Source organism: Thalassotalea sp. PP2-459 (assembly GCF_001913705.1).
Taxonomy (GTDB): Bacteria; Pseudomonadota; Gammaproteobacteria; order Enterobacterales; family Alteromonadaceae; genus Thalassotalea_C; species Thalassotalea_C hakodatensis.
Window position 1 is genome coordinate 57672 of record NZ_MKQD01000044.1, and the last position, 57671, is coordinate 115342.

The 57671-nt window shown below is 39.3% G+C and carries 48 protein-coding genes and 2 tRNA genes (2 of these 50 cut by a window edge); 28 read left to right on the top strand and 22 right to left on the bottom strand.

The window, feature by feature from the left end; translation table 11 throughout:
* On the top strand, nt 1-679 hold the final stretch of the coding sequence (locus tag BI291_RS10630; RefSeq protein WP_083602006.1) for a CHASE domain-containing protein. Its footprint begins 2006 nt before the window's first position; only the last 679 of its 2685 coding nucleotides appear in the window; its start codon lies beyond the left edge, outside the window; it ends in the stop codon at nt 677-679.
* A 44-nt stretch (nt 680-723) separates the two neighbouring features.
* On the opposite strand, the gene BI291_RS10635 is transcribed toward BI291_RS10630, so the two are convergent.
* Nucleotides 724-1623, bottom strand: coding sequence for a LysR family transcriptional regulator ArgP (locus tag BI291_RS10635; RefSeq protein WP_074498742.1), 900 nt, complete (start codon nt 1621-1623; stop codon nt 724-726).
* Nucleotides 1624-1732: 109 nt separating this feature from the next.
* Between BI291_RS10635 and BI291_RS10640 the strand changes: the two genes are divergently transcribed.
* Nucleotides 1733-2335, top strand: a complete 603-nt coding sequence (locus BI291_RS10640) for a LysE/ArgO family amino acid transporter (protein WP_254849562.1) — start codon at nt 1733-1735, stop codon at nt 2333-2335.
* 46 nt (nt 2336-2381) lie between these two features.
* On the opposite strand, the gene BI291_RS10645 is transcribed toward BI291_RS10640, so the two are convergent.
* The 5 genes from BI291_RS10645 to BI291_RS10665 form a co-directional block, all read right to left on the bottom strand.
* The gene (locus BI291_RS10645; RefSeq protein WP_074498743.1) at nt 2382-2750 is read right to left on the bottom strand and encodes a YciI family protein; all 369 of its coding nucleotides are present in this window, start codon (nt 2748-2750) and stop codon (nt 2382-2384) included.
* A 105-nt stretch (nt 2751-2855) separates the two neighbouring features.
* Nucleotides 2856-3230, bottom strand: coding sequence for a DUF1428 domain-containing protein (locus tag BI291_RS10650; protein WP_074498744.1), 375 nt, complete (start codon nt 3228-3230; stop codon nt 2856-2858).
* A 61-nt stretch (nt 3231-3291) separates the two neighbouring features.
* Nucleotides 3292-3696 (bottom strand): VOC family protein, encoded by a 405-nt coding sequence (locus tag BI291_RS10655; protein ID WP_074498745.1) that lies wholly within the window; start codon nt 3694-3696, stop codon nt 3292-3294.
* 86 nt (nt 3697-3782) lie between these two features.
* Nucleotides 3783-5033 carry an RNA polymerase sigma factor gene (locus tag BI291_RS10660; protein ID WP_074498746.1) on the bottom strand — a complete coding sequence of 417 codons (1251 nt, stop codon included), beginning with the start codon at nt 5031-5033 and terminating at the stop codon, nt 3783-3785.
* 231 nt (nt 5034-5264) lie between these two features.
* Nucleotides 5265-6896: an alpha-glucosidase gene (locus BI291_RS10665; RefSeq protein WP_139302603.1), complete on the bottom strand. Its 1632-nt coding sequence runs from the start codon at nt 6894-6896 to the stop codon at nt 5265-5267.
* A 256-nt stretch (nt 6897-7152) separates the two neighbouring features.
* Here BI291_RS10665 and BI291_RS10670 point away from each other — a divergent pair, with 256 nt between their 5' ends.
* The gene (locus tag BI291_RS10670; RefSeq protein WP_074498747.1) at nt 7153-8919 is read left to right on the top strand and encodes an alpha-amylase family glycosyl hydrolase; all 1767 of its coding nucleotides are present in this window, start codon (nt 7153-7155) and stop codon (nt 8917-8919) included.
* Nucleotides 8920-8982: 63 nt separating this feature from the next.
* Here the strand turns inward: BI291_RS10670 and BI291_RS10675 are convergent, their stop codons facing one another.
* The gene (locus tag BI291_RS10675; protein ID WP_074498748.1) at nt 8983-10476 is read right to left on the bottom strand and encodes a tryptophan halogenase family protein; all 1494 of its coding nucleotides are present in this window, start codon (nt 10474-10476) and stop codon (nt 8983-8985) included.
* Nucleotides 10477-10593: 117 nt separating this feature from the next.
* Nucleotides 10594-13371: a TonB-dependent receptor gene (locus BI291_RS10680; protein WP_074498749.1), complete on the bottom strand. Its 2778-nt coding sequence runs from the start codon at nt 13369-13371 to the stop codon at nt 10594-10596.
* A 438-nt stretch (nt 13372-13809) separates the two neighbouring features.
* Between BI291_RS10680 and pulA the strand changes: the two genes are divergently transcribed.
* The 3 genes from pulA (at nt 13810) to BI291_RS10695 (ending at nt 20298) form a co-directional block, all read left to right on the top strand.
* Nucleotides 13810-16566 carry a pullulanase-type alpha-1,6-glucosidase gene (pulA, locus tag BI291_RS10685; protein ID WP_074498750.1) on the top strand — a complete coding sequence of 919 codons (2757 nt, stop codon included), beginning with the start codon at nt 13810-13812 and terminating at the stop codon, nt 16564-16566.
* A gap of 127 nt (nt 16567-16693) precedes the next feature.
* Nucleotides 16694-18745, top strand: a complete 2052-nt coding sequence (locus BI291_RS10690; RefSeq protein ID WP_074498751.1) for a glycoside hydrolase family 97 protein — start codon at nt 16694-16696, stop codon at nt 18743-18745.
* Between the two features lie 47 nt (nt 18746-18792).
* Nucleotides 18793-20298, top strand: a complete 1506-nt coding sequence (locus tag BI291_RS10695; RefSeq protein WP_074498805.1) for an MFS transporter — start codon at nt 18793-18795, stop codon at nt 20296-20298.
* A 13-nt stretch (nt 20299-20311) separates the two neighbouring features.
* Here BI291_RS10695 and BI291_RS10700 read toward each other — a convergent pair whose 3' ends face one another.
* Nucleotides 20312-21331: a LacI family DNA-binding transcriptional regulator gene (locus BI291_RS10700; protein ID WP_254849563.1), complete on the bottom strand. Its 1020-nt coding sequence runs from the start codon at nt 21329-21331 to the stop codon at nt 20312-20314.
* Between the two features lie 72 nt (nt 21332-21403).
* A complete protein-coding gene (locus BI291_RS10705; protein WP_074498753.1) occupies nt 21404-22366 on the bottom strand; it encodes a transporter substrate-binding domain-containing protein in 963 nt (320 codons plus the stop codon).
* 244 nt (nt 22367-22610) lie between these two features.
* On the opposite strand from BI291_RS10705, the gene BI291_RS10710 reads away from it, so the two are divergent.
* The 5 genes from BI291_RS10710 to BI291_RS10730 are packed head-to-tail and all read left to right on the top strand — an operon-like array spanning nt 22611 to nt 28324.
* On the top strand, nt 22611-24989 hold the full coding sequence (locus BI291_RS10710) for a TonB-dependent receptor (RefSeq protein WP_139302604.1): 2379 nt from the start codon (nt 22611-22613) through the stop codon (nt 24987-24989).
* 49 nt (nt 24990-25038) lie between these two features.
* Nucleotides 25039-25644, top strand: a complete 606-nt coding sequence (locus tag BI291_RS10715) for a PepSY-associated TM helix domain-containing protein (RefSeq protein WP_074498755.1) — start codon at nt 25039-25041, stop codon at nt 25642-25644.
* 24 nt (nt 25645-25668) lie between these two features.
* A complete protein-coding gene (locus BI291_RS10720) occupies nt 25669-26190 on the top strand; it encodes a DUF2271 domain-containing protein (protein ID WP_074498756.1) in 522 nt (173 codons plus the stop codon).
* 25 nt (nt 26191-26215) lie between these two features.
* On the top strand, nt 26216-27049 hold the full coding sequence (locus BI291_RS10725) for a DUF4198 domain-containing protein (RefSeq protein ID WP_074498806.1): 834 nt from the start codon (nt 26216-26218) through the stop codon (nt 27047-27049).
* 3 nt (nt 27050-27052) lie between these two features.
* Nucleotides 27053-28324, top strand: coding sequence for a flavodoxin domain-containing protein (locus BI291_RS10730; protein WP_074498757.1), 1272 nt, complete (start codon nt 27053-27055; stop codon nt 28322-28324).
* 156 nt (nt 28325-28480) lie between these two features.
* On the opposite strand, the gene BI291_RS10735 is transcribed toward BI291_RS10730, so the two are convergent.
* The 3 genes from BI291_RS10735 to BI291_RS10745 all read right to left on the bottom strand — a co-directional run bounded on the left by BI291_RS10735 (nt 28481) and on the right by BI291_RS10745 (nt 29383).
* Nucleotides 28481-28672 (bottom strand): hypothetical protein, encoded by a 192-nt coding sequence (locus BI291_RS10735; protein WP_074498758.1) that lies wholly within the window; start codon nt 28670-28672, stop codon nt 28481-28483.
* A 65-nt stretch (nt 28673-28737) separates the two neighbouring features.
* Complete coding sequence (locus tag BI291_RS10740; RefSeq protein WP_074498759.1) at nt 28738-28908, bottom strand: DUF1328 domain-containing protein; 171 nt, start codon at nt 28906-28908, stop codon at nt 28738-28740.
* Nucleotides 28909-28936: 28 nt separating this feature from the next.
* The gene (locus BI291_RS10745; RefSeq protein ID WP_074498760.1) at nt 28937-29383 is read right to left on the bottom strand and encodes a PA2169 family four-helix-bundle protein; all 447 of its coding nucleotides are present in this window, start codon (nt 29381-29383) and stop codon (nt 28937-28939) included.
* 472 nt (nt 29384-29855) lie between these two features.
* Between BI291_RS10745 and BI291_RS10750 the strand changes: the two genes are divergently transcribed.
* From BI291_RS10750 to BI291_RS10765, 4 genes are read left to right on the top strand one after another with little or no spacing between them, the layout of a single operon-like run.
* Nucleotides 29856-30668 (top strand): hypothetical protein, encoded by an 813-nt coding sequence (locus BI291_RS10750; protein ID WP_074498761.1) that lies wholly within the window; start codon nt 29856-29858, stop codon nt 30666-30668.
* A gap of 2 nt (nt 30669-30670) precedes the next feature.
* Complete coding sequence (locus BI291_RS10755; protein ID WP_074498762.1) at nt 30671-31708, top strand: extracellular solute-binding protein; 1038 nt, start codon at nt 30671-30673, stop codon at nt 31706-31708.
* On the top strand, nt 31705-33228 hold the full coding sequence (locus tag BI291_RS10760) for an iron ABC transporter permease (RefSeq protein WP_074498763.1): 1524 nt from the start codon (nt 31705-31707) through the stop codon (nt 33226-33228). Before BI291_RS10755 ends, BI291_RS10760 begins: the two co-directional genes overlap by 4 nt.
* A complete protein-coding gene (locus BI291_RS10765) occupies nt 33225-34241 on the top strand; it encodes an ABC transporter ATP-binding protein (protein ID WP_074498764.1) in 1017 nt (338 codons plus the stop codon). The genes BI291_RS10760 and BI291_RS10765 overlap by 4 nt, the downstream gene beginning before the upstream one ends.
* A 41-nt stretch (nt 34242-34282) precedes the next feature.
* Here BI291_RS10765 and BI291_RS10770 read toward each other — a convergent pair whose 3' ends face one another.
* Nucleotides 34283-35074 (bottom strand): YafY family protein, encoded by a 792-nt coding sequence (locus BI291_RS10770; RefSeq protein WP_217693823.1) that lies wholly within the window; start codon nt 35072-35074, stop codon nt 34283-34285.
* Between the two features lie 41 nt (nt 35075-35115).
* Here BI291_RS10770 and BI291_RS10775 point away from each other — a divergent pair, with 41 nt between their 5' ends.
* Nucleotides 35116-35724, top strand: a complete 609-nt coding sequence (locus BI291_RS10775) for a glutathione S-transferase family protein (RefSeq protein WP_074498765.1) — start codon at nt 35116-35118, stop codon at nt 35722-35724.
* A gap of 87 nt (nt 35725-35811) precedes the next feature.
* Here the strand turns inward: BI291_RS10775 and BI291_RS10780 are convergent, their stop codons facing one another.
* Together BI291_RS10780 and BI291_RS10785 are read right to left on the bottom strand one after the other, a co-directional pair.
* Nucleotides 35812-37620: a M61 family metallopeptidase gene (locus BI291_RS10780; protein WP_074498766.1), complete on the bottom strand. Its 1809-nt coding sequence runs from the start codon at nt 37618-37620 to the stop codon at nt 35812-35814.
* A 141-nt stretch (nt 37621-37761) separates the two neighbouring features.
* Nucleotides 37762-38676, bottom strand: coding sequence for a mechanosensitive ion channel family protein (locus BI291_RS10785; RefSeq protein ID WP_074498767.1), 915 nt, complete (start codon nt 38674-38676; stop codon nt 37762-37764).
* An 800-nt stretch (nt 38677-39476) separates the two neighbouring features.
* Between BI291_RS10785 and BI291_RS10790 the strand changes: the two genes are divergently transcribed.
* Both BI291_RS10790 and BI291_RS10795 read left to right on the top strand, forming a co-directional pair.
* On the top strand, nt 39477-40298 hold the full coding sequence (locus BI291_RS10790; RefSeq protein WP_074498768.1) for a GNAT family N-acetyltransferase: 822 nt from the start codon (nt 39477-39479) through the stop codon (nt 40296-40298).
* A 106-nt stretch (nt 40299-40404) separates the two neighbouring features.
* The gene (locus BI291_RS10795) at nt 40405-41259 is read left to right on the top strand and encodes an AraC family transcriptional regulator (protein WP_074498769.1); all 855 of its coding nucleotides are present in this window, start codon (nt 40405-40407) and stop codon (nt 41257-41259) included.
* 91 nt (nt 41260-41350) lie between these two features.
* Here BI291_RS10795 and BI291_RS10800 read toward each other — a convergent pair.
* Nucleotides 41351-41432: transfer RNA gene (locus BI291_RS10800), tRNA-Leu, on the bottom strand.
* 250 nt (nt 41433-41682) lie between these two features.
* On the opposite strand from BI291_RS10800, the gene BI291_RS10805 reads away from it, so the two are divergent.
* Entirely contained in the window at nt 41683-41946 is a 264-nt protein-coding gene (locus BI291_RS10805) for a ribbon-helix-helix protein, CopG family (protein ID WP_074498770.1), read from the top strand.
* Nucleotides 41931-42221, top strand: coding sequence for a type II toxin-antitoxin system RelE/ParE family toxin (locus tag BI291_RS10810; protein WP_074498771.1), 291 nt, complete (start codon nt 41931-41933; stop codon nt 42219-42221). Before BI291_RS10805 ends, BI291_RS10810 begins: the two co-directional genes overlap by 16 nt.
* 205 nt (nt 42222-42426) lie before the next feature.
* Here BI291_RS10810 and BI291_RS10815 read toward each other — a convergent pair.
* Both BI291_RS10815 and BI291_RS18685 read right to left on the bottom strand, forming a co-directional pair.
* Nucleotides 42427-42511 (bottom strand) — tRNA-Leu (locus BI291_RS10815).
* 368 nt (nt 42512-42879) lie between these two features.
* Nucleotides 42880-43545, bottom strand: coding sequence for a TetR/AcrR family transcriptional regulator (locus BI291_RS18685; RefSeq protein ID WP_286271252.1), 666 nt, complete (start codon nt 43543-43545; stop codon nt 42880-42882).
* 98 nt (nt 43546-43643) lie between these two features.
* Between BI291_RS18685 and BI291_RS10825 the strand changes: the two genes are divergently transcribed.
* The 3 genes from BI291_RS10825 (at nt 43644) to BI291_RS10835 (ending at nt 48408) form a co-directional block, all read left to right on the top strand.
* Nucleotides 43644-44744, top strand: coding sequence for an efflux RND transporter periplasmic adaptor subunit (locus BI291_RS10825; RefSeq protein ID WP_074498772.1), 1101 nt, complete (start codon nt 43644-43646; stop codon nt 44742-44744).
* Nucleotides 44745-44755: 11 nt separating this feature from the next.
* Entirely contained in the window at nt 44756-47836 is a 3081-nt protein-coding gene (locus BI291_RS10830; protein ID WP_074498773.1) for an efflux RND transporter permease subunit, read from the top strand.
* 68 nt (nt 47837-47904) lie between these two features.
* The gene (locus BI291_RS10835; RefSeq protein WP_254849564.1) at nt 47905-48408 is read left to right on the top strand and encodes an RDD family protein; all 504 of its coding nucleotides are present in this window, start codon (nt 47905-47907) and stop codon (nt 48406-48408) included.
* A gap of 27 nt (nt 48409-48435) precedes the next feature.
* On the opposite strand, the gene lptG is transcribed toward BI291_RS10835, so the two are convergent.
* Nucleotides 48436-49503, bottom strand: coding sequence for an LPS export ABC transporter permease LptG (gene lptG, locus BI291_RS10840; RefSeq protein WP_074498775.1), 1068 nt, complete (start codon nt 49501-49503; stop codon nt 48436-48438).
* Complete coding sequence (lptF, locus tag BI291_RS10845) at nt 49500-50636, bottom strand: LPS export ABC transporter permease LptF (protein WP_074498776.1); 1137 nt, start codon at nt 50634-50636, stop codon at nt 49500-49502. The genes lptG and lptF overlap by 4 nt, the downstream gene beginning before the upstream one ends.
* A gap of 240 nt (nt 50637-50876) precedes the next feature.
* On the opposite strand from lptF, the gene pepA reads away from it, so the two are divergent.
* The 5 genes from pepA to BI291_RS10870 all read left to right on the top strand — a co-directional run bounded on the left by pepA (nt 50877) and on the right by BI291_RS10870 (nt 57390).
* Nucleotides 50877-52385 carry a leucyl aminopeptidase gene (gene pepA, locus BI291_RS10850; RefSeq protein ID WP_074498777.1) on the top strand — a complete coding sequence of 503 codons (1509 nt, stop codon included), beginning with the start codon at nt 50877-50879 and terminating at the stop codon, nt 52383-52385.
* 6 nt (nt 52386-52391) lie between these two features.
* Nucleotides 52392-52847, top strand: a complete 456-nt coding sequence (locus tag BI291_RS10855; RefSeq protein WP_074498778.1) for a DNA polymerase III subunit chi — start codon at nt 52392-52394, stop codon at nt 52845-52847.
* Nucleotides 52848-52876: 29 nt separating this feature from the next.
* A complete protein-coding gene (locus tag BI291_RS10860) occupies nt 52877-55732 on the top strand; it encodes a valine--tRNA ligase (RefSeq protein ID WP_074498779.1) in 2856 nt (951 codons plus the stop codon).
* A gap of 333 nt (nt 55733-56065) precedes the next feature.
* Complete coding sequence (locus BI291_RS10865; protein WP_074498780.1) at nt 56066-56275, top strand: cold-shock protein; 210 nt, start codon at nt 56066-56068, stop codon at nt 56273-56275.
* 458 nt (nt 56276-56733) lie between these two features.
* Nucleotides 56734-57390, top strand: a complete 657-nt coding sequence (locus tag BI291_RS10870; RefSeq protein ID WP_074498781.1) for a hypothetical protein — start codon at nt 56734-56736, stop codon at nt 57388-57390.
* Between the two features lie 129 nt (nt 57391-57519).
* Here BI291_RS10870 and hemH read toward each other — a convergent pair whose 3' ends face one another.
* On the bottom strand, nt 57520-57671 hold the end of the coding sequence (hemH, locus tag BI291_RS10875; protein WP_074498782.1) for a ferrochelatase. The gene runs 868 nt beyond the window's last position; only the last 152 of its 1020 coding nucleotides appear in the window; its start codon lies off the right edge, out of view; the stop codon is at nt 57520-57522.

The window sequence follows — 57671 nt, forward strand, 5'->3', positions numbered from 1 at the left end:
AGTAAGCGTTTCTGCACGTGAAGATCATACCAAGGGTATTGTATTTACCGTCAAAGATACCGGTATTGGTATTGATCAACAAACGTTAAAGCGTTTATTTAACCGTTTTGAACAAGCAGATAGCTCTACAACACGCCGCTTTGGCGGCACAGGTCTTGGTTTACCCATATCAGATAAATTAGTGAAGCTAATGAAAGGCTCTATCGATGTAGAAAGCGAGATCAATAAAGGTACAACTATCGCTGTAGCCTTGCCTTTAACAGCTGTTACTGGTGACAAATCCACCACAGTGACACTTGATACTCTCTACCCTGATATGCATGATAAAACCATACTCATTGCTGAAGATAACAAAATAAATCAATTGGTTATTTCTAAAATGATGAAGCCTACCAATGCTAATATTGTTATGGCAAATGACGGTGTTGATGCGATTAATAAATTTCATATTTGCGCCCCAGACTTTATTTTTATGGATATACAAATGCCAGAAATGGACGGCTTAACCGCTTGTAAAAAAATAAAGGCAGAGGCACCTGAACAACCCATCATTGCTTTAACCGCTAACGCGTTGAAAAATGAACAAGACTTATATCGCCAATATTTTGATGGCTACTTATCAAAACCCTTAGAAAAAGATAAATTAATAAAAGAACTTAACAGGCTATTGCGTGAATAATTATTCTGCGATGAAAAACAGGAATAGCATATACGCCTATGCCACTATTTATCAGGTTGAAATAAACGTAGCGAAGATACGGTTAATGCTTGTGTTCTCAACGCTTTTAATTGTGGGGCTTCTGATTGCCAATAATGCCAATATAAGGGTACATCAATAGAGTATTCATCTCCGAGGATAATAAGTTTATTTTCGGCAAGTGCATCAACACACTGCAACTCAGGTAACATGCCATAGCCAACCCCTGCGATTAACGCTTGTTTAAAACCCTCTGGACATGGCAATAAATGTACAAAATCAGTATCGCTTTTTACAACATCCGCCAAAAATTGATGTTGTAAGTTGTCATTTTCATCAAAAATAAGACACGGGCATTTGACTAAGTCTTGAGCGACATTCACTTTGTATTTGGATAAAAACGCCGGAGATGCTACGGCTCGATAACGCAACATACCTAAGTAACTCACTTTTCCGCCATTAATCGCGTTAGGCTCTGAAGAAATACATGTCATCACTTCGCCAGACTTCATCTTATTAAGCACAACAGATTGATCGTCAACCAGTAATTCGAATTTCACCTGTTGTTGATCTAAACCATTTAAAATACTTAACGCTTCTGGCAACCAAGTAGCTAATGAGTCTCGATTGGTTGCTAGGCGTATAGTGATTGGCATCGCACTAGCTGCAGTATCGGCAAGTGAGTCTATATTTAACTCCATTTCTAATTGTAAAACCTGTTGAAAATGGTTTAACAAACGTATTCCTTTACCCGTCGGTTTTGGCGGTTTTGATCGTATTAATACTGGCTCACCTAAAAGCAATTCGAGCGACTGTATTCTTCTACTTATCGCAGATTGGGTAATAAAAAGTTTGTTTGCCGCCCTTTCAAAACCACCTTCATTGACTATCGCGTGAAGTGCTTCTAGCAATTGATAATCCATCATGATTATTACTCATGTATCAACAGTATTATTCATTATGATAATAATTAAATTTACGTATGATGCAAATATAAACTTACTAATTGAGTGAATAAAAACTCATGGAATTAATATGTTGTCTTTTTTCTCAGGGATAATGCTTGGCTTAAGCCTTATAATAGCCATTGGCGCACAAAATATTTGGGTACTTAGTCAAAGCATGGCGGGTGCAAATCGTCTAGCATTAGCCGCCGCATGTATTTTTTCCGACGTATTACTCATTATATTAGGGGTATATGCCGCAAATGAAATTAAAGAACTTTTACCCGCTATAACCCCCTGGCTTACCTATGGCGGTGTACTCATGTTGATCTATCTAGCAGGAGGTGCAGCCTATAGAGCTTATCAAGGAAGTTCAGGGTTAAATGCAGCAAAAGCGAATGCCCATCACTGGAAAGTTACCGTCACACAAACATTAATGATCAGTTTCTTAAACCCTCATGTATATTTAGATACTGTTGTACTACTTGGTAGTATCGGCGCATTACAACCTTCACCTCAAATGTTTGCTTTTGGTGCATGTATAGGCTCAATTATTTGGTTTATCACACTGACTGCGTTTTCTCCAACATTAAAACGCTGGCTTAGCTCGACAACCAAGTGGCGAATATTCGATAGTCTCATCGCTATTATCTTATTATTTATGGCGTATCAATTACTTAATTTCATCCATTAATTTGCAAAAAACGTGAATGAATCATTAACGTTTATCACTTCATTATTTATCTGTCATTATTATCATGTTTTAGCTCGCGAACAGGCCTTACTTCAACAGTGCCGTAACGAGCAGGAGGGATTTTTTGTGCCAATCTAAGTGCATCATTCATATCTCTGGCTTCAAGCATATAAAAGCCGGCTAACTGTTCTTTGGTTTCAGCAAAGGGTCCATCGGTGATCAAAGGCTTTTCATTGCGAATACGCAAACTCAATGCCGTATCCGTTGTCATCAAAGGCGCACCATCAATAAAGTGACCGCTAGCCGATAAGCCTTCTACGCAAGCGATGCACTCTTGATTTAAATCATCCCACTCTGTCTGTGATAACTTCTCCATCTTAGTTTCATCATAATAAACTAAACATAAATATTTCATGAATTGCCTCCTATTGTGTCTCAATAATACTCAAGTAATAACATTTAGGGCTAAGTAACATAGGGAGGAAGCCTATCGACTCCCCCTATACAACAACCGTAAATGTTAAGATTGATTCATGGTGATCATTGGCACAAATCCACCATAAATAAGCCGCATGCCATCAAAAGGCATAGGGTTTTCTTCCATGTTCATCTTTGGATCGGATTTCATTGCTGCTTCCATTTTTTCCATGCCAGCATTACGTGTTTCTTTGTCAGGCCACTCAATCCAAGAAAACACGATCTGTTCATCAGCTTTAGCTTTAACCGCTTGACGAAAGTCTGTTTGTTTTCCATCAGGGACATCATCTTCCCAACATTCCACAACACGTATCGCTCCCCACTCAATAAAAGCGGCATCAAATGCTTCAGCGTGTGCTTTAAACTTTTCTTTATTCACTTTAGGTACTGCTGCTACCATGCCATCAATATAGGTCATTCTTATTCTCCTTTTCTTAGGGTTTGTAAATGTTTATAAATCAGCGCTAACGTTTACCTTATTATTCAGCCGCTGCTGCTGGATCCATCCACATAGCTTCCCAAACATGTCCATCAAGATCGGTAAAAGCACGGCCATACATAAAGCCAAAATCTTGCACTGGATTGACATCTGCGATACCTCCGCATTCATGAGCAGTTTTAAGCATTACATCAACACGCTTCTTATCAGTTAATGACAAAGCTAGCATCACTTCACTAGAAGAAATTTCTGGGATAGGACGTTGCGTAAAGTGTCGCCATTTTTCATGCGTCAATAGCATGACATGAATATTTTCACTCCACACCATACATGCTGCAGTGTCGTCGGTAAATTTCGGGTTATTATCAAAGCCAACTGCTTGATAAAATTTTATCGCTGCTGATAGATTGGCTACAGGTAGATTGACGAAAATCATCGATGTCATTTTTTACTCCTTATGTGTTTATTTTAAGTGTTTTAAAGAGTAGTCGTATAAGGCCTTAAAATTTCGACACACCACATAAAAAATAATTAAAGCGTTGCCATTCTTTTTTCGATAAAGCGTTTTTCGGGGGCTTGTTGAGTTAAATCTAAAGCGCGTTTATATGCGGACAATGCCGCATCTTTTTGCGCAAGTTGTCGATATAAATCCGCCTTTGCAGCGTAAAGTAAATAATAATGTTGTAATGCTTTATGATCTTCTATTGCTTCTATTGCCTTTAAACCGGCAATGGGACCGTCTCGCATCGATAGCGCTACCGCATGATTTAACGCATAAACCGGTGAGAAATTTATTGATAAAAGTACTTGGTATAATCCAGTAATTTCAGCCCAATCAGTCTCTTTAAAGCTAGGCGCTTCACAATGTACGGCAGCGATAGCTGCTTGCAATGTATAGGGATCAGCTTGCCCCATTGATAATGCTTTTTTTACGAATTGACACCCTTCTGCTATTTGCGGCTGATCCCATAAAGTACGGTTTTGCTCTTCCAAAGAAACAAGTTCGCCGTGCTCATCCATACGCGCTTTTTTACGGGCATCGTGAAGTAGCATTAATGCTAATAAGCCAATAATTTCTTTTTGTGGCATTAATGCCGACAGTAGCCTCGTTAACCGAATAGCTTCTAAGGATAGTTCTGTGCATGTAACGTCATGACCAACAGTTGCCGAATAGCCTTCATTAAATAATAAATACAAAGCAGCTAGCACCGAATGTAATCGTTCTGGCAGCAAATCAGTATCAGGTACTTCATATGGTATCTGCAATTCGCGAATTTTATTTTTAGCTCGAACAATACGTTGGGCAAGAGTAGAAACTGGAATTAAAAATGCCGCGGCTATCGCTTCCGTTGTTAAACCACATACTTCTCTGAGTGTTAGTGCAATTCTGGCCTCTATTGCTAACGCGGGATGGCAGCAAGTAAAAATCAATCGCAGTAAGTCATCTTCAATAACCTCTGGCTCTTCAAAGGGGGCGGTTTGCACCACGTCATCAGGTATCGTTGAAGTGAGGTATCTAGAGAAACTGTTATTTTTACGAAGCTTATCTATCGCTTTAAATCGCCCTGTTGAAATTAACCATGCGCGCGGGTTATTAGGCACACCATCTTTTGGCCATTGCAATAAAGCTGCCGTGAATGCATCTTGTAACGCTTCTTCCGCTAAATCAAAATGACCATTCAATAAACGCATAAGCGTTGCCAATACAGCACCTGACTCACGCTGATAACATGAGGTGATTTCTTGCTCAACTGTTAGCCCTGTTTGTTTAACATTGATCATAATTTAAATACTGTTTTTTGCACTTTAAATAGGCATATGCTCTTTGATGCATGCTTAAATACGAACAAAAACTATACCACAAAGTTCAAGAGGTTCTCGCGTTTGTAGGCAACAAAGTATTAAAAATCGGCCGCTAATACCCCACGTTCTGGTGTCATTAAGGCCTGATGATAAACACAAAAAACCACCGAACAATTAAGTACGATGGTTATTTATTAACGAAATATAAAACTATTGAGCGAGATAGGCTATTTGATAAGGCGCTACCGTAACAGTTGTATGCTGCTCATTCGTTGAAATATCAGCGGCTAAAAAGCCATGACCTTCCGTTAGGTGACAAGCTGAAGAAGGTAAATCACACGTAATTGTCTTGGCAGAAAAGTTAGCAATAACATGTATCGTTTTCCCCTCATATCCACGTGTAAACACTAACTTATCGTCACTACTTTCTATAAAGTTGATATCACCATATAGCAGAGGTGATTGACTTTTACGCCAGCGTAAAAAGGTTTGATAAGCATTCAATACCGACGAGGGTTGGTTTTGCTGCACTGACACAGCATTTTCTTGATGCGCGTCGCTTACCGGTAACCACAAGTGATCACTTTGTGAAAAGCCCGCATTGGTTGCATCAACTGACCAAGGTATTGGTGTTCGACAACCATCCCTACCTTTAAAGGTAGGCCAAAAAGTAATGCCGTAAGGATCTTGTAAATCTTCATAAGCAATGTCGGCTTCCGTTAAACCAAGTTCTTCACCTTGGTAACTACAAACACTGCCTCGTAGCGAAGCAAGTAACGCATTAAACATTTTACTTTGTGCTTCGCGGTTTTCATCAGTCCCCCATCGGGAAGCAACGCGCATCACATCGTGATTACCAATGGCCCAACAAGGCCAACCGTCAACTAACTTATCTTCTAGTGCTTCAACGGTTTGTCGAATATAGCGAGGGCTACCATCAGGTGTTAATAATTCAAAACTATACGCCATGTGTAATCGTTTATTTCCTTGGGTATAGTCAGCCATAGTTTGCAACGAATCTTCGGAAGATATTTCACCTAACGTCACTACATTTGGGTATTTATCCATTAAGTGACGTATATCTTCCATAAACGCAATATTTTCTGGTTGGGTATTATTGTAGTAATGATATTGAAAGGCATACGGATTATCTTCACTAAACCCTCGGCCTTTTCTATCTTCAGGCGCTTTTGCCGGATTATCACGTAACTGTTTATCATGAAAGCAAAAATTTATCGCATCTAAACGAAAGCCATCTACGCCGCGTTTTAGCCAAAATTCAACATTTTCAAGTACAGCTTTTTGCACATCAGGGTGATGAAAGTTTAAATCAGGTTGCGAGGTAAGAAAATTATGTAAGTAGTACTGTTGACGTCTAGGCTCCCATTGCCAAGCACATCCACCAAAGATAGATAACCAGTTATTGGGTGGCGTACCATCTTCTTTAGCATCAGCCCACACATACCAATCTGCCTTTGCATTCGATTTATTTTGACGGCTTTCAATAAACCAAGCGTGTTGATCAGAAGTATGACTCAATACTTGGTCTATCACGACTTTAATGTCGTACTCTTTCGCTTTGTTCATTAAGCGATCAAAATCATCCATATTACCGAACATCGGATCAATTTCTCGATAGCTACTAATATCGTAACCGAAATCTTTCATCGGTGATTTGAAAAACGGCGAAATCCAAACCGCATCTACGCCCAAGCTTTTAATATAGGGGAATTTTTCAACAACCCCAGCAAGATCACCGATACCATCATTGTTGGCATCCATAAAACTGCGAGGATAAATTTGATATATTACGGCGCCACGCCACCAAGGTTGAATTTCCATACAAGTCCAATCTACGTTATTTTATAATATTCATGTGGCTTACAGTATTAAGTGCAGTGGCCAGTCACGATTAATCGAGACCCTGTAAGCATAAGTAGCCCCTTGATTTAGTGCAATGCTACTGCATACGTATGCATGGTTAATCCATGCCTGAATTGTTATGCATACGTATGTAACCTTTATACTTGTCGCTGAGATCTTTGTACTATCAATACAAAGTACTTTTGCTAACGTAACAATAATAAACAAGGCACCTATGGCATTACACTTAAAAACATTATTGACCCTATTTACACTGAGCTGGTGTGCAACTTTTTTGTTCGGGTGCAAACAAGAAAAAACCAGTGTCCAACAATTGCAATCTTCCATAACACCAGTGATTGCGAGCGATTTGATGCCTTATCAACAAAGACCGATTGAAGATGAAGTCTTTTACTTCGTGTTACCTGATCGTTTCAGTAACGGTGATACCATGAATGACAAAGGCGCGAATGAAATACCGATTTCTTTTGGCGGTTTTGACCCTAGCAATGAAAAGTATTTTCACGGTGGTGATTTAACGGGTTTAACGAATAAACTTCCTTATTTAGAACAGCTTGGCATTACTAGTATCTGGTTAACGCCTATTTTACGTAATCAAGCAGTGCAAGGAGATATCGCTGGCTATCATGGTTATTGGGTATTAGATTTTACCGAAATTGATCCCCACCTAGGCAGTAATGATGACCTTAAAGCTTTAATTGATGCAGCACATAAACGCAATATTAAGATATTTTTTGACATTATCACCAATCACACTGCCGATGTGATCAAATACAAGGAATGCCATGGACAAGACGGTTCAGGATGGTCTGAAAGCGGTGAAGCCTGCCCTTACATTTCTCTTGCTGAGGTAGCACAAGGCAAGGGGTATCGAACAGTCATTCAAAAAGGTAATGAGCAACTTAAAACACCAGCGTGGTTAAATAATCCTAAACATTATCATAACCAAGGTGACTCTACTTTTAGTGGTGAAAACTCATTAAATGGTGACTTTTTCGGCCTTGATGATTTAAATACGGAATCGCAAGCGGTCGTTGAGGGTATGATCGATATTTACAAACACATCATCAGCGAGTTTAAACCTGATGGCTTTCGCATAGATACCGTCAAACACGTCAATATTGAGTTTTGGCAACAATTTATTCCTGCACTTGCTGATCATGCCGAAACTCAAGGCATAGAAAACTTCTTTATGTTTGGTGAAGTATATAGTGGCAACCCCATTGAGCTAAGTAAATTTACAACAGAGGGTACTTTACCGTCTGTACTCGACTTTGGCCTACAGTCAGTGTTGTATCAAACGTTAATAGAACAAAAGCCTACTGCATTGTTTAGTACGCTTTTTGCACAAGACGGTTTATATAAAAATGCCAATCAATTATTGAACTTTACCGGAAATCACGACATGGGTCGCTTTGCCTATTTGCTTGCGAAACAAGAAAAGTTTAGTCACCAAGAAATTAGCCGACGACTCAAGCTAGCCAGCGCTATGACTTTTTTCTTAAGGGGAGTGCCTGTTATTTATTACGGTGACGAACAGGGCTTTATTGGTACAGGTGATAACCACAACGCGCGACAAGACATGATGCCATCTAAAGTAGCTACCCATAATGCCCAGAAACTGCTGCAAACAACAGCAAGTACCGCACAGGATAACTTTGATATCAGTCACCCATTATTTACTTACTTTTCAAAATTAGCGGCCCTTTACCACCAACATAAAACATTACGTGTCGGCGAGCAAAAGGTTATATTGACTCAAGATAAGGCAGGCTTATTAGTACTGCGTAAACAAGATAAACGAGATGATTACCTCATCGCTTTTAACACAGCAATTGCTGAGCAATCAGCACTATTAACCCTTGATAAACAATATCAACTCATTCATCCATCTGAACAAGCATTAATAGAAACAGTGGGTGAACAGTCACGTATTTCTCTGCCAGGTTTGTCATTTGCGCTTTATCGCGCAGTTAAATAACGCGAACTGAACGTAAAAAACCAGTGCAATGCACTGGTTTTTTTTTATTATTAATCCCTTATATCAGCGAATACATGCATCAATAAATTGATGATGCGGTGGTACCTTTTCAGCCGTTTTAGTCATTATTTGTTTAATGCTGTAAAGCATTTCATTTAATTCATCAGTGTTTAGTTGATCTGCACTACGATGATAGTCATCAGGAATTAACCCTTGACCTAAAAATACCTGCTGCCAGGCAATTTTTGTAAAAAGCTCGTCATTTTCTCGAAACACTAAACCTGAAGACTTAAATAACGCCATTTTATGTTTTAAAGACTGGGGCACTTCTGCTCGCTGGCAGTCGCGCCAAAACTGGCTATCGTCACGTTGATTAAGCTTGTAATGTAAAATAATAAAATCACGAATACGCTCGTATTCAAGTGTAGATTGACGGTTGAATTCTTCTATCATCACCTCATCAATACCTTGATGAGGAAATAACTTCACTAAACGCACAATAGCACTTTGGATCATATGTATACTAGTTGACTCTAACGGCTCTAAAAAACCACTCGACAAACCAATAGCCACCACATTTTTATGCCATTGTTTTAAACGACGTCCGGTTTTAAATTTAATCACTTTCGGTTCTGCTAGCGCTTTACCGTCTAAATTTGCAAGCAAGCATTGCTGGGCCTGTTCATCTGTTAAATACTTTGAACTATACACAAAGCCATTACCTGTTCTATGCTGCAAAGGGATACGCCACTGCCATCCGGCTTCATGGGCAATGGATTGTGTAAATGGTTTAATCGGAGAAACACTTTCACTCGGTACTGCTATAGCGCTATCAGCAGGTAACCAATGAGACCAGTCTTCAAAGCCTGTATTCAAACGTTGTTCGATCAACAGCCCTTTCATACCCGAACAATCAATAAACAAATCACCAGCCACTTGAGTGCTATTTTCTAGGGTTAATGACAGAATATTGCCTGTTTTTTCACATTGTTCAACCTGTGAAACTTTTCCTTCGATTCGCTTCACGCCTTTGGCTTGGCAATATTGAGCTAGAAATTTTGCATAAAGCCCAGCATCAAAATGATAAGCATGGGCGAGTCCGTTAAGATTCAAGCCTGGTATTTTATCGAGTAACGCAAAGGCATTACGTTTAGCGACTTGGTAATTTAATGAAAAGTCCCAAAAATCATAGTTAAGCCCCGCGTAGTGTGCTTTTGTAAAAAAGTGATTAAAATCGCAAAGCGGAAAGCTTTTACCAATATCACCAAAAGCATGCATATAACGATTACCAACTGTTCCCCAGTTTTCAAATTCAATGCCGAGCTTTATTGTCGCTTTAGTTGCTTTGATAAACGCTTTAGGGTTTATACCTAACTCTTCATTAAAGTGCATAATCGGCGGTATCGTCGCCTCACCAACGCCAATAGTGCCTATTTGGTCTGACTCTATTAACGTAATATCCAGTTTATTGCCGAAGGTTTTCACTAACAGCGCTGCCGACATCCACCCTGCCGTGCCGCCACCTAAAATAACAACCTTATTCACTTTATTTTTCATGATAATTCTCTCGACCTAAGCACCGCAGGGTAAATTTCAATAGGAGAAAAAGTAGAATGCCCCAATAACATGACATTACCAGGGCACTTATTCAACTAACCTTAAAACGTATTACTATTAAAATTTATAGGTAAACCCTGCTTGATAGCTACGACCATAATCAAAGTATTGATCAGTAGCGTAATCAGCATCGTCAAATTTAGTTTGGAACGCCTCATTCGTTAGGTTCTGACCTTGCACATAAAGGTAAAGGTTATCAGTAACGTCATAGCCAATTTGCGCATCAACTAACGTTTCGCCTAGACCGAAACGTTGTTCAGTCGTTAAGCCAATAGTTGAATAGATTGACGCGGTAAAATCAGAACGTTTACGCATCGAGGTACGCACTTGAATGCCGTCTTTTTCATAATACGCGGTAATGGTTGAAACACGCTCAGACAAGCCAGGTAAGGTATAATCATCACCGTTAAAGTCTTTCATATCTTGCTTCACCATTGTATGGCTAGCAAAAATACCAAAGCCTTCTAAGCTCTCATCAATCATTTTAAAAGGAAATGACACTGAAAGTTCAACACCGCGTAAGTCACCTTCACCACCATTTTCTTTTGCGTTAACCGTCGCTGTTTTATCACTAAAACCATCAATATTACCCGCAACAGGGTGTGTTGATAACGATGCGTCATCTAACGGAAGTTCAGTTTCATAAACGCTATCAAAATTCCAGTTTTTAATTTTCTTATAAAATAACGCTACCGAGAAGTAACCTTCATCTGAGAAATAATTCTCATAGCTTACATCAAAACCATTTGCTTCACGGGCTTCTAATTGATAGTTTCCCCCTGAAGCTTTCCAATAATTGCCATTAATATCGGTGTCGTCAGGATTACCACTCCAACTTGTTGGTTCAACTAAAATACCACCTTTCATGTCATCCATCGTAGGACGAGCAATCGTTTTCGCAAAACCAAAACGCAGAATTTCATCATCTGATACATCAACAATAATATTAACGCTTGGTAAGAAATTTGAATAAGAGTGCGAGAAATCAAGTTTAGTATCTATACCACTCCAGCCAAACGTGTCACCAATTGAGCTTTGCTCTGTTTTGATGTAGCGTAAGCCAACATTACCACGTATCGACTTACCGGCTATTTCAGTTGATATATTACCTTGCACAAATGCTGCTGATACTTCTTCACTCACTTGGAAAGCATCATTAATTTTACCCCAAGAGTAAGTCACATCTGTTTCGCTATAAACCGCGCCACTTGAAAGCAAGGCTTCTTGGTCAAAGATAAGCGTATGACCCAAATTGGCGTGCGTTAAATCAACCGTACCCAGTAAGTATTCAGGTGAAATAGCAGCTACATTAGTACCAGGGATCATCGCAGACGGTAAAACATCAGTTTTTGAATAGCTAATCGTTTTTTGTTTATCGCGTTCACGATAGGCTAAACCAAATTCAATCGAGTCAAACACGTCGCTTTCTAGCATGTGTTTAGCTGCAAGTTTAAATGATTTAATTTCATCTTCTACTTTCGGGTTAGAACGTTCACCAGCAAGATCCCACCCCATAATATCGCCTAAGCCAACCGTATTGGGGTCACCATAGTCAAGTGAACTATCAAAAGTACCGCCCGAACCGTCTTTATTTAATTGATACGTTACTTCATTACCCGCAAAAGATGATGCACCACCAAACGTAGCATGCTGATATAAATCACGTTCTACTTCAGAAGAGCTGGCATCAAACGTTACCGTTAAGTCATCATTAACACGGTATTCGATGTTTACACCTAAGTTTAATAAATCAGCTGTGCGGTGTTCTTGATTGTTCTTTACATAAAAAGGAAAATTACGGTAAGTAGCCCCCGTAACAAAGCCGTCTTCAACACTATTAATGGTATATTCACAATCAGGGAACTTACCTTCATCATCACAGTTATTAAAACCGAATTCTATCGCGCCTACGTAGCGTTTATCACTAAAATCAACGTATAAAGAATCAACGGTGATGGTTAAGTCTTCTGTTGGGGCGTACTCTACAACAGCCATAACAGAATCACGCTCTAATACTGAAGAACGACCTTTGATATTCGCGCCTTTAATGCCTGTGTAGCTATTGCCTTCTTCATCCGTCAGGTCATACAAGAATGGGTCACCATGACGACCAAATTGCTTTTCTTGGCCAGGAGATTCCATCGTGTTAAAAGCTAAGGCGACACCCAGTGTGTCATTAGCAAATTGATCAATATATGAGAAGTTTAAGCGGTGACCATTATTATCATAACCATCTACCACTGCGTCATGGCCATTTTTCTCATATTGGCCATTGATCACAATCACTTGTTCTGCTTTTGATAGCGGACTGATCGTTTGCATATCAATGACACCTGCGATGCCCTCACCAGTCATTGACGCATTCGGCGTTTTGTAAACACTAACGCCGCTCATGATTTCAGATGGATAAAGGTCAAATTCAACACCACGTCCATCACCAATAGACACTTGTTCACGTCCATTAAGTGTTGTAGTCGACTCATTTTCACCAAAGCCGCGAATGCTAATAACACTCGCACGCCCTTCCAAACGTTGTGCCGCTAACCCTGAAATACGTGATAGGGAGTCAGCAATTGATGAATCAGGTAGTTTACCGATATCTTCGGCACTAATGGCATCAACAACGTTTGAAGAAAAACGTTTTGTGTTAATTGATTTAATTAAGCTGCCACGAAGTCCTTTTACTTCGATGACTTCAACTTCTTGATCTGCTTTTTTTGCTTGTTCTTTTTCTTCGTCGGTTTGCTGTGCGTAAGCAAACGATGAAGCGCTAACTGCCATCAAACCCGTCGACAACAACGCCAATGTTAACTTGCTCGGTGTAAACTTAACCATCTGTATTCTCTCCCCTACCTTCCCTGTACTTTATTTTAATTTTCAGCGTATCCAATAGCTGTTGTAATAACTAAATGTATATTTCATGTGTAAGTCGATACCCACTGTCACGTGGATGACCTAAATATAGAGAGGTCGGCTTCTGAAAAATACATTATGCATACGTATTCAATTTATGCATTTATCTGCATACGTATTCAAAATGAAGACAATAAAGACTTTTTTAGTGTTGAAACATTTGGTTACAGCCCTGATAAAATATAGCATTTTTCACCACAGATAGCGGATGGTTTTTAAACAAAAATTTACAAAATGCTAACACAACCAAATGATTGAATACGTATGCAATAATACCTAGCTACTTCTTATTCATAGCCTCGCAACGTAAATTAAGCAAAATTCACCGACTATACTGCTTATAAATTAACAGGATTTAAGATGCGCTTTTTTTTAACCATCATGCTATGGCTATGCATAACAGAACAAGTAAATGCACAACTTCAACATTTTTCACACAGCAGCACGACGGCAGTTGTTCCAAAAAAAACATCGAATAATATAAAGTTGGCGGGAGCCCACTGGTTAACACCTGACACCATAGTAGTTGCGACACAATTTTCATCCGATGAAATGACCCTTGCTACGTTCAATGCTGAAAAAATAGAACAAACATTTCCATTAGCTAAGTGCCAAATAAGTCAGTCATTAGCGCATAAGTACCCACACTTACAAGCATTTCAGTGTTTCACAGTCAAAGCACAAACCAAACAAATAAAACAGTTATTAAAACAACCTCTTATTGTGTATAAACAACAGCATGGCGACCTCGTAGGTACATATGTTCAAACCGCAAACGTGATCGATGCGCTTTATACTTCAGGGCAAAAAGATGCGAATGAAGATAATGAATTAGGTGCACGACTCACGAATAACGGCGTGCAATTTAAGTTATGGGCACCTACAGCGTTGGCAATAAATGTTCAACTTTTTGATAAGGCTAAACGACCTACATCACCTTACAAACTCAAGATGCGTGAAGATAAAAGTACAGGCATTTGGTCAGCGACCACATCTCATTTGTTACATGAACAGTTCTATCGCTACCAAATCACCTTATATCATCCAAGCACGAAAAAAATAGAAGAAGTAATCACAACTGACCCTTATTCTCTGAGTTTATCAACGAATAGTGAGCACTCACAAATAGTTGATTTAAATCACCCTTCCACCCAGCCAAGAGGCTGGCTTACGCAGCGAGATAACCCTGTTAAAAACCCTGAAGATAATATTTTTTATGAAACCCATATTCGTGATTTTAGTTCACACGATACAACACTAAAAAATAAGAATAATCGAGGTAAATACCTCGCTTTTACCGAAAAAAATAGCGCCGGAATGTTACATTTAAAAGCACTTAGAACCGCAGGAATAAACAGTATTCATTTACTGCCCGCATTCGATATAGGCACGGTAGATGAAAATAGCGAAACCGTAATAGATATCAACAACTCACTAAATGATATTTGCCGAAAAAGCCAACTTGAAGAAATTTGTGCATTAAATACCGATAAATCGCAGAAATTAAATGAATATCTAGCAACGTTGCCTAGTACGAGCAAACAACAACAAGCCGTTATTTCAGCACTACAACACCATGATAATTATAACTGGGGGTATGACCCATTTCATTACACAGTGCCGGAAGGCAGTTACGCAATAAACCCTGATGGAGTAAGCCGCATTGTTGAGTTTCGAACGATGGTACAAACATTACACAATTTAGGGTTTCGCGTGATCATGGATGTTGTTTATAACCATACCCACCAAGCTGCCTTAGCGCCAACTGCTGTTCTCGATAAAATTGTTCCTAATTATTATCAACGATTAGATCCTATTACGGGAAAAATTGCCCAGTCTACTTGTTGTGATAACACTGCAACAGAACATACGATGATGGAAAAATTAATGATTGATTCATTAGTAGTTTGGGCAAGAGATTACAAAATTGACGGTTTTCGTTTTGACCTAATGGGCCACCAACCCAAATCATCAATGCTTAACGCCCGTGGAGCAGTAAAAGCCGTTGATGCTGACACCTACTTTTATGGTGAAGGATGGAACTTTGGTGAAGTTGCCAATCACCAGCGATTTGAGCAAGCCAGTCAACTAGCACTTGGTGGAACTGAAATTGGTACCTTTACCGACAGGTTAAGAGACGCTGTAAGAGGCGGTGCATTTAATGCGCAAGGACAAGAAATTCGCAAAAGCCAAGGTATTGCTAATGGTTTGGCAACATTTCCTAATGAACTGCAATCAGGCGACGATCGCCAACGTTATCTCGCGTTAGCCGATCAACTCCGAATTGGTTTAACGGGCAACTTAGCTAACTACCCATTATTTACTGCAGAAGATACCATTCGAAAAGGAAGTGAAATTCCATATGGCGATCAACCAACAGGCTATGCACTTGATCCTGCCGACACCATTAACTACGTATCAAAGCACGACAATCAAACGTTATGGGACAACAACCAATACCGTATTGCTTATGATTTGACCACTGAGCAGCGTGTGCGAATGCAGCTTTTATCGCTTGCGTATCCGTTATTTTCCCAAGGCATTCCTTTCATTCATATGGGCAGTGAAATGTTACGCTCAAAAGGTTTCTTGCGAGATTCCTATGATTATGGCGACTGGTTTAACTATGTAGATTTTACCAAACGCTCAAATAACTACGAGATCGGCTTACCGCCAGCAGAAAAGGACCAACAAAACTGGCCAACCATTTTAACATTACGCCATAAGAATGCTGGCAAAGATGTAGCCTCTGCAAAGGATATTGCATTTAGCACCAAGGTTTTCCTTGATTTGGTCAACATAAGAATGTCTAACCCACTTTTTCGTTTAACCACCGCCAAACAAATTATTGCCAATGTTCGGTTCCATAATACTGGCAGCAAACAACAGCTTGGTATGCTTGCAATGAGTATCAATGGTAACAAAAGCTATCCGAGCACCCTTGTTATATTTAATAACTCAGGTAATCGCAAAACGCTCAACTTTGCTAACGCAAACGACTACCAACTTCATCCAATACAACAACAAGGAGCTGATAACGTGGTCAAAGAAAGTCAAATAGGTACCAACAGTTTTTCTGTACCGGCGCTAACCACCGCCGTTTTTATCAAGCAATAATACCAATTCGCATAAAGATTAAGTCAGTTCAGAGCGATGAAATTATGCTGAATACGTATGCAACTAGCTGTAATTTGCCACCAGTAATTTTATGCTGTTAACCATTAATAAACCCTCAGGAAAAATAATGAAGAAAAATCTGCTGGTTCTAACAACCCTTTTTGCAAGCGCCTACTTATACGCACCAAATTTATTAGCAAAAACAGTTAAGGTAAGCTCGCCAAACAACAAAATAACAGTCTCAATAAGTGACGAAAATACACCAAGCTACCGGGTAAGTTTTAACGGCAACCAAGTGATTGATACATCGCTGCTTGGTTTAAGGTTTCAGCAGTCAGCTGACCTAGCTGAGGGCTTTACAATTGCTTCAAGTAAACAAAAAACGGCTGACAGCACATGGCAATTACCCTGGGGCGAACGCAAAAATGTACGTGATAATCATCATGAATTAATCGTGAACTTCACTACCAACAGAAAAACGTCTAACCAATTTAGCGTGCGCTTTCGCGTATTTAATGACGGTATAGGCTTTCGCTATGAAGTTCCGAAACAGCCAGGGCTAGATGGTGATATTGCTATCACTGATGAATTAACAGAATTTAATATACCGCATGCTGAGAAAGCCACTGCTTGGTGGATCCCTGCACGTGGTTGGAATCGCTATGAATATATATACGAAACTACTCCATTATCCGAAATAGATCATGTACATACTCCGCTGACAATGAAATTAGCAAGTGGCGAACACATCAGTATTCATGAGGCTGCATTAGTCGATTATGCAGGTATGACGATTCAAAAAGGCCGTCATAATAAACTAAAAGCGGATTTAACACCTTGGTATGACGGAATATTAGTAAGAAAAACAGCTAATTTCACCAGCCCTTGGCGTACGATTCAAATGAGCAAAAATGCAGCGGGGTTACTCAACTCTGATCTAATTTTAAACCTTAATGAGCCCAGTAAATTAACGGACACGTCTTGGATAGAACCTGGAAAGTATGTGGGCATCTGGTGGGGGATGCATGTTGGTGAAACCACTTGGGGTAGTGGTGAGCAACACGGGGCTACCACAGAAGAAACCAAACGTTACATGGACTTTGCCGCAAAACATGGCTTCGATGGCGTGCTAGTGGAAGGTTGGAACATTGGCTGGGATGGTGATTGGTACGACAACGGTGATGTATTTAATTTTACTCAATCATATGACGACTTTGATATCAAAGCAGTAACAGAGCATGGCTTGGCAAAAGGTGTACGTTTAGTGGGTCATCATGAAACATCTGGCAATGTAACCAATTATCGTCATCAAATGGCTGACGCTTTTGAGCTGTACCAACAACACGGTGTTCGCCAAGTTAAAACAGGTTATGTCGCTGATGGTGGCAAAATTAAACGTATAGATGAACACGGTATTGCGCGTTTTGAATGGCATGATGGCCAATTTATGGTCAATGAATATTTAGACAACATTAAATTAGCCGCCAAATATCAAATCAGCATTAATACACACGAGCCGATTAAAGATACTGGCTTACGCAGAACCTATCCGAACTGGATCAGCAGAGAAGGTGCTCGCGGTCAAGAGTATAACGCGTGGGGATCACCACCAAACCCACCATCACATGCTGCTATCTTACCTTTTACTCGCATGTTAGCAGGACCAATGGACTTTACTCCTGGAACCTTTAACATGGCATTTAAAGGGTTAGGCGCGAACACTGATCGCCCACAAACCACATTGGCAAAACAATTAGCACTGTACGTCGTTATTTTTAGTCCGATTCAAATGGCGTCTGATTTACCGCGTCATTATGAAGCAAATTTACCGGCATTTCAGTTCATTAAAGATGTACCAACTGATTGGCAAGAAAGTAAAGCGATAGACGGCGAAATAGGTGAATATGTGGTAATAGCACGTCAAGAACGTCATGGTAAAGATTGGTATGTAGGGGCGTTAACCAACGAGAATGCACGCACCATTGATTTACCGTTAAACTTTCTTGAGCAAGGCAAGCGTTACCAAGCGCAAATTTATCGAGATGGCGATAATGCAAATTGGGTTGATAACCCATATGAAATAATCATTGAAAACAAGTCGGTTTCAGCGAATGATAGTTTAACGCTAGCACTCGCTACAAGCGGTGGTACCGCCATTCGCTTTAAAGCACTAGATTAAGCAGTCGCAGCAACTAGGTAATAATAATGACAATTTCAACTTCATCCATAACGCAGCAAAAGCCAACACTAAATTTTTGGCAAATTTGGAACATGTGCTTTGGCTTTATGGGTATTCAATTTGGTTTTGCTTTACAAAATGCCAATGTTAGTCGCATTTTTCAAACCTTAGGCGCAGATTACGGTAACATGGCGATTTTATGGGTCGCCGCCCCCATTACTGGGTTAATTGTACAGCCGATTATTGGCTATATGAGTGATAATACCTGGGGTAAATTCGGTCGCCGTCGTCCATACTTTTTGATAGGAGCTATTGCCGCGAGTTTGTCACTGTTTATCATGCCAAACTCTCCTACCTTATGGATGGCGGCTGGTATGCTATGGATCATGGATGCTTCTATTAATATTTCCATGGAACCTTTTCGCGCTTTTGTCGGTGATATGTTACCGAGAAAACAGCGAGCAACAGGCTATGCAATGCAAAGCTTTTTTATTGGTGTTGCTTCTGTGGTTGCATCATCATTACCGTGGATCATGACTAACTGGCTTGATATCAGTAATACCGCAGCGCCAGGACAGTTACCTGACTCAGTGAAATTTGCTTTTTACGCTGGTGGTGCAGTTTTTTTACTTGCAGTGTTATGGACAATTTTTACCACTAAAGAATATTCACCTGAACAATTAGCCGCGTTTGAACAAGCAGAAGACACAGAAACTGTTCATCCAATGCCACGAGTAACACCACCTTATGGTATTTATGGCATGATCACGCTAATAATCGGCATCGTCAGTAGTGTGTTAGTTTATAGCAACATATCGCGCTTAGATAAAAGTCTCTATATTTTAACCGGAGGCTTTGTTGTATTTGGTTTATGTTTACTCGTTGCTAACTATATGCATAAACAACATAAAGTTGACAATGGTTTTGCCCAAATTATGGCAGATTTATTCGCAATGCCTGATACCATGAAACAATTAGCGGTAGTGCAATTTTTCTCTTGGTTTCCTTTTTTTGCCATGTGGACCTACACCACAGCAGCAATAACAGCGTTTCACTATAATACGTCTGATGTTACATCTGTGGCCTATAATGAAGGAGCAGACTGGGTAGGCGTGTTATTTTCAACGTATAACTTAACTGCTGTTTTTGCAGCCATTTGTATTCCATTAATTGTTAAGCTGTTTAATCTACGTATAGCACATATGATTAATTTATTACTTGGTGGAGTAGGTTTTGTTTCATTTATTGTTATCGATAATCCAACATACCTCATAATATCCATGATTGGTGTTGGCTTTGCTTGGGCATCTATTTTATCCATTCCTTACGCCCTACTTGCTAATGCCTTACCCGCAAAAAAAATGGGGTTGTACATGGGGATTTTCAATTTCTTTATTGTGTTACCACAAATTTTAGCCGCGAGTATTTTAGGTGTGTTAATCACCAAGGTTTTTGATAACCAGCCTATTTACTCATTAGTTATTGGCGGTTCAAGTATGATTTTGGCTGGTTTATTAACTTTACGTGTAAAAGAAAGTCACCAGCATAGTTAACTTGTCATTGATATTAACTACCACACGATTTACGGACGATAAGTGTGGTAGGCATTAAAACATCATCTGGCGACTCGCCATTTATTAACGCAATTAAATTATCAACTAATAACTCACCTGCAAGTTTAGTGTCTTGTTTAGCAGTGGTTAAAGATGGAATGGTAAAACTTGCGATGGCGATATCATCAAACCCCACTACAGCGACTTGATCAGGTATTGTATAACCATGCTCTTGTAATGCACGCATGGCGCCAATAGCGATCAAATCACTAGCACCAAAAATAGCGTCAAAGTCAATGCCACTGTTAATCAACTGACATGCAGCTTCATATCCTGAATCTTCAACAGAAATGGCATCAATTTGACGCTTACTTTCAACGGTTAATTTGTTATCTGTTAACGCTTGACAATAACCATGATAACGATTCAAAAACTCAGGGGAATGAGTAGAAGCATCACCTAAAAAAGCAAATGCTTTTTTACCTTGTTTAATCACATGTTCTGTCACCTGATAACCACCGTGAAAATTATCACAGCCAACAGACAGTACTCGTTCATTATCTACTTTTGCACCCCATCGTACGAAGTGGGTATTTTGCTCACTTAATTGTATTAACTTTTCTTCGTAATCCATGAAGTCACCATAACCTAATAAAATTAGGCCATCCGCTTTTTTACTGTCTTCATAGTCAGCATGCCAATCATCACTTAGCTGCTGAAATGACACTAATAAATCGTATCCCTTTTGTGCGCACGCACGTGTAATACTGCCTAGCATGGATAAAAAGAACGGATTTATTAATGAATCATCATTAGTGGGATCTTCAAATAATAATAACGCAATAGTATTACTTTGTTGCGTTCGTAAACTGCTGGCATGCTTATCAACTTTGTAATTTAACTCTCGCGCAATGGCTTGTACTTTTTGCCGCGTTTCTTCGTTGACTAAAGGGCTATTGCGTAGCGCGCGAGAAACTGTAGATTGTGATACACCCGCACGATAGGCAATATCAAAAGACGTTGCTTTAGACATTAATGGCCCCATAAATTTGTTATCGTTAAATAGTACCGCCACTAACGAGCTAAGTACATATATTATATGAAATTAATCAAGCTTACCCACAAGTTTAGCGTTTGACTGCTTTATTGTTTGTTGAGGATAACTACTATTCGTTAATTCAATCGTAGTACGCTGATCTAGTTTAGCCCGGGACAACGCTTCTTGGTGATTTTTAAAATGCATTAATAATTCTGAAAAACGACCATTTTCAATTAAAGCTTCTAAACCCTGTTGTATTTGTTGTGCTAACTTAGTGTTAGCTTTTTTTACGAAAAAATACATTGATGACGGGTATTTAAATAATAGATGTTGGTCAATATATATATTTTTCTGATTAAATTTCTCAAACTCTGAATAGACTTCTAACACACCACGAAGCGTAAAGTCGAATAATCCTAATGCAGTGTCTTTATATAACGTTTCATACCAAGCAGTTTCCACAACATTAAACCCATTACGTTGCAAAATAGTTGCATCAGGCCAACCCCGCCCTTGCGCTAATCTCAATTGTTTTAATTGCGCTAAATCATATTTTTTTTGAAAAATAGGGGCATGTTTATTATTAACAACAGCAATTCTATAGCCAATGAGGCCATTCATCAGTGGAATGCGAATAGGTAAAAAGTTCTCTTCGCGATCTTGATTGGTTACCGTCCAAACAACATCAATAAGCTCTTTATCTAAACTTTTTAATTGCCGTTGCAGTACCATAGGTAAAGAAACTGGCACTAACGTACAGTCAGTACCTTTTTGTTGATACGTTTGACAAATTTCCTTAAGCAATAAAACAAAGTAATCTTTTTGGGGATCATTTTCCTCAACGGGAGCGTTGTATCGAATAATAATTGTTTCATTGGCTGAACTTAGTGAAGGATGCATAAATGCAAAGAGCATGAGATAACGACACCATGATAATAATAGCGCTTTTTCAACTTTTGATATTTTAAATAAAGCAGCCGTTAACCGTAACATACTTAAGATAGCTACGTTAACACAAACGTTTTTCATTAAAGGCCCGCCTCCTTACCGACACCAAAGTTAACTCACTATAGCACAAAAAATAGGCTTTATAGTTAGATTTACTGTTAACAAAAACAAACCTTCAAAAGAGCCAATTAACACATATTTACCCCACAGAAATAAATACAAATAAGAATTAATATCATTTGTATTGTCTTTTTTGTAAGGGGCTGTATAATCTCGCCTCATAAAAAATACACAGATATGAATACACAACTTTTACAGGGATATTATGAACACTCAAGTAAGACTTTCCGCAGTCGCCTTTGCTTTACAAGCGACAGTCATCAGTATTGCTTCAGCAGAAGCAAATGTTTCTCCTGATCTTGAAAATATTGAAAAGCTTGTTGTCACTGCAACGGGTTTTGAACAAAAGCTAACACAAGCACCTGCAAGTATTTCTATTGTTACCGCCGAAGACATTAAATCACGATCATTTACGTCTTTATTGGATGTTGTGAAGTATCAGGAAGGTATTGATATTGGCACAACACGTGACAAAACAGGTCAAGGCAGTGTTAGTATGCGTGGTCTTACGGGTGAGTACACCTTACTGCTAATTGATGGCAAACGCCAAAACAACCATGGCGATATCTACCCTAATAACTTTGGTGGTAACGCTTTTAACCATATACCACCTTTAGAAACTATTGAACGCGTAGAAATTATTCGTGGTCCTGCGTCAACCCTTTATGGTGCAGATGCACTGGGTGGTGTGATCAATGTGATCACCAAAAAACATACAGAAAACTGGAACGGGGCCATTACTTTTGGTCGTAGCTTTCAGAGCAACAATGACTTTGGTGATGATATTACCAGTGATGTTTCGGTTGCTGGGCCGATCATTAAAAATGTACTCAGTGTAGGGTTTCGTGCAAGTGCTTATGATCAGCAAGCATCATCACCTCAGTTTGCTCCCGCAGTTGATCCAAACGGTGACGTGCATGTCAGATCATTAGGTTTTGGTAGCGGTGGTCGTACTGTTGACAACAACAGTGAACATTACGGTTTTAGTATCAATTATACTCCTGCCGAGGGCCATGAGTTATCGTTTGATTATGATAATTCACACCAAGAATATGACAATACCCCTGACTATAACATTGATACTGGCAGTATAATCTATCCTTTAGGCACAAAAGATAGCATAGAAGCTTTATGGCAAGACAGAGGTGGTAAAGTAAACCCACGAGCAGGTTACGCCGCTGAACAGCAGTTTGATCGTCAATGGTGGTCATTAGCCTATACTGGTGAATTTAGCTTCGGGGCAGTATCTGCTTCACTTGGCTATGTTGACACGCAAAACAATGGCCGCACGCTGCCGTTAAGTGTCGCTGAGCGTCAATTGTTGCAAAAAATGTATGATGGTGCAGGCGATTATGAAAATATGTCAGAAGACCAACGTCGTGACCTTGCAGAAGATACCTTCTTACCACGCCCAGAGCGACCGTTAGATAGTAGTCAATACACCTTTGATTTACGCTTTGACATACCCATTGATAACGCAGCCGGCGATCATAATTTTGTCTTAGGTTTGCAAGCAATTGACGGCGAACTGCAAGATGGCGTATTTGGCTTAGAGTCAGGCAATGCTGGCGCTATTCAAGAACAGAAAATGTATTCATTGTTTGCTGAAGACAACTGGATGATCACAGATAGCTTTACCTTAACCGCAGGTGTTCGTGTTGATGATCACGATGTCTTTGGTAATCAAACATCACCACGCGCCTATGCCGTTTATAACATCAATGATGATTGGACTATTAAAGGTGGCGTAAGCACTGGTTATAAAACGCCTAAAACAACTGACTTATACGATGGTATTACGGGTTTTGGTGGCCAAGGTACAAGTCCTTTCGCGGGTAATCCAGAGCTAGAGCCTGAAACCAGTGTAAACAGTGAAATTGCGTTATATTGGAGTAAAGATGAACATAATTTCAATATCACCTATTTCGATACTGAATTTGAAGATAAAATTGCTCGCGGTGACACCATTCAAAGCTGTGAAAAAACAGGTGGGGTTCGCCCATGTGTGAATTTAGGCCAGTACGATCAGTTAGGTTATACCACCTACAGCCAAAAAATTAATATCGATAAAGTTACATTACAAGGTATTGAAGTGGCGGGTCGTTACCAGCTAACAAACGACTGGTCAGTGTATGCAAACTACACCTGGACAGACAGTGAACAGCAAAGTGGCCCGGAAGAAGGATTACCTTTAACCAATACAGCCGAGCATATGGGTAATATCAACATTGGCTGGGATGCCACAGAAGATTTAAATGTTTATTTGCAAAGTGAATATCGTTCTGATCGTTACCGTGGTTTCGACTCAGTTCACGAACGCGAACTATATTACAAAAACTACTCACTGCTAAACTTAGGCGCCCGTTGGACGCTAAATGATAATGTGATGGTGAATTTACGTGTAAACAACCTACTAGATAGAGACTTTACTTCTTATTCAACAAGTTATGATGACTTAAACGGTGATGGAACGTTTGAATATTTATCAGGCCGGGGGGTTGTCAGTGAAGTGGTATTCGAAGATGATTACAACGTAAAAGACAAAGCTCGCAACTTTTGGGCAAGTGTTACTGTAAGCTTTTAGATATCAACAGGCGGCATATTAACGATGCCGCCTTATTTTCGGAGTAAAAATGCAAGTAAGTTTTGGATCCATTAGGCAGTGGCATTGGGTTAGTTCTGCGTTATGTCTAATTGGCATGTTGGGGTTTGCCATCACAGGTATCACGCTAAATCATGCAACTGATATTACCGTTACGCCGCAAATAACTACATTAGAAGCAACACTACCTAAAAATTTACTTGAAGCTTTAAAAACGACAGCCAATGAAAACCCGACAGAAACGCCACCTAAAGCATTATCGTTTTGGTTAGCACAAACCCATTCCTTGCAACTTTCAAAAAACGCTGTTGCAGAGTGGTCAGACGATGAACTGTATATCGTTCATGCAGGTCCGGGTGAAGATACTTGGTTAGCGGTTGATTTTTATAGTAATGAGCTCAGTTATGAAAGTACAGAACGAGGCCTAATCGCCTACTTTAATGACTTACATAAAGGTCGTGACACAGGCACCGCCTGGGGTTGGTTTATAGATGTCTTTTCTGTTGCATGCGTCGTTTTTTGCTTAACCGGTTTGCTGCTACTTTACCGACAAAAAAACCACCGTTGGATGACTTGGCCTGTCACTGTTTTAGGGGCAATTATTCCCGCTATTTTGTTATTACTTTTTGTTCATTAACCATGATTACCCAAGGAGAAAACCGTGTTTAAAATCATATGTAAATTACTGGCAATTGCCAGTTTAGTCATCACTGCCAGTGCATATGCTCAGTCACCGTTACAACTAGAGATCGCTATCCCTCGATTACAAGTGGCTGAATATCACAAACCTTATGTCGCTGTTTGGTTAGAAGATCAAAAACGTAATACTACACAAATCGCCGTTTGGTACGATATTGAAATGGAAAATGGCAAAGGTGAAGAATGGCTGGCCGATTTACGTCAATGGTGGCGCAGAGGCGGGCGTAAACTTGAAATGCCTATCGATGGTATTACTGGTGCAACTAAAGGGCCAGGCAGTCATATAATCACCCTTGAACTGGCCTCTTTACTCAAAAATCAACGCTCTGGCGAATACAAAATAAGAGTGGAAGCCTCAAGAGAGGTGGGTGGTCGAGAACTACTTCAGATCCCTATTACACTGCCTATAAAATCAAAAGACTTACCTATTTCTGTCGCTGGTAAGCGCGAATTAGACCACATCACATTAACCATTAAAGAATAAACCAATGTTGCCAGGAGAAAAGCACATGTTATCAACCAAATTAATAAAGTTAGTCGTAGTCACGCTAACCATGATTACCATTTCTATACCCGCTCATGCCCATAGAGCGTGGATAAAACCTAGCAAAACCGTGTTATCCGGTGAGCAAAACTACGTCACTTTTGATGCTGCGGTATCGAATACGCTATTTATCCCTGAACATGTTGCCTTTCGCATGAGTTACCTTTCGGCGACCGGCCCTGATGGTAAAGCTGTTGATTTTGAAAATGTTGGCAAGGGAAAGTACCGCAATACGTTTGATTTAAACCTAACTCAAAATGGTACCTACCGCGTTGGATCAGCATCTTCTGGTTTACGCGCCTCTTGGAAAGATGCAGAAGGTAAACGTAAAAGATGGCCAGGCAGAGGTGGTCCAACTAAAGATGAAACATTTGAAACCGCAGTGCCAAAACAAGCACAAGATCTGAAAGTAGAATACAGCTCTTACAGATCAGAAACCTTTGTCACTTTAGGCCAGCCGAGCGATGAAGTTTTAGCAGTAAGCAACAAAGGGTTAGAGCTTGTAACTGTTACTCATCCAAATGACTTATTTGCAACTGAAACAGCGACATTTAAGTTTGTGATTGACGGAGAGCCTGCCGTAGGTACAGAAATTGAAATAATTCGTGGTTCCATGCGTTATAGAAACTCACAAGATACAATTCTTGTGAAAACTAACGAAAAAGGTGAATTTAACGTAACTTGGCCTCATGCTGGTATGTATTTTTTAGAAGCATCGTATAAAGATGATAAAGCTCAAGCGCCGGCAACTGAACGTAATGGTAGCTACTCAGCAACTCTTGAAGTATTACCGCTTTAACGCATGAGTGAAGATCTGCGCATAGGCATATCACTAGCACTAAGCCTGTCTTGGTGCTTATGGGTTGGTATAAGTTGGTTACGTCATAAGCCTCGTTCGACGATGGCTAGTCACCAACCTATTTTTGTCTATGCCAGTCAAACAGGACAAGCAAAAGCAACGGCTCAATCTCAACTTATTTCATTTTCCGATGCATTACTTTTACCCTTAAACAAGCTAACCCCACAACATTTCAGCTTAGCAACAGAGATGCATTTTTATTTAAGTACATACGGCGACGGGGAAGCACCAGACAATGGTCGAGGTTTTATTAAATCGCTAAATACGATTAATCAAGATCTTATCCAATCATTAAAGTTTACCGTAACTGCATTGGGTGATAGCCGTTACCCTGCTTTTTGCGCGTTCGGTAAACACGTTTATCAACAGCTCACTCACATTGGAGCTCAACCTTTATCAGACATCAAATACATTGATGCCAATACAAAGCAAACAGAAGATAAACTTTTCGGTTTTACAACAGCAAAGCTAAAAGAACGAACACATTTAAACCCTAACAGTGTTAGCCCTGGCTTATATCACTTGCATTTAGATGCAAAGAATTTAACCTGGAAACCAGGCGATATATTAGAAGTATTACCACCAGAAAAAGGTAAATATGGTGCCCCTCGAAGTTATTCAATAGCCAGTGCAGCGAGTGATCTTTACAATGATCAATTAATATTATTGGTACGTCTGCATATTGCCCCTGACGGCAGCCAAGGTTTAGCATCACGTTTTCTTACCCAAACCTGTCGCGAAGGATCATTACTAACAGTTAAAGTAAGAGCTAACCCAAGTTGCCAATTAACCGCAACTAACACCCCACTATTACTTATTGGCGCTGGTAGCGGTTTAGCTGGATTGCTCGGCCACATTAAGCAACGATCACTAACAAAAAATGCAGGGCCAATTTGGTTAATTTATGGCGAGCGAGAGCCCATACATGATCATCATTTATCATCTGACATCGCCCATTGGCAAGAGCAAAATGTGCTAAGTCGCGTAGATCGCGTATTTTCACGTCAAAGTAGCAATGAAAAGTATGTGCAAGATATTTTAATAAAGCACTCACAAGCAGTAAAAGCGTTTATTGAAACACAAGGAGACATCTACGTGTGTGGCAGTTTAACAGGCATGGGAAATGCAGTTCATCAGGCGCTAGTAACTATTCTGGGTCAGTCAGAACTTGAGACGCTTATAGCCTCAGAGCGATACCACCGAGATTTATATTAGATGTGATTAAGTGTTTACTTTAATAGCAACATTAAACATACCTGCATAAAAAATGGGTTATCAATAACGTTATATTGTTATTGATAACCCATTTGATCTTTGTTTTTCTTCAGTAATAAGCTGCCATCAGTGATGAGTCAGCTTTTCAGCGAAAAATTAACAGTCTTTATCTTCAGTATCTAATTTATCTTTCGCTTCTTCACAAAGATCTTCTGCTTTATTTTCAGCATCGGTCATTGCTTCATCTACCGTTTCACCTGCATCTTCTGCTGGACCATCTGAACAACCTGCTAGCGCCATCACTAATGTTAATAATGTAATTTTAATATAAGTAGAGATGTTTTCCATTTAATAGCTCCTTTGCCATAACAATTAAAAGTCAATTTACGCCACCGCTTTACGGTGGCGATTAGTTAAACCTTTGGTTTACGAATTATTTGTACAATAAACGACAACACAACAAGCGCAAGAAAGATAAAAAATAATATCTTAGCGATTCCTGCTGCCGCACCTGCAATACCACCAAAACCTAACAACGCGGCGATAATTGCCAAAACAAGAAATGTGAGTGACCAACCTAACATGGTAATCTCCTTGTAAGTTTACACGGTATTACGCTGATGCTTGTTGCAAGGCTTTCATTTCATCGTGACAGGCTTGCATACGTATTTGAATTTGACTTAATGCGATATTACACGGCTCTGGTAATGATGCTTCCATTGCAGCTGATAACTTATCAAGCACTCTATCTTCCACTTCTTCTAACTGATCAAGATAAGTATGCTCTTTATCGGCACGAACAACAGTAAGAAGTTTAGTATACTTTTCGCGCATGGTAACAACTAAATCTGAATCATCTTCAATTTCACCTTCATCGATCAGTACATACGTTTGTAATTCTGAAATAGCTCTTGTTTTTTCGGTGATCATTTTATTAAAAATAGTCGCTAACGTGTTATCTGATAACTCTTCTTTAGCTTCTTTATAAAATTCAACACCACCATTAAGTACCTTAATTAATTCCTTAACAGGGCTCATATCGTAATTTGATAATGACATAAATACTCCTTAACTTTGGTTGTTTAAAAGTAATTTCACTTAATTCAATATTAAAGATGCACAAGGCATGCCAATAACAAAAATACAATAAAAACAAAAGATTAAACAATTTAATTTATATAATGCCAGCAATATTTACATGGCTATTGTAACTTTTACTGTTTATCAAAAAACAATGTTTTATCGAATTTGATATCGAATAGGCACGACTACCGATAACGGTTTTTTTGAAAGATGTGCAGGAGGTCTAGGTAAGGGGCCTGCTTGAGCGATTAAGGTTAAAGTGGCACGATCAAGTAAGTGAACAGTATTAACTTGAATTAACGCGATACCGACTCAGCGAAAAGCTTTAGGCCTTTGCAAAGAAGTACAACTGAAAAGGTTATTACTTTACTAACTAATTAAGAATAAGTATCATTTACAATTAATAATGTAACGACCGCAAGCTCTCTTTAAAAGGAATCATCACTCCATGAATGTAATAAGCAAAAAATGCGTACATCTACTTAAATCTTTAGTGGTATGTAGCGCTTTATTCACGATATCTGCACAAGCCAATGGGCCGGTAGGCGACCATGTTAATCATTTATCAAAACATTTACCCGCTTATGAAAAAGAAGTGCATTGGTTAATTGAAAAAGTAGACGGGATCGTAAGCCGTTATCATAAAGATGGTGCAAAAGCGGCACACGCTGATGCAGTTGTTGAACATTGGGAAGCGGTGAAGTTTCATGCCGCTATCGAAACAAATTATGTTTTAGTTTATGCCTCTATTTGGCAAGGGCTTTTTGCCGTTAAAGAGAGCATAGATAAAGGTTTACCAATAAACGATGTAAGAAAAGAACAAACAAAATTAACCCAGGCTTTATGGCAAGGTTTAGGGGCAGTAAAAATGGCAGCTACGCTTCAAGATAAAGGCCTTTTAGCTCAGATTCAAACACGAGAAGGAGCGCCAACAAACTCAATTGAAGCCCTAGATACAATAAATACACGCTTAAATAGAGTCGTAGCAAAGTACGCTGAAAAACTAATCGATACTTCTGTTAAAATGGTCGCAGAAACCTATTTGAATTTATTTGAAGGTGTTGAAGGAGAACTTATTGCGTTAGACGCCAATTTAGTGGAAGATCTAGAAAAAGATTTCAATGTTACCCTACCCAAGGCAATAAAATCTCATGCAAGCGTTGAAGATGTTCGTCAGATTGTTGCAACCATGACCAACAAAGTTAACCGCGCAAGTACCTTAATTAAAAACAATGCCAACAATAAAAAGGACGTATTTTAATAATGCACCGTAGAACACTGCTTCAAACATTATCACTGGCTAGTTTGGCAGGCGCCCTACCCGGCTTATCTATTAGTGCTCTCGCAAATAGTATCAAAAGCTATTCTGTTGAAGAGTTGCCTAAACTTGAAGGTGAGCTCACACTTTATCTTGGGCGTGGTGAGGGTGGTTTGTATGAAGATGTTCTTAATGCTATTAAAAAGCGTAACCCTAATTTTGATTTGAAAATTCGTCGAGGGCCAACAGCAGCCCTCGCTAACATGCTACTCGCAGAAGCAAAAGCTGGTGTTTCGCGCGCTGACCTTTTTTGGGCGGTTGATTCAGGCGCTATCGGCCAAGTCGCTCAAGCAGGGCTAGCAAAATCATTACCGACTGATATTACTGCTCAATTAAAACCAGAATTTCGCTTTCATAATTGGGCACCTATCACTGGCCGTATTCGTACTTTGCCCTACAATCCTACGAAAGTTGGCAGTAAGCAACTACCGACCAGTATTATGGATTTACCTAATACTGACTTATCCATAGCTTGGGCACCATCATATGCTTCTTTTCAGTCCTTTGTGACAGCTATGCGATTATTAGAAGGTGAAGCCGCAACCATTCAGTGGCTTAAAGCAATGAAACAAAAAACGAAAAAGTATGCTGGTGAATTAGGTGTTGTCATGGCTGTTGAGCGCGGAGAAGCGGATATTGGTTTAGCAAACCATTATTACACCTTACGATTAAAATCAGGAAAGCCTGACGCGAATTTAACATTAGCTTTCACAAATAACGATGCAGGTTGCTTGATCAATGCCTCTGGCATTATTAGTCTCACTGAAAATAAAACGGCGATAGACTTTATTCGCTACTTATTAACAACTGAAGTACAAAGCTACTTATCATCCGAAGCGTATGAAATACCTCTCGCAGGTAATAATGCACCACCGCAAGGCATTCCAACGCTTGATACGATTTCCCCGCCTAATGTAGATTTAACCAAATTGGCTGATGTCAGGCCAACATTAACATTAATGCGTAAAGCCGGCGTGCTATGAAACCTTGGTCAACATCGTATATCGTCGCTTTTATGGTGGCGGCTTTAGCGCTATTTCCTGTTGGTGTTTTATTCTCTTTAGCGTCAGACAGTACCCAAATATTTGATGCTTACAACCTTGAAGTACTGGCAAATACGTTATTATTAATGGCGTTTACCGCCTTAGGGGCCATACTAATTGGCGTACCTTTGGCTGTTATTTTGACTTATGTGCAATTGCCTTGGAAAAAGTTCTGGTTAGTGTTACTCGCAGCCCCGTTAGCCATGCCAAGTTATCTAGGCGCATTCACCTTTTATGCAACGTTTGGTTATAGTGGTGAATTAAATGCACTTACAGGGATAGAAACTCCCCCTTTTGATGGGTTATTTGGGGCTAGTGTGATCATGATCTTTTACACCTACCCATTTGTGTTACTCAGTACACGTGCGGCATTAAGCAGTTTAGATGCAAGCCAAGTGTACGCAGCAAGAACTCTAGGCATGTCTTTATTAACGAGTTTATGGCGTATCGCATTACCACGCATTTTTAACGGCATAGCCGCTGGAGCATTGCTTGCCTCGTTATATGCGTTATCAGATTTTGGTACACCTGCATTTATGGGGTTAGATACTTTTACCCGCGTTATTTACGTTGAATACAATGCTTTTGGTTTAAGCCAAGCAGCGATGTTGTCGTTACAGTTATTGGTGATTGTGGCATTAGTTTTATACCTTGAAGCTCAAGTGAAAGGTAGCCAAGAACCCCCGGGTAGACACTTAGTGTTTTGGCCTAATAAAAAGCAACTATTGCTCATCATAAGTGGTATGTTTCCCATCGTGTTATTTGCCATAGTACTGCCTTTAGCGGTATTTTCTATCTGGTTATGGCGAGATGGCTTTGGTAACTTTGAGCTTTCCTATGCTTGGAACTCGGCTCAAGCTTCTTTATTAGCAGCAATGGCTGCAATGATCATTGCACTTCCACTTGCCCATGCTTCTTTAAAAGGAAGAGCAGGCAAGTTCATGGAGCGAATTATTTTTGTTGGCTTTGGTATACCAGGCATCGTAATGGGTACCGCACTCGTTTATATTGGTTTACAGCTCCCCTTTTTGTACCAAACACTCGGTCTGCTTGTGTTGGCTTATTTATTGCGTTTTCTTCCTTTAGCTATTGGCAGCATTAGAACCGCGACCGAAAATTTAGATACTTCTATGGTCAACGCAGCTAGGCTACTGGGTGCAAGTCCACAAGAAGCTTTTCGCCGAGTAACCTTACCATTAACCATGCGCGGTGTAATTGCAGGTGGCGCACTGGTATTTTTAGAAGCCATGCGTGAATTACCCGCAACTTTATTATTAGGCCCTACGGGTTACGAAACCTTAGCCACCTATTTATGGCGAGTATATGAAGCTGGCTATTTTGGCTTAGCTGCTATTCCAGGCTTATTATTGATTTTTATTTCCGCCCTTGGTTTATTATTAATGCTCACTGGTGAGCGGTTTAATGATATTGAATTTAATAAGGAAACACAGATTAAATGATTGAAGTAACCAATTTAAGTATTAACTATGGTGATAATACTGTCGTTGATAATCTGAGTTTTTCCTTAGCACAAAAAGAAATACTGATGCTTGTTGGACCCACAGGCTGCGGTAAATCAACTATTTTAAAAGCCATTGCTGGGTTATTACCGATTGAATCAGGCGAAATCAAACACCAGTCTTGGACTGCAACAGCCAAAAAACACGTAGCACCTGAAAAACGAAAGCTTGGTATGGTGTTTCAAGATTTTGCCTTATTTCCGCATTTAACCGTCATAGAAAATGTAAGTTTTCGGCTAAAAAGCCATGAAAAAGCAGAACATTGGTTGGCGGTATTAGGGCTCAGCAATTTTAAACACGTTAAACCCAATCAACTTTCTGGCGGTCAAAAGCAACGTGTTGCATTAGCACGAACTTTAGCACATGAACCGGCATTAGTGTTATTAGATGAGCCACTTTCCAGCCTTGATGCCGCATTAAAAGATGAACTGCGATGGCAGATCCGCAGCGCCTTAAAAGAAGCCGGTGTACCGGCTATTTGGGTCACGCATGATCAAGAAGAAGCACTGTCAATTGGCGACAAAGTAGGCGTTTTGTTAAACGGCAAACTTGAACAACTTGCACCACCACACGAATGCTACACAACACCCGTTAATAAATTTGTTGCTCGCTTTTTAGGTGATGCTAACTTTATTCAAGGTGAATACTCTTCAACAGAAGGGGTTGTTACCAGTATTATGGGTAAAAGCGTTATTCATATTCACGAGAACCTCGAAGATAACGTTGAATTATTAGTGCGACCAGAAGACCTTAATTTACAAGCTAATGACAAGGGTATAGGTAAAATTATTTGGTCGCGCTATGAAGGTAAAAGTCGATTATTTCTCGTAGAGCTCGCGACAGGCGAACAACTTAGGGTGCGAGAAAGCAATACACTGCAACTTCAAACAGGGCAAAGTGTCAGTATTGCCATCAATACAGCAAGTAAGTTAAACGCCTATAATATAAGGTAATTTTTGCAAGTACAAGCATATCACCATCAGCACCTTGTGCTTTAAATTGATTGATAAAACGGCATACACACATCGAAAAATGTGTCTTTATGGCGAAGTTTGAAACGGTTTTCAACCACATGAGCGCGTTGAATTCTATCTATGCGAAAAACACGAGATGATTTGCGTAAATGATCCCAAGCGATGATATACCAAATAGGCCAGAATAATAAAATATACTGTGCTTCAATCACACGTGTTGTTCGTTCACCTGACTCTGCTACATAATCAATTTCTAAACACTTACATTGTAAGAATGCTTCTGCAACAGATTCTGATACCTTTGATGTTGGCTTTAAATAACGTGCAACGGCGGTTGTTCCTGCATTATCACCTACCATAATACGCTTACGAATAGTACTCACTGCGTTGCGTTGTTTTTCAGGAAAGGCTTGAAAGAGCTTCTGTTTAATTGCTTTAAGGTTATTGGTAAACAACGGCGATTGTAGTGACTCCATAATGGCTAACGACAGTATCAATTCAACCACTTCTTGATGATTTAACTGTAAGCGCTCAATGCCCCAGCGACCATTTAACCGAATGCCTCCGCCTCGTCCTCGATCTGAATCAATAGGATAACCAGCAAGCCTTAACTGAGCTATTTCTCGCATCAAGGTTCGCTGGCTAATCCCCAACTGCTCGCGTAAGTCAGCAGATTTCCAATGTTCTTCAGAGCGCAGTAATCCAAGTAGGCGGCTGCGCCGTTCACTGCGATGTTCAAAGCTAGTATTTGTCATTTCTTTAATATGCCAAATAACGGCATAAATTACCATATAGTATTTGTCGCAAACCACTTAACCGCTAACCTCGCCACATGGCGACAAGGAGTCTATAAATGAAACACTATTTCAATCAAATGAGCAGAGGGATCACCACCGACTGGATGCTGAAAGAGCTCGACGTTCCCCATGAGCAGGTCACTATTAATTTTGATAGCGGAGAAAACCTATCTACAGAATTCAAAAATATAAACCCTATGGGTAAATTGCCTGTATTGGTAGATGATGATGTAGTCGTGACAGAGGTTGCAGCTATTTGCGCCTACTTAGCTGATAAATTTCCTGAAAAGCAATTGGCGCCTCAAGTTGGTAGTGCCGAACGTGCCACTTATTATCGCTACTTATTTGTCGCTGGAAACACAATTGAACCTGCATTTTCCCTCGCTGCTTTTGATATGGAACACCCTCAGCCTAGCTCGGTGAGCTGGGGTGATATGCCGCGAATATTAGCGACAATAGAAGCGATGACACCTGAATCAGATTGGATACTTGGACAGCAGTTTTCCGCAGCTGATATTGTTTTTGGTGGTTTGTTAGACTTTACCATCGTTTTTAAATGGTATGAACCATCTTCCAAAGTTATAGCATATGTTGAACGTATAAGACAGCGCCCAGCTTACCGCGAAAGCCATGGCGGTTTTTTGGCGATGATTGAGGAAGCTTAAACCGTATTCTCAATATTATAGCGTGTGTTAGAAAAGCAACAGCCACTTGCAAAACAAGTGGCTGTCAGTACCAAACCTTGTTATGGGTTATTTTTTCTTTTCTTCAGCTTTCTTTTCAGGAAAATCTAAACCTGTCCATGCTTTAAAAAATGCCTTCTGCGCTTTGCTTGCATCTTTCATCGCTTGTACTTTTAATTCACTTTTTGGCATAGCCGCTAAGGTAATGGTTTTGGTCATTAACTGGTCACGTCTAAAAAAGGTAAATTCAACATCAGTGTCTGGTTTGAAATTGGTTAAACGCTTTTTCAAGTCTTTGTCTGCCATACGCAAGCCATCGACAGCCACGATGATGTCACCAGTAGTAAAACCTGCTTGCCACGCTGGGCTGCCTTTTTCTACCGCTCTTACCAATAAGCCATTGGAATGGGAAGATGTGCTTAACCCTGTCCACGCTTTCTTTTTATCTTCTTTACCATAGCTAATTTCTAAACCAGCTTTAGCCAGCAGTTTATCAAAATCAGGTTTTGCATGGCCATCAACATTTTTTTGCCACCAAGATTGGTAGCTATCACCCGTCACTTTTTTCAACACCGTTAATACGTCTTGATCGTTAAAGGTTTTTGGAATGCTGTACTCTTTGTAAAGCACATCATGCACATTACGATAGCTTTTCTTTAATTTAGTTTTTTCCAAAATGTCAAAATCTAACATCCAAGAAACTAAAAAGCCTTCAGAATAAATATTAACGCTATGGTTTTTATCGTAATCACCACCTTCGCTGATCCACTTATCAAAGCTGGCCTCCGCAACAGACTGTGCATCGCGTCCTGGTTTACGTTTAAAACCATTAATGCTCTTAGATAAACTTTTTAACCATTCTTTCGTGGTCATTAATTCACCACGCATCAATAATTGATTTTGCAAATAACTGGTTGAGCCTTCAGCTAACCAAAGTAGATTCGAATAGTTTTCATGTTGATAGTCATAAGGCACTAAGCCTTCTGGACGATATTGCTTAACATTCCACGTATGCACAAATTCATGTGCTGCAGTTCCTAAGAACTGTAAATAATCTTTTCTTTCAGAAAAGCTATAGCGCGAACGTTGAATAATGGTTGAATTTAAATGTTCAGTCGCACCTCTGGCGCCACTGGTTGCATGTACCATAAATACATAGCGTTCGAACGGATAATCAGACCAAATAGTATTGCCTTGTGCGACAAGTACTTTAAGATCTTTCACCATTTTTTCACTGTCATAATTACCTTTACCCCAAATGACCAACTCATATTCACGGCCATCAACGGTAAACTCATGAAACTCATTAATACCTGTTTCAATAGGGGAATCAATTAATAGATCGTAATCAGATGCAATAAATTGATGGGCGTTATCCCCTGAAACTAAACCTGAAACACTACGCCATTCTTTAGGGGTGTTTAATTGAATAATATGTTTATCATCACGTGTTTCTTCGGTATACATCACAACACCAGATGCGTCTAAAAACGCATGGCTGTCATCAACATGGCGTGTGCGATAACCAAGTTGATTTGAATAAACTTGATAGCTTACTTCAACACCACTTTTAAAATCACCCGTTAAACGCCATGTGTCTTTATCAACTTTTTGCCAAGAAATATTATCGCCTTCAACGGAAAATTCGCGAATACCATTAGCCAAATTTAAAATTTCATAACGACCTGTACGCCAAGTAGGAAGTTTTAAATCAATACTGCTTTTTACCGACTCTGGTAATGACATGGTGACATTGGCGTAATGGTGTTCCGCCTTGCTTAAATCAATATCTACGTTTACATCAGCGAAAGCATCGGCAGATAAAAATGTCATAGATGCAAACGTTAATAATGAAATATGGTGTGAAAGTTTTTGCATAAAAATTATATATTCACTAAATTTTAAGGTGCGGATAGTTTACCTATTTGGTATACAAATTCCATGTTAACGATAAAATTAATCGCTAGCATGGTGTAAACACAACCCTCACGGAGTTTAGCGCATAAAAATTAATCATAATTAATCAGTTTCAGCTTCGCTCTCTTTTCTAGCGCTCATCATTGCACTTAATTTTTCACCCCCTTTTATACCAAAATCTAAAGTTCTGATTGGGAATGGTATCGAAATGTCTGCTTCTGCTAAGGCACGTTTAATATTTGCAACGCCTTCGTGACGAGCTTGCATAAAGCCTTTTTGCCCAGGGTAGTTAATCCAAAACCATACCAATAATTTTACACTGCTATCATCAAACCCTTCTGCGTATACAGCCGTTTCTTGTTTGTTAATAACAAAATCACATTGGTTAATGTTCTCTACAATTGCCTCTGATGCTTTTTCAATGTCATCGGCATAAGAAATACCAACCGGTATTTCAATACACCTTACGCCATTATAAGAATAATTGGTTAAGATATTTCTAAACAGAATTTTATTAGGAACAAGCTCTAGCTGGCCAAAAAAGGTTTCCACTAAAGTATTACGCAGATTTATTGCTTTTACGGTACCAAAGACATCGTCGGCTTCTATCACATCACCCACTTGAAAAGGTTTACGAATACCCATTGCAACGCCAGCAATAAGGTTTTCCGTCATATCCTGAAACGCAAAACCAATAGCCAAACCGATAATACCCGCACCAGCGAGTAATGAAGCAACCGCCTTAGACAGCCCCATAATATCTAAGGCAAAGAAAAAACCAATGGCAATAAATATTATTCGACTAATCCCAGCAATTAGTCCTGTTATTTGGTGTGACTGAAACACTCTATTTAATAAATTTTGTATCCAACGAGAAAATACCTTAGATAATAAGAAAAACAGTAAAAAAACCACAAAGGCAATAACAACATTCGGTAAATTTTTAACCGTCAACTCTACCCAAGCGGTTAATTTTTCATTGATTAACGACCTAAATTTTTCAAACGTAAGGGACATAACTACTCCAAATATACTTTTAGCCAGTAGGAGCAGAATGCATGCCAATGGTTAATATAACGCAAGAACAGGCTACACAAGAAAGTAAGCAATTAACGTGGCAAATTTATCGGTAATAACAACAGAATACTGTGAAAAAACTACAAAGAGGTTCAAAAATCATACAATTGTAGGAATACCTCAGTGAGTAAAGAAACACTCATAAACACCTCTAGTTAAAGTTCAATGTAACTCGTTTAGTGTCTAGCAAAGTATGGGAAGTCCATTTAACCTCTAGAAAGCTGGATTGATGAACACGCTAAAGAAGAAATCCCTTTTATTGTATTAGGTGACTTTAACCGCAGTTCGCTATTGATATTGAAAAAGGTTTTAGTGAAACACAAGGGCTTTGGCAGGCCATTGATGATGAGGGTACAAAAGACATGTGGACACTAACCCTTAATATAAACTCTAATTACTGGGGTGGTTATTACAAAGACTATATAGATCATATAGTCTTGAATCCTACGGCACGATCAAAATATGTTACAGACTCATTTAACCAATTAATTTTTGACGGTAAGTACACAAGAAAACTATCTCAATCTTTGAGTGATCACTGCCCTATTTCAATAAGTTTAGATTTATAATGAATATAACGTCTGATTCGTGTCAAGAGCGGTCGCACGCTTTCTTTTTTAATTTGTCGTTTTTATTCAATACCGAAAATATAAGCTACTTTAAAATTGCCCTCACTGAGTCGTAGTGAGAATTAGTTTTAGTTCGATACTACGAAAAATTAATAAGTAGGATTGAAGACAATGCTAAACATCAAAAAAATGTCACAGATAACAATATTAAACCCATTAAAAGGGGCTTACTTTAAAGCATCGACAAGCCCTTTAGATGGTATGTGGCACTTTGGGTTTGTACCAATGGCAGAGCACTTTGGTTTTTATGAAAATGAAAGCTTAATTGGCTTTTGTTGCCTCAATGATGACAAGTACCTGCTACAGTTTTATTTGTCAGACAAGGTGCAGGTATTAGCGAAAGACTTATTTACCTTGATTGTTAATGGTGAGAGCGCCGTTATTGGTGAAGTAAATGGCGCTTTCGTCAGTACCGCAGAGCCTCAATATTTATCATTATGTTTAGATAGTTCGTCAACAAGCAAAGTTAATGCGCTGATGTATCAACATTCAGGCAAAAACACGAGAGAAGCAATAGATAAAAAGGAACTCGTTTTAGCCAAGAGTGACGAACTAGCGTTACTGGTTGATTTTGCAAATAATGCTATTGGCGCTCCAAAAGAGTGGCTAACAGGTTATTTTGGCAATTTAATTCAGCGTCATGAGCTATGGTATTACTCAATAGATGGAAAGATGATTGCTACAGGTGAATGTAGATACTTTGATGAATTTCAAACGCAATACGCAGATGTTGGTATGATTGTATCACCTGATTACAGAGGGCAAGGCATAGCGACTCAAGTATTAAACCAACTCGTAAAAATTTCTGAAGAAAAAGGGCGGAAAGCTATTTGCTCTACAGAAAGTGGCAACATCGGCGCCCAAAAAGCAATTCGCAAAGCAGGGTTTGTCGCACCAAATAGAATTTTACAATTTGACTTTACTAGCAATTAATAGAAAAACCTAAAGCCTATAATCATTTTAGGTAAAAGGCTTTAGGTTGCACAATACAACTGCTATAAATGAACTTACCTTGTAAACAGCGACAGCTAAGAAAAAGATGGTCCAATGGTTACAACAGCCCAAATGCCCTATAGTTTCAACTTTTGTTGAATGCTACTGGCTGATCGAAAAAAGTGAATCAGCAGATAGTTTTCAATTCCCTAAACTAAATCCAGATCCCTGTGGTCATTTGATTATTTCCCCTGTAAATCAAAAATATATTTATGAAATGGATGGAAGTATAACAAATGGTAATGGTAGTCATATTTTATTTCCGAATTTACATACTTTTCAGCTTGATCACACAAACCCTTTTATTCATTTAGGCATAAAATTTAAAGTCGGTGCATTTTATTCAATTCAACCATTAAATGAAGTATCTCCAGCACTAGATACCGTTGTGCCTATTAATTTGAACACACTATTGAGTAACAGCAAATTAGATGTAGCAGCTCTGTTAATACTGGCTAGAGAAGATGACGTTATCTGTCGAGAGCAACTTGATAGTTTACTAACACCTTGGCTCTCTCAATTTCATCAAGACAAATATAGTGAGCTAACATCACGAACACTGCAAATATTAGACACCACCCCAATAGCTAAATTAGGAGATAAATTGCATTGCACCCAAAGGACATTGGAACGAGCATTTAGCAGGGTAACAGGTTTTACGCTTAAACAATGTCAGTCAATGAATAGGCTTGAAGCTATGCTAGAACATTTATACAGCCGTAGTATAGAGGAAATCGACTGGGCGGAAATTGCGATCCAATTTGGCTTCAGTGACCAGCCTCATTTAATAAGGTATCTGAAAACGCAGCTTGGAGTTACACCTAATAATTATGCTATCGATAGAGGGTTAACAATAGACGCATATGGTGGAATATCTGATCAATTAAATTTGCCCAAGTAATAATCCGTTGCTCGCTCACAGCGGACTTAGAGTATTCAAATCCTATAAAAAAAGTCCCATCCGATTAAGGACAGGGCTTATTATATAAAGGTACCGATGGGCGGCCTCGAACCGTCACGCATTACTGCAACGAATTTTGAATCCGTCGTGTACACCAATTTCACCACACCGGCAAAGGCTTTTAGCTAACTTTTCAGTTTGCAAAGCAATCAATTGAGGCGAGAACTATCCTGACACAGGGGGGATATGGTATTTTTGGATTGATTCCTCTAATAGTTTTTTCTTGTAGCTTTTGAACTTTGGGTACGTTATGAGTTTGAATGGGAGGTGAATAATCAGCAAGAATGCGACAAGTAAATTGACAAATTCACCAAATTGTTAAACACTGTTTAACATGGTTAAACAAAGTGTAAAGGTCAAACTATGTTAGGCGTTAGATTAGATGATGACTTAGAAAGTAGGTTGTCTGCATTGGCAGAACGTACCCATCGTTCAAAAAGTCATCATGCCAAAGAAGCATTAGCCCGTTATATCGAGCAAGAAGAAGCGAAAGAACTAGCTGATAAAGAATCATTAGAAAGATGGGAAGCTTATAAAGAAAATGGTGAGTCTGTAAGTAATCAATCAGTAATGAATTGGTTAGAGGGTTGGGGTACTGAGCAGGAAAAATCATGTCCCGAGAAGTAGTTTGGTTACCTGATGCCGTAACAGATTTAATGCGGTTGAGAAAATTCATTCAAGAGAAAAATCCAAACGCAGCTAAAAGAGCAGCAAACAAGATAAAAGAAGGTGCATTAACTTTAATGAGTAACCCTGAATCAGGACGCCCTGTTGAAGGTTTAAGCTCATTTCGAGAAATACTCATTCCTTTTGGCACAGGAAATTATGTTTTACGTTATAGGGAGGAGAACGTTACTATCGCTGTTGTCAGGGTGTGGCACAGCAAAGAAGAGCGTACTTAAGGTTACATTGATGTAGGTGAGTAGCGATGCGTTTGGCAATGCATTCGGTACAAGGTAATCGTATCGATAAATGTCCGCTTTAGAGCGGTTTCTCAATCGTAAACCTGAATATCCCCACGGTCTGCAAATCGCTCATAGCGGACTTAGAGTCTTCAAATCCTATAAAAAAAGCCCCATCCGATTAAGGACAGGGCTTTTTATATAATGGTACCGGTGGGCGGACTCGAACCGCCACGCATTGCTGCAACGGATTTTGAATCCGTCGTGTATACCAATTTCACCACACCGGCAAAGGCTTGTAGCTAACTTTTCAGTTTGCAAAGAAATCAATTCTTGTATCTAAAAACCGAACTCTTTATAAACTAAACCAACCTTAAAACTAGGTCAGTAATTTTTGTAATCTCGTAAAAGATTTACAACTTTTTTGCAAGACACAAAACTAAGTTTATCACTTAACTAACAATGGGTTAGCTGTAGACGTTTTCAATTTTGAATCCGTCGTGTCTACTTATTTCACCATTCCGGCGACACAGTGACTTAACAATTTCTTGTTGAAGTGGCTGGCATTATACGAGATTACTTGATGTTGGCAACCGCTTTTTCATTTGATAGGTATTATTTGTTGTTAATTTGTACAACACTTTAATTATCGTACAGATTAAACTTTATAAGCGCGTAAAAATACTGGTACCGCTTGACGAACGTGCGCTGATATTTCAGCTTTCGTTGGCGGGTTATTTGGTAATAATAACGCTTGAACATGTAAGCGAGATTTGATCATTTCAATTAATAAATGCGCAGCAAACTCGCTATCGTCTATTAATAATACACCTTGCTTATTCAAGTAAGCTAAATAATCACTAATCGGTCGGCAACCTGTAAGTGGTCCATAATGAAAAATGAGTTCGCCCAGTTGTGGTAGGGTTGGCACAATATTAATCACTAAACGGAAAAGTTTAATCACGGTTTCAGACAAAAAGCCATCCATAAATCGACAACATACCTTGGTCAACGCCTCTTCTGGCGGTAAGTCATAATCAATATCAACTAATAATGATACTTGTGCGGCGATATGCTCTTTGATCACCGCAATCAATAGCCCTTCTTTATTACCAAATTCACTATAAATATTACGCCTTGAACCGCCAGCCTCACTAATGATCATTTCAAGTGATGTATTGTCATAACCATGTTCCAGAAACAATTGCTGTGCTGCATCTAAAATTTTTTTTCCGCGTTCAGATAACGTTTTTTGCGATAATATTAACTCTGCTTGCATACCCACTAAATATTTCTTATTGACTTTGGTACTAGATAGTACCACACTATCTGGTACTTAGTAGTACCATTTCATATCTATATGTATTCTTTTATGAATGTAGGCTACGCTTTATTGATTAATTGTTTATATGGACGTCTGCAATGCGTAATATATTTTATGTTTTTTTTCTTTTCTCTCTGATCGCTTGTTCAGATAATTCACCTAAAAAAGATCCAATGATTAGGCCCATCGCTTGGCAGAAAGTCACGCTATCTCCTATGGAACAAGTGCGTACCCTATCAGGTATTATCGCCCCTGTTGAAACGGCGACATTGAGCTTTGAAGTAGCAGGTAAGGTAGAAGATGTACCGGTCAATTTAGGGGACACGGTACAAAAAGGTCAACGACTTGCGCAATTAAATCAACGCAGTTTTAATCTCAGTGTGCAATCAGCACATGCTAACCTTCAGCAAGTAAAAGCAAGCTTTTCAGAAGCAGAAAGCACCTACAATCGATTTAAAAAATTGATCAAACAACAATTAGTCTCACAATCAGATTTTGATAATGCCAAGGCAGCTTTCAATTCTACTAAAAGTGCAGTAGCGGTTGCTCAAGCACAAGTGGATATTGCCAATAAAAACCAACAGGACAGCATATTGCTAGCCCCCTACGACGGTGTTATTACCAAGCGATTAATTGAGCCTTCCCAGCAAATATCTCCAGGACAACCTATTTTTGAAATTGAAGGTGAACATGGTTTAGAAGTACATGTGATGGTACCTGAAACATTGATAAGAGAATTATCAAAAAACACAGCATTGAATGTCACTTTTCCCGTGCTAAATCAAGTCGTGATGAAAGGACACATCACTGAAATTGGTACCAGAGCACAGTCAGCTAATGCTTTTCCGTTAACGGTTGTGTTAAATGACAACCATGATGCATTAAGAGCTGGCATGACAGCAGAAGTCTCTTTCACTTATAAGAATAGTGAGCAATCAGGGTATTCAGGGCCTGCAATTCGAATACCTGCTACAGCAATTGGCGCAGATTTAGAACAAAAGTCCTATGTATTTGTTTACAACACAACCTCAAAAACACTGAATAAGCGTTATGTAAATGCAGAGAATGTGATTAATAACGAGATCATTTTATCAGAAGGCTTAAAAGACGGTGAAATTATCGCTACGGCCGGCATTGCCTTTTTACGAGATGGTCAACAAGTGACGCTTTTAGATCAACAAACCCAACGTTTTAATTAAGGGTTTTATCAATGAATATTACTGCAACGGCTTTTAAATATCGTAAGACTGTTTTTTTAATTGCAGCGCTAATGCTGATAAATGGCATATTTGCTTATTTTACTTTGCCAGCACAAGAAGACCCCAGCATTACCATTCGTGAAGCAATTGTAACCACTAAGTTTCCAGGTATGGCGCCTGACCGTGTAGAAAAATTGATCACGAAAAAACTTGAGGAAGAAATTCGCAAAATTCCTGAAGTTAAAGAAATAAAATCGTCTTCATCCACGGGGTTATCTACAATCCATGTAAAGATTTACGACCGTTTTTTTAATTTAGATGATATTTGGCAAGATTTACGCAATAAAGTCACCGCTGCACAAAGTAAGTTACCTGAAGGTACAATAACACCCTATGTGAATGACCAATTTGGTGATGTATCGGTAGTTACCTTAGCACTTACTGCTGACGGTTTCACCATGGCTGAAATGTACGATATATCTCAACATATACGTGACACCTTATATAGTGTTGAAGGTACTAAAAAAATTGATATTTTGGGGTATCAAGCAGAGCGCATATACCTCGAAACTTCTAACGCGAAATTATCACAATTGGGTATTTCTCCTCAAGCCCTGATGAATGAATTGAGAAATCAAAATATTGTGCGCTCTGGTGGCGAAGTGGATACAGGTGCAAAAAGCTATATTATTGAACCAACGGGTAATTTTAACACCCTTGATGATATTGCGAATACCTTTATTTCTATACCTAACACGGAAGACTTTATTGCGCTAAAAGATATAGTAAGCATAAAACGAGGGTATATTGATCCGCCGGATAAACAGGCATATTTTAACGGTAAACCGGCCATATTCTTTGCCACTGCGATGTTATCGGGTTATAACATTTTAGAGTACTCACCACGCTTAATTGCACAAATTGAAGAAATTCAAGCCACTTTACCTATTGGTTATCAATTAAATATAGCCACACACCAGGCCGAACAAGTCGATAAAACAGTGAAAGGGGTGTCGTTTAGCGTATTACAAACATTGGCTATTGTTTTAGTCGTTGTTGTCCTGTTTTTAGGCGTAAGAACAGGGCTTATCGTAGGTACTATTGTGCCGTGCGTGATGCTAGTTACCTTAACCTTTATGCAATTTAGCGGTATTAAACTTGAACGCATGAGTCTAGCTACGTTGATTATTTCACTTGGGTTATTAGTGGATAACGGCATTGTATTAGCAGAAGACTTTAAGCGACGTTTGGAAGATAATACTTCACGTTATGATGCCATGGTTCAAGGCTGCAAAGAGCTCGCCTTGCCTTTATTAAGTTCATCTGCCACTACTATCTTGTTCTTTTTACCGTTAATGTTAGCCGAACATGTAGCGGGAGAATATACCCGATCAATCTCTTTAGTAATTTTAATTTCGTTATTAGCCAGCTGGGTTTTAGCGCTCACAATTACCCCTATTTTAAGCTATTACTTTATCAAGGTGTCAGACAAAGAAGGCAGCCCTGCAAAAACTAACGATAGCCAGTTAGGAAAATATTACCAGTCTTACCAACGTCTATTGTTATGGATTTTATCTCATAAAACCTTGTTTTTATCTGGTATGGTGGTGTTATTTTTTGCAGCGGTATTTTCAATGCAATTTGCCGCAAAACAGTTTTTCCCGGATTCCGATCGCACACAAATATTGATTAATATCGACTTACCCAATGGTACTTCGTCACGGGAAACTGATCGTCAAATGCAACAACTGTTTACTTGGTTTAACGAAAACAAAAAGCAATTTGACTACATTGAAAGCTATTCTGGCTATGTTGGCTTTAGTGGTCCTAGGTTTGTTTTATCACTCAACCCTGAAGACCCTGCAGAGAATAAAGGTTTTATCGTATTAAACGTAAAACCAGATACAAATATAACAGCAGTGACAGAAGATTTAGATCCACTCATTGAATCAACATTTCCTAATGTCTCGGCACGGGTGAAAAAAATGTTTTTGGGTCCGTCAGATTCCGCCATTTTAAAAATCCAAGTAAAAGGCCCTGATAAGAATGTGCTTTACAAAAAAGCACAAGAAATTATGACCTTATTACACGATACCCCCAATACTATTAATGTTCGACATAACTGGGAAAACTTGATCACCAAAATTGCAGTAAACGTTGATCAACACCGTGCTAAAAGAGCAGGATTAACGTCAAGTGATATTGCGCAAGCATTAGAGAGCTATTTTTCTGGTGCTCATATCACCAACTTCCGCGAAGGTGACGATATTATCCCTATTATTTTTCGCGCTCAAGAAGGTGAACGAAAAAACATTGATAAGTTACGTACGCTTAATGTTTACTCACATACTACTGGCAACACGATACCGTTATTTCAAGTAGCTGACTTTGAACCAGTAAATCAATTTTCCATGATCCATCATGAAGATATGTTTCGCACTATCAGCATCGAAGCGCGCAATACAAAGATGGCCGCGGAAGACCTGAAATTACGCATCGATGACAAGCTTGAAGCGCTCAAAAAAGATTTACCTGTCAATCATCGTATTGAATATGACGGCGTGATCAAAGAATCAGCTGCCGCGCAAAAATCATTAAGTGCCAATATGCCAATTGTATTAGGCGTGATCATCATTTTATTAGTCGCACAATTTAACTCCTACCGTAAGCCGTTAATCATTTGTTTAACTATTCCGTTATCTTTTGTCGGCGCAGTAATGGGACTGTTTATCATGCAAGCACCGTTTGGATTTATGGTGACATTAGGCTTGTATAGTTTGGCCGGTATTATTATTAATAATGCCATTGTACTCATTGACCGAATAAATATTGAACAAGCACAAGGTAAAAGTGAGTTTCAAGCAATTGTCGATGCTTGTTTGATGCGCCTACGTCCAATCGCCATGACAACTATTACCACCATAATGGGGTTAATGCCGCTAATTATTAGTAAAGACCCGCTATTTTATGGTTTAGCGAATGTTATCGCCTTTGGCTTAGGCATCGGTACTATTTTAACCTTAGGAGTTGTGCCTGCACTCTATGCCGCTTTATATAAAATTAAGCCGAGTGAAGAAAAAGGCACATGTTAGCGCCGATAATCTATTAAGTCGTAAGAAAGAGTCTGCTACACTGACGCGTCATTTAAAAACAGAGTAACATGATGTCTTCAGTAGATTTTACCGCTTTTCCACGTGCTGGTTTTATGCGCCGTTTGGGCGCATGGATTTATGACGCACTATTAGCGATTGCCGTTTATATGGTGGCCGGCGCAATAGGCTTTGGCTTATTTCAACTTGGCGCAACACTCGGGTTGGTCAACATGAACGGTCATCAACATTTAATTGATGTGCAGCAGTCATCATACTTTTATAGCGCACTCATATATGGCTGGAACATTTTCTGGGTTATTTATTTCTTTTTGTTTTTCTGGGCAAGAAGCGGTCAAACACTAGGAATGAAAGCCTGGCGTTTAAGGCTACAACATTTAGACGGGCAATTAATCAATAAGAAACTAGGATTAATAAGAATTATCTACAGCCTATTTGGGTTAGGCAATATTTGGCTTTTTATCGAATGGAAACATAAGTTAAGTTTACAAGATAAATTAACCAATACAGAAATTGTCGTGTTATCGCTGGCAGCGAATAAGGCGAAAATTTAATCTTATATTAAAGCGGGAGTATGGTTATTAACCCGCTTTCTTTCGAATAAAATATAAAGCAATGGCAGTAAAAATCACACTCGGCATTGCTGCACCAAATAGCGCTGGTAGTTGATACACCAAGCTCACCGAACCTAATACTTCATTGGTAATAAAAAACAAAATACCCGTAGCAATACCCATCATAATTCTTGCCCCCATTGACACTGAACGCAATGGACCAAAAATAAAAGATAGTGCGACCAATAACATCACCGCAACCGTTACAGGCTGTATCAACTTTCGCCAAAAGGCAAGCTGATAACGACTTGAGTCTTGGTCATTTTCCGCAAGGTAATCTAAATAATCTAATAACCCTCTGACCGATAATGATTCTGGCTTAACCGTTACCACACCGAGTTTATCTGGCGTTAACGTAGATTGCCAAGCCATGGTAGGTAACGATTTTGTGGTAATTTCTTTATCTTGAATATAGGTATCTACCACATCACTTAATAGCCACGCATCTTTTTGGTATACAGCAGAACTCGCCGCCAGCCAGCTTGATAACTTTAAATCACGATCAAAACGGTAAATTTGTATTCCCTTTAATGAGCCTGTGTCTTGCACTTCCATGATATGAACAAAATAATCTCCGTCTTTTGCCCAAGTGCCACCTTTAGCAGAGATCAAGCTACCTCCAGAAATGGCTTGCGCTTTTACTTGTCTTGCGGCTGCTTCGCCAGCAGGCGCTAACCACTCACCCACTGCCATGCTCAATATAATAAGAATTGAAGCAGACTTCATCACTGATTTAATAATATCTAAGCGCGATAAACCCGACGCTTGCATTACCACCAGTTCAGAATTACTGGCGAGCATACCGATACCAATTAACCCGCCGATTAATGCAGCCATTGGAAAAAATAATTCGACATCACGTGGCACAGCGTATAATACATAAAGCGCCGCATGTGATAAGTCATAACTGCCCTTGCCTACCGATCTCATTTGTTCTACAAATTTAATAATGCCGCTAAGGCTAACAAACACCGCAAGTGTGAGTAAGGTAGTGGAAGCAATAATTCTAGCAATATATAAATCTAAAATTTTCATGTTTTAGCCTCTTTTTTCTTGGCATAAAACGGTAAAACAGAGCGTAACCTCAACCCCGTACTTCGGCTTTTTGCTAATAGACTAAAGCCAACAAATAACGCAGATAAATGTACGGGCCATAAACCAAACTGCAACGGAATTGAGCCTTTTTCTAAACCACTTCGCATTGCCGTTAACAGCAATAGATAGCTCAAGAACAGCAAGATAGCTGGGAACATTTTGGCAAACTTCCCTTGTCGTGGGTTCACCACACTTAACGGTACGGCAACAAAGGTTAAAATAATACATGCTAAAGGAAACGCTATTCGCCAATGAATTTCAGCGCGATATTCGCTCGATGTTTCATTGAACAATTGTTGTGTGGGAATAGCACTTAATTTTCTACGTTTATGTTCAATTTTCTGATCTTCAATTTGAATGTAATATTTACCAAACGCAACTTGTCTGAATTCTTGGTTCTTTGGATCATTTTGATAACGCGTGCCATCAGATAGGATCAAACGTTGCGAGCCTGACGATTCTTCTATTACCTCACCTTGTTTTGCATACACTAAACTTGAGTTGATAATTTCACTCTGTCCTGATTTCTCATTTGGTAACTGTGCCACAAACACTTTTTCTAAGGTATTACTCCCCCTATCTTTCCCGTGAATAAACACCACAGCTTTTTTATTACCTGTGGTTTGAAAACGTCCAGCCACTAATGCACTTAGTCCAGAATCAGCAGCAAGCTTTTCTTTGACTTGATACTCATATTCAGAAGCAAGCGGTGATAAATATAAAGTGAACAAGCCTGTAAATATCGCCGTGATCACAGCCAGAATAAGCGTAACCCTGACTACATACCACTCGCTTATGCCCGTCGCATGTAAAATGGTCATTTCGTTATCGGCATAAATGCGCCCATAAGCAAGCAAAATCCCTAAAAAGAAACTTAAAGGTAATATCGTGCCTGCCAAGTCGGGCGCTTTTAAACCAATAAACACCATCACTAACTGGCCAGGAATACCACCTTCAGAGGCGTCATCAAGTACTCTGACAAATTTATGGCTGATAAAAATGGTCATTAACACCACAAATACTGCGAGTTGGGTTTTAACCACTTCTTTTAATAAATAACGAAAAACGATCACAAAGAGATCCTACAAAAACTTAGTTTTTTTCTGACATAATGACAATTTTTAAGTAAACTTGTCATTTTCATAACTAAAATAATTCAAAAGCCTTTAGGTAATGCTTCTGGATAAGGCTATAATTATAGCCTTTAGCGAAAAATAAATCACAGTAAGCTTATCTATTAATGGTAGATTTAAGCAAGTTAAACTGAATTTTTTTTAAAAAACGTTCAGATTTACCTCAAACTAGGAGAGCCCATGGAATTTAGCGTAAAAAGCGGCAGCCCAGAAAAACAACGCAGTGCTTGTATCGTAGTCGGCGTTTTTGAACCAAGACGTTTATCTGCTGTTGCCGAACAACTGGACGAAATCAGCGAAGGCTACATTAGTAATTTGTTACGTCGAGGTGACTTAGAAGGTAAATCAGGTCAAATGTTGTTATTACATCATGTACCTAATATTTTAAGTGAACGAGTATTACTGGTTGGCTGCGGAAAAGAACGCGAGCTTGACGAAAGGCAATATCGTCAAATTATCAGTAAAACCATAAACAACTTGAACGAAACAGGCTCAATGGAAGCAGTATGCTTCTTAACAGAGCTTCATGTGAAAGGCCGTGATAATTATTGGAAAGTAAGACAAGCCGTAGAAGCAACACAAGATTGCTTGTACAGTTTTGATAGCTTGAAAACACGCAAAGAAGAACCACGTAGACCACTTCGAAAAATCGTTTTTAATGTCCCAACAAGACGCGAGTTACCTTTAGGTGAGCGTGCAGTAGCGCATGGTTTAGCGGTCGCAGAAGGGATTAACACCTGTAAGAATGTGGCGAATATGCCGCCAAATATTTGTAATCCTGCGTACCTTGCTGAGCAAGCTAAAATTTTAGCGAATGAATACGACAACGTCTCAACCGACGTGGTTGATGAAGCACAAATGGAAGCACTTGGTATGGGCTCATACCTTGCTGTAGGGCGCGGCTCTGCCAATGAATCCATGATGAGTATTATTCATTATCAAGGTGGTGACAAAGACAGCAAGCCCATTGTACTTGTTGGCAAAGGGCTAACCTTCGATAGTGGAGGTATTTCAATAAAGCCAGGCGAAGCCATGGATGAAATGAAGTACGACATGGGTGGAGCAGCGGGCGTATTGGGTGCGATGCATACCTTAGCCGAACTTAACTTACCTATCAATGTTATTGGTGTACTTGCTGGCTGTGAAAATATGCCAAGCAGTAATGCTTACCGCCCTGGCGACATATTAACCACCATGTCAGGTCAAACCGTTGAAGTGTTAAATACTGATGCTGAAGGCCGTTTAGTATTATGTGATGCACTTACCTATGTTGAACGCTTTGACCCTGATTGCGTGATTGATGTTGCTACATTAACCGGTGCTTGTGTTGTCGCTTTAGGTAAACATGCCAGTGGTTTGTTAAGTACACATAATCCTCTAGCACATGAATTACTCAATGCGTCAGATCAAAGTGGTGACCGTGCTTGGCGTTTACCCTTATGGGAAGAATATCAAGAACAACTAGAAAGCCCATTTGCTGACTTCACCAACTTAGGTGGACGTGCAGCAGGTACCATTACCGCAGCATGTTTCTTGTCGCGATTTACTAAGAAATATCACTGGGCACATTTAGATATTGCCGGCACAGCTTGGCGTAGTGGTGGTAAAGATAAAGGCTCAACGGGCCGTCCTGTTAGCATGTTATCGCAATTTTTATTAAATAAATCTGGTGTAGAACAAGGTGAATAAGCGCACATGATGAATACACATGTCATGTTTTACCTGTTAGAAGAGCAGGATAAACACAACATACCGTTAGATAATTTACATGCATGCTTTCAAGCAGCAAATTTTTATCGACAAAATCAGCGCGTATTCATTTATACAGACTCGCAAGAACAAGCTCATCACATTGATGAGCTTTTGTGGTCTTTTGATCCAAATAGCTTTGTTCCTCATAACTTACTTGGTGAAGGACAAAAAAATGGTTCAGCCGTAGAAATTAGTTGGCAAGCACCGACAAACAGACGACCAGTATTAATTAATTTAACGAGTACAGTGCCAAACTTTGCTCAACAATATTCAAACATTATCGATTTTGTACCCAACGACGAAAAATTGAAAGAGCTTGCTAGAGCGCGCTTTAAACAATACCGTCAACTTGGGTTTCAGGTAGACAACCAAGCGGCTGCACCTGTGAAAACAAAGTAACATTAAATTAACGCGTAAGTATTAATCCAATGGAAAAAACATTTAACCCTGCTGAAATCGAAAGCAAACTTTATCAATCTTGGGAAGAACAAGGCTATTTCGCCCCCACCGACAACGGTGAAGGGTACTGTATTGCTATTCCACCACCCAACGTAACGGGTAGCCTTCATATGGGGCACGCCTTTCAACAAACCATTATGGACACCTTAATACGCTATCAACGTATGCAAGGTAAAAGTACCTTATGGCAGGCAGGTACTGACCACGCAGGTATTGCTACACAAATGGTAGTAGAGCGAAAAATAGGGGCAGAAGAAGGTAAGAATCGACATGATTATGGTCGAGACGCTTTTATCGATAAAATTTGGCAATGGAAAGCACAATCTGGTGGCACCATTGGCAAACAAATGAAACGCCTTGGTAATTCAATTGATTGGTCGCGAGAACGCTTCACCATGGATGATGGTTTAAGTGACGCAGTACAAGAAGTATTCGTGCGCCTTTATCAAGATAATTTAATTTATCGCGGAAAACGGTTAGTTAACTGGGATCCAAAATTACACACAGCCATATCTGATCTTGAAGTAGAAAACAAAGACAAAAAAGGCCATATGTGGCAACTACGTTACCCACTGGCTAATGGCGCCAAAACCGCTGATGGCAAAGACTATTTAGTGGTAGCAACAACGCGCCCTGAAACCATGTTAGGTGATACAGGCGTTGCAGTAAACCCAGAAGATCCACGCTATAAGGCATTAATTGGTCAACATATTAAATTACCGCTTGTTGATCGTTTAATACCTATCGTTGGTGACGAACATGCTGACATGGAAAAAGGCACAGGTTGTGTAAAAATTACGCCTGCGCACGACTTTAATGATAATGAAGTGGGTAAACGTTGTAATTTAGCCATGATTAACATCTTTAATAAAGATGCGGCTATTTTGGCTAATGCAGAAGTATACAATACCAATGGCGAACCGAGCGAAGATTTTGACGCATCATTGCCTAGCGATTTAGTTGGACTAGATAGATTTGACGCACGTAAGGCTATTATCGCTAAATTTGAACAGTTAGGGTTACTTGATAGCGTTAAAGATCATGATTTAGTTGCTCCATACGGTGATCGTTCTGGCGTTATTATCGAGCCATTACTGACTGACCAATGGTATGTAAGAACAGAAGCCCTTGCAAAACCTGCGATTGAAGCCGTAGAAAATGGTGACATTCAATTTGTACCAAAGCAATATGAAAATATGTATTTTGCTTGGATGCGCGACATTCAAGACTGGTGTATCTCACGCCAACTCTGGTGGGGGCATCGTATTCCTGCTTGGTATGACAATTCAGGCAATGTATATGTAGGTCGATGTGAACAAGAAGTCAGAGATAAACATCAACTTGCTGAAGACGTTATATTAAAGCAAGACGACGACGTACTAGATACATGGTTTTCTTCCGCACTTTGGACTTTCTCAACATTAGGTTGGCCTAATGAAGAAGAAATGATGAAGAAGTTTCATTCGACTGATGTATTAGTCACAGGTTTTGACATTATTTTCTTCTGGGTTGCTAGAATGATCATGATGACCATGCATTTCATCAAAGATGAAAATGGCAAGCCTCAAGTCCCTTTTAAACAAGTTTACGTAACAGGGCTTATTCGCGATGAAAATGGCGATAAAATGTCAAAATCAAAAGGCAACGTTATTGATCCACTCGACATGATTGATGGCATTTCTTTAGATGCGTTACTGACCAAGCGTACCGGCAACATGATGCAGCCTCAGCTTGCAGATAAAATAGGAAAAGCAACCCAAAAAGCCTTTCCTGATGGTATAGAAGCCCATGGTACCGATGCGCTTCGCTTTACCTTATCAGCACTTGCTTCTACTGGACGTGACATTAACTGGGATATGAAACGCTTAGACGGTTATCGTAACTTCTGTAATAAACTTTGGAATGCTAGCCGCTATGTATTAATGAACACCGAAGAACACGATTGTGGCAAGTCAGGCGGTGACATTACCCTTTCATTAGCAGACCGTTGGATACAAGCTGAACTTCAAAAGACGGTAAAAACCGTACATGAAGCCTTTAAAACCTTCCGTTTTGATTTAGCTTCACAAGCATTATATGAATTTACCTGGAATCAATTCTGTGATTGGTATTTAGAGCTTACAAAACCAATATTATTTAAAGGTGATGAAGCTCAACAACGCGGCACACGCAAAACATTAGTTGAAACCCTTGAAACGCTATTGCGTGTCATGCATCCATTAATGCCATTTATTACAGAAACTATATGGCAGCGTGTGGTGCCACTAACCAACTTTAATGCTCAAGGTGATAGCATTATGGTGCAAGCATATCCTCAGTATGATGATTCGCTTGTCGACCAAGCAACCGTTGATGATTTAGAGTGGGTAAAACAATTTATTGTTGCGATACGCAATATTAGAGGTGAAATGGATATTGCACCAAGCAAACCATTACCTGTGTACTTGAAAAATACTTCCGCAGACGATCAACGCCGCGTAGATGAAAACAACAACTTCATTAGCGCGCTAGCCAAACTAGAAAGCATTGAAATTTTATCTGCTGATGACGATGGTCCAATTTCGGCCACATCCGTCATTGGTGAAATGTCTGTGTTAATTCCAATGGCAGGATTAATTGATAAAGAAGCAGAGTTAGCGCGACTTAGTAAAGCGATTGAAAAGTTAGCGAAAGACGCACAAAAAATCAGCGGAAAGCTTAACAATGAAAATTTTGTTGCTAAAGCACCTGCGGCCGTTATCGATAAAGAAAAAACTAAATTAGCAGAAACTGAATCTGCATTAGCGAAACTTAACGACCAAAAAGCGCAAATTGCTGCAATGTAGCGCTATTTAGCCGACGTTTACTGTAAATAACAAAAGCCTGTTTTATGCAGGCTTTTGTTTGTAAAAAAAAGTTCAATTATTCTTCACTATAATTCAAGCTATTAATAATTTTGTGTGCTACAATTCTTTTGCGTTGAGTTTTTGCGTTTGAAGAGAGGGACTAAATAGCCTCATTTATGAGTTCTATTTAAACCTAAACGCACCTGTGTTATGGAAACCTTTCTCTGTCTGTACTTTTGGGTAGAGAGCATTTACTCCGTACATGGCTACATCTGCATGTATGTCTGAATAGCCTAAATTGTTAAACCTTATATTATAGAGAGAAATGTTGGTATGTCTGACTCAGTAACTGGCAAAGTAAAATTTTTTAATGAATCAAAAGGCTTCGGCTTTATCGAGCAAGAAGGCGGCCCTGATGTGTTCGTTCACTTCAGTGCAATCACAGGTGACGGTTTCCGTACACTAACTGACGGTCAATCAGTATCATTTACTGTTGAGCAAGGTAAAAAAGGTCCTGAAGCGAAAAACGTTACAGCACTTTAATTAAAAAAGATTACTGTAAAACGGAGCGATAGTGCTCCGTTTTTTATTGCCTAAATTTCTGTGTCGCTTATTAACTCTTTTACCTTTTTGATAAGTAAATAATCAATCTCTGCACCTGTACATTTCCTACTGGCTTTTAGCACTTCGTTAAATGGTCAAGTAAGTTACATATCAACTGATTCTCATCACCAAACGAGTTAGTGATATTTTCAAAAAGCAAACTCATTTCACAAAATCTGGGAAGTCCAGTCACCTGAAACAACACTACTTACTAAATAAATTCACTTGTATTTTTACAGTAAAAGCGCACTCATGCCCCCCATTTTAAATGTTACCCTAAAAAAGGTTAATTATATGTTGTAAATACCTTGTATCACCTTTTTAAGGTTGCTGACGTTGGCTATTTTTCTACACTAACCTGCGGAGTCAACACAACTTAAGTAAAAGGAATTACACATATGAAACCATTAAGCTATTGTATAGCGCTTATTTTTACGCTGTTTTGCAGTAAATGTGCTGCAAGTTTATTGCAGATTAATGAAATACACTATGACAACGCTGGAAGTGATAAAAATGAATTTGTAGAACTTATTGGCAATGCAGGGACAGACTTATCGCACTGGTCATTGCTGTTCTATAACGGCGGCAACGGCAAGGTATATAAAAACCAGCCCCTTACCGGCACCTTAGCAAATAACAGTAATGGCTATGGTTTTGCCACTTTTTATTTTTCAGGGATTCAAAATGGCTCGCCAGACGGTATCGCTTTAGTCAATAACCAGCATGACTTTGTATCAGACTTTATAAGTTATGAAGGGCGTTTTGTTGCTACAAATGGGGCTGCAACAGGCCTTGTTTCTACCGATATATTGGTTACTCAACCCCCTTCTACAGCAAAAGGCATGACGCTGCAGCGCACAGGTAGTTTACAACAGGTTCAATGGCAATTAGCCACTAGTTCCCCAAATGCTATCAACCAACAGCAGCTATTAACGACCATGCCGGTGACAGTATCGTTACCTACTACCCCGATACTATTTTCGTTAAGTTTATTATTGCTATTCGCGATCAGCTATAAAAAATCTGTTGATCAACATTATCAGTTTTGCGCTTGATGAGTACTAATGAGTATAAATAATTAGTGATATATTTTTGTGTATTGGTGTAAATGAATTAGCATTGCAATAGTCATGTTACTGCTTAGGGAGAGGGAGTAACCGCTGCTATTGCAATGCGTTTTTCTACTACAGATATTGCTCAATAATATCCGAAATAAGGGTGACATGATCTTCGTTGTCATTTAAAGCAGGAATATAATGATACTGCTCACCTCCTGCTTCAATAAAAATCTCTCGATTTTCTTCTTCTAATTCTTCTAGCGTTTCTAAACAATCAA

Bases quoted from the DNA above. Each gene is read 5' to 3' on its own strand.
- BI291_RS10635 (WP_074498742.1), bottom strand. From the start codon at position 1,623: ATGATGGATTATCAATTGCTAGAAGCACTTCACGCGATAGTCAATGAA.
- BI291_RS10640 (WP_254849562.1), top strand. From the start codon at position 1,733: ATGTTGTCTTTTTTCTCAGGGATAATGCTTGGCTTAAGCCTTATAATA.
- BI291_RS10645 (WP_074498743.1), bottom strand. From the start codon at position 2,750: ATGAAATATTTATGTTTAGTTTATTATGATGAAACTAAGATGGAGAAG.
- BI291_RS10650 (WP_074498744.1), bottom strand. From the start codon at position 3,230: ATGACCTATATTGATGGCATGGTAGCAGCAGTACCTAAAGTGAATAAA.
- BI291_RS10655 (WP_074498745.1), bottom strand. From the start codon at position 3,696: ATGACATCGATGATTTTCGTCAATCTACCTGTAGCCAATCTATCAGCA.
- BI291_RS10660 (WP_074498746.1), bottom strand. From the start codon at position 5,033: ATGATCAATGTTAAACAAACAGGGCTAACAGTTGAGCAAGAAATCACC.
- BI291_RS10665 (WP_139302603.1), bottom strand. From the start codon at position 6,896: ATGGAAATTCAACCTTGGTGGCGTGGCGCCGTAATATATCAAATTTAT.
- BI291_RS10670 (WP_074498747.1), top strand. From the start codon at position 7,153: ATGGCATTACACTTAAAAACATTATTGACCCTATTTACACTGAGCTGG.
- BI291_RS10675 (WP_074498748.1), bottom strand. From the start codon at position 10,476: ATGAAAAATAAAGTGAATAAGGTTGTTATTTTAGGTGGCGGCACGGCA.
- BI291_RS10680 (WP_074498749.1), bottom strand. From the start codon at position 13,371: ATGGTTAAGTTTACACCGAGCAAGTTAACATTGGCGTTGTTGTCGACG.
- pulA (WP_074498750.1), top strand. From the start codon at position 13,810: ATGCGCTTTTTTTTAACCATCATGCTATGGCTATGCATAACAGAACAA.
- BI291_RS10690 (WP_074498751.1), top strand. From the start codon at position 16,694: ATGAAGAAAAATCTGCTGGTTCTAACAACCCTTTTTGCAAGCGCCTAC.
- BI291_RS10700 (WP_254849563.1), bottom strand. From the start codon at position 21,331: ATGTCTAAAGCAACGTCTTTTGATATTGCCTATCGTGCGGGTGTATCA.
- BI291_RS10705 (WP_074498753.1), bottom strand. From the start codon at position 22,366: ATGAAAAACGTTTGTGTTAACGTAGCTATCTTAAGTATGTTACGGTTA.
- BI291_RS10710 (WP_139302604.1), top strand. From the start codon at position 22,611: ATGAACACTCAAGTAAGACTTTCCGCAGTCGCCTTTGCTTTACAAGCG.
- BI291_RS10715 (WP_074498755.1), top strand. From the start codon at position 25,039: ATGCAAGTAAGTTTTGGATCCATTAGGCAGTGGCATTGGGTTAGTTCT.
- BI291_RS10725 (WP_074498806.1), top strand. From the start codon at position 26,216: ATGTTATCAACCAAATTAATAAAGTTAGTCGTAGTCACGCTAACCATG.
- BI291_RS10730 (WP_074498757.1), top strand. From the start codon at position 27,053: ATGAGTGAAGATCTGCGCATAGGCATATCACTAGCACTAAGCCTGTCT.
- BI291_RS10735 (WP_074498758.1), bottom strand. From the start codon at position 28,672: ATGGAAAACATCTCTACTTATATTAAAATTACATTATTAACATTAGTG.
- BI291_RS10740 (WP_074498759.1), bottom strand. From the start codon at position 28,908: ATGTTAGGTTGGTCACTCACATTTCTTGTTTTGGCAATTATCGCCGCG.
- BI291_RS10745 (WP_074498760.1), bottom strand. From the start codon at position 29,383: ATGTCATTATCAAATTACGATATGAGCCCTGTTAAGGAATTAATTAAG.
- BI291_RS10750 (WP_074498761.1), top strand. From the start codon at position 29,856: ATGAATGTAATAAGCAAAAAATGCGTACATCTACTTAAATCTTTAGTG.
- BI291_RS10755 (WP_074498762.1), top strand. From the start codon at position 30,671: ATGCACCGTAGAACACTGCTTCAAACATTATCACTGGCTAGTTTGGCA.
- BI291_RS10760 (WP_074498763.1), top strand. From the start codon at position 31,705: ATGAAACCTTGGTCAACATCGTATATCGTCGCTTTTATGGTGGCGGCT.
- BI291_RS10765 (WP_074498764.1), top strand. From the start codon at position 33,225: ATGATTGAAGTAACCAATTTAAGTATTAACTATGGTGATAATACTGTC.
- BI291_RS10775 (WP_074498765.1), top strand. From the start codon at position 35,116: ATGAAACACTATTTCAATCAAATGAGCAGAGGGATCACCACCGACTGG.
- BI291_RS10780 (WP_074498766.1), bottom strand. From the start codon at position 37,620: ATGCAAAAACTTTCACACCATATTTCATTATTAACGTTTGCATCTATG.
- BI291_RS10785 (WP_074498767.1), bottom strand. From the start codon at position 38,676: ATGTCCCTTACGTTTGAAAAATTTAGGTCGTTAATCAATGAAAAATTA.
- BI291_RS10790 (WP_074498768.1), top strand. From the start codon at position 39,477: ATGCTAAACATCAAAAAAATGTCACAGATAACAATATTAAACCCATTA.
- BI291_RS10795 (WP_074498769.1), top strand. From the start codon at position 40,405: ATGGTCCAATGGTTACAACAGCCCAAATGCCCTATAGTTTCAACTTTT.
- BI291_RS10805 (WP_074498770.1), top strand. From the start codon at position 41,683: ATGTTAGGCGTTAGATTAGATGATGACTTAGAAAGTAGGTTGTCTGCA.
- BI291_RS10810 (WP_074498771.1), top strand. From the start codon at position 41,931: ATGTCCCGAGAAGTAGTTTGGTTACCTGATGCCGTAACAGATTTAATG.
- BI291_RS10825 (WP_074498772.1), top strand. From the start codon at position 43,644: ATGCGTAATATATTTTATGTTTTTTTTCTTTTCTCTCTGATCGCTTGT.
- BI291_RS10830 (WP_074498773.1), top strand. From the start codon at position 44,756: ATGAATATTACTGCAACGGCTTTTAAATATCGTAAGACTGTTTTTTTA.
- BI291_RS10835 (WP_254849564.1), top strand. From the start codon at position 47,905: ATGATGTCTTCAGTAGATTTTACCGCTTTTCCACGTGCTGGTTTTATG.
- lptG (WP_074498775.1), bottom strand. From the start codon at position 49,503: ATGAAAATTTTAGATTTATATATTGCTAGAATTATTGCTTCCACTACC.
- pepA (WP_074498777.1), top strand. From the start codon at position 50,877: ATGGAATTTAGCGTAAAAAGCGGCAGCCCAGAAAAACAACGCAGTGCT.
- BI291_RS10855 (WP_074498778.1), top strand. From the start codon at position 52,392: ATGATGAATACACATGTCATGTTTTACCTGTTAGAAGAGCAGGATAAA.
- BI291_RS10860 (WP_074498779.1), top strand. From the start codon at position 52,877: ATGGAAAAAACATTTAACCCTGCTGAAATCGAAAGCAAACTTTATCAA.
- BI291_RS10865 (WP_074498780.1), top strand. From the start codon at position 56,066: ATGTCTGACTCAGTAACTGGCAAAGTAAAATTTTTTAATGAATCAAAA.
- BI291_RS10870 (WP_074498781.1), top strand. From the start codon at position 56,734: ATGAAACCATTAAGCTATTGTATAGCGCTTATTTTTACGCTGTTTTGC.